Below are 57,421 nucleotides of genomic sequence, written 5' to 3'. Positions count from 1 at the left end.
CTCGGTGTTCGCCTGCCATTTCGATGCCGACCACGTGCGACCGCGTGAGTCCGCCCCCCTGACCTCCTTCGAAGAATGACGCCATGAGCAGCCTCGGATCCCTCCCCCTCCCCGTGAGCACGGACAGCGATCCGTTGCGCGACCCGGCGCTGTACATCAACCGCGAACTGTCGCAGCTGGATTTCAACTTCCGCGTGCTGGCGCAGGCGATGGATCCGCAGGTGCCGCTGCTGGAGCGCCTGCGCTTCATGTGCATCTCCTGCACCAACCTGGATGAATTCTTCGAGATCCGCGCCGCTGCGGTCCGTCATGCACAGGAGTTCGGCCTGCCGCCGGCGCCGGACGGCATGAGCCCGCAGGCCATTCTCAATGCCATCCACGAGCGCGCCGCCGAGCTGGTGGACCAGCAGTACCGCTGCTGGAACCAGACGCTGCGCCCGGCGCTGATGGAGGCCGGCATCGGCGTGCTCGGCCGCAACTCCTGGACCCATCGCCAGAAGCGCTGGCTGCGTGCCTATTTCCGCAACGAGATCATGCCGGTGCTGTCGCCGCTGGGCCTGGATCCGGTGCATCCGTTCCCGAAGATCCTCAACAAGTCGCTGAACATCGTGGTGGTGCTGAAGGGCACCGATGCGTTCGGCCGCAGCGGCCACCTGGCCATCGTGCGCGCACCGCGTTCGCTGCCGCGGATCATCCAGTTGCCGGAAAAACTCGGAGGCCCGCAGAATTTCGTGTTCCTGTCCTCGGTGCTGTCCACCTTCGTGGATGAGCTGTTCCCGGGGCTGGAAGTGCTGGGCGCCTATCAGTTCCGTGTCACCCGCAACTCCGAGCTGGTGGTGGATGAAGAGGAAGTGGAAAACCTGGCGCTGGCCCTGCGCGATGAGCTGGTGGACCGCGGCTACCGGCCTGCAGTGCGGCTGGAGATCGCCCACGACATGCCGCGCGACATCGTACGTACCCTGCTGCAGAACTTCGGCCTGACCGAGAACGCGGTGTACCGCATCGACGGACCGGTCAACCTCAACCGCATCATCCAGCTGTACGACCTGATCGCCCAGCCGGACCTGAAGTATCCGCCGATGACCCCGCGCACCCTGCGCGACAGCGACGGCATCTTCGAGACCGTGGCCCGCCAGGACCTGCTGCTGCACCACCCCTTCGACGCGTTCGCGGCGGTGCTCGACCTGATCCGCCAGGCCGCGCTCGATCCGAACGTGCTGGCGATCAAGCAGACCCTGTACCGCACCGGCAAGGACTCATTGATCGTCGATGCACTGATCCAGGCAGCACGCGCCGGCAAGGACGTGACCGTGGTGGTCGAGCTGCGCGCGCGCTTCGATGAAGAGGCCAACCTGGGCCTGGCCGATCGGCTGCAGGAAGCCGGCGTGCAGGTGGTGTACGGCGTGGTCGGCTACAAGACCCACGCCAAGATGCTGCTGATCGTGCGCCGCGAAGGCCGCAAGCTGCGCCGCTACGTGCACCTGGGCACCGGCAACTACCACAGCGGTACCGCGCGCGCGTACACCGACCTGAGCCTGATCACCGCCGATGCGGACATCGGCAACGACGTGCACCTGCTGTTCCAGCAGCTGTCCGGGCTGGCGTCGAAGATGAAGCTCAAGCGCCTGCTGCAGTCGCCCTTCACCCTGCACACCGGGATCCTGGCGAGGATCGAGCGCGAGACGCGCATCGCCGCCGCCGGGCGACCGGCGCGGATCATCGCCAAGATGAACGCCCTCAACGAAGCGCAGGTGATCCGTGCGCTGTACGCCGCCTCGCAGGCGGGTGTGCAGATCGACCTGATCATCCGTGGCGCCTGCACGCTGCGCCCGGGCGTACCGGGCGTGTCGGACAACATCCGCGTGCGCTCGATCGTCGGCCGTTTCCTGGAACACAGCCGGGTCTACTGGTTCGGCAACGACGGCGCACCGGAGCTGTACTGCGCCAGCGCCGACTGGCTGGAACGCAACCTGCTGCGCCGGGTGGAAACCTGCTTCCCGATCCTCGACCCGGCGCTGGCCAAGCGGGTGTACCGCGAAGTGCTGCAGAACTACCTGGACGACAACCTCAACGCCTGGGAGCTGGATGCCGAAGGCATCTACCACAAGCGCGCACCGGCCCACGACGAAGCCCCGCATTCGGCGCAGATGGCATTGATGCAGGGCCTCTGACCCGGTAGGTGGCCAGGTAGGTGCCAACCTTGGTTGGCACGTCTGGATTCATCCACGCATGGCGTGGATCTACCGTGTCGACCAAGGTCGACACCTACCAACAGCCGCGTGAACCTGTCGAAGGTCGACATATGCAGGCCCTTTGATCCGGTAGATGCCAACCTCGGTTGGCACGTTTGGATTCATCCACGCATGGCGTGGATCTACCGTGTCGACCAAGGTCGACATCCACCAACAGCCGCGTGAACCTGTCAAAGGTCGACATATGCAGGCCCTTTGATCCGATAGATGCCAACCTCGGTTGGCACGTTTGGATTCATCCACGCATGGCGTGGATCCACCGTGTTGACCAAGGTCGACACCCACCATGCGCAGGCCATGCCATTCCGACAGATCGCGAAAAACTGTCAAAGGCGGGGTGGGTCCGGTTGCGGGGGTGTCCGCGGCATGGATGCTGCGGTCAAGCCCCCATGGGTGAGGGCGCTTTGCTTGCGAAGCACTGCTTCGCAAGCGCCCGAACGCACAGCCGCCAGCGGCTGGGCCGGACCGCGGAGCGGGGTTTACGGCGTCCCCCGCAACCGGACCCACCCCGCCATCCCACAGGAAGCCAGCTGTTGCCGTTGCTGTTGCTGTTACGTTGAGGTTGCCGGCCTGCGGCCGGCACTACCGCTTCAGCGGGTGCAGGGCGCAGCCCTGCCGCACTCCCCCTCCAAAATGTGAAGGCCGCGCGGTGACGAGTTCACCGCCCCTTCGGCTAACATTCGCCCATGCCGCATACCACCACGACTCCGCCCGCATTGCAGGATGGCGACCTGCTGGCCGCCATCGACCTTGGCTCCAATAGTTTCCACATGGTCATCGCGCGTTACACGCTTGGCCAGCTGCGGGTGATCGACCGCCTGCGCGAAACCGTGCGCATGGCCGACGGCCTGGACGGCAAGGGCGGACTCTCCGCAGCAGCGCGACAGCGCGCGCTGGAGTGCCTGGCCCGCTTCGGCCAGCGCATCCGCAACGTCCCGCCGCATCGCGTGCGTGCACTGGCCACCAACACCGTGCGCCAGCTGCGCTCGCCGCAGGCGTTCCTGATGCCGGCCGAAACCGCGCTCGGGCACGCCATCGAAGTGGTCAGTGGCCGCGAGGAAGCGCGCCTGATCTACCTGGGCGTGGCCCATGCGCAACCGCCCAAGCCCGACCAGCATCGCCTGGTGATCGACATCGGCGGCGGCTCGACCGAGTTCATCATTGGCAAGGGCATGCAGACCCTGGAGCGCGAGAGCCTGCAGGCTGGTTGCATCGCCAGCACCCGTCGCTTCTTCCCGGGCGGCAAACTCAGCAAGAAGCGCTGGAAGGACGCACTGGCCGAGATTGGCCGGGAGTTCCAGCCTTTCGCCAGCAAATACCGCGCGCTGGGCTGGCAGGAAGCACTGGGGTCGTCTGGTACCCACAAGGCCATCAGCGAAATCTGCGCGACGATGAAGCTGAGCAAGGGTGCGATCACCGCCGAGGCGTTGCCGCAGCTCCGCGATGAGCTGTTGAAGGCCAAGAAGATCGACGACATCGTGCTGCCTGGCCTGTCCAGCGATCGCCGCCCGATCATCGCCGGCGGCATCCTGGTGCTGGAGGCCGCCTTCCAGGCGCTGGGCCTGCAGAAGCTGCTGGTCAGCAAGGCCGCGATGCGCGAGGGCATCCTCTATGACATCCTCGGCCGTGCCGGCGACAACGACCCGCGCGATGAATCGGTGGCCGCCCTCACCCATCGCTATGGCATCGATACGGTGCAGGCCGGCCGCGTGCAGGACACCGCGCTGTCGTTGCTGGAGCAGGTGCAGGAGCGCTGGAAGCTGGATGCCGATGACGCACGCATGCTCGGCTGGGCCGCACGCCTGCATGAGCTGGGGTTGATGATCGCCCACAGCGGTTACCACGTGCATGGCAGCTACGTGCTGGAAAACTCGGACATCGCCGGCTTCTCGCGGCAGGAACAGCAGATGCTGGCGACGCTGGTGCGCAATCACCGCCGCGGCATCAGCAAGACCGCCTTCGATGCCATTCCCGAACGCCTGCTGCTGACCGCACGGCGCCTGGCTGCCCTGCTGCGCCTGGCGGTCCTGCTCAACCGCGCGCATGAGGACGCACCGCTGCCGGTGCTGGAACTGACTGCCGACGACAGCCGCCTGTCGCTGATCGTGCCGCAGGACTTCATCGATGCGCGCCCGCTGCTGCGCGCCGACCTGATCGGCGAGACCGAGGGCATCGCTGGACTCGGCATCCAGTTCCGTCCGTTCGTGGTCTGAGCAGGCGACGGGACGCCGTCCGATCGCTGACCGGCGCCCGATTACATTTCGTTACAGTTCGCGCAATCGACCGCCAATTCCTGCTGCAACGCAGCAGTTGGCGGTGGCCGTGCCTGCCGCGTCTTCGCGTAAATTCCTGCTTTTGTTCATGTTTTGTGAAAACACGCGATGTGTAGCGACACAAACCGACATACGCTCTTTACATGGCATTAACCAACGAGACTACTATCGGGTCATCGGCTCGGTCCTGGACCTGTCGATTCCTTCGACGCCCACTTTGGCGTCCTTTGCACGACCCGAGAGAGAGAGCTCGTCATGACTTCACGCACCACCGCACTGGGGCAGGCCATCCGCTACGCCCTGGCAACCACTGCCACCCTGGCCGCCCTGCCGGCTTTCGCACAGAGCGGCAGCACTGCCTCGCCGACCAACCTGGACCGCATCGAGATCACCGGTTCGCGTATCCGCCAGGTCGACGTTGAAACCGCCCAGCCGGTGCTGGCGCTGAGCCGGATGGACATCGAGCGCCAGGGCTTCAGCTCGGTCTCGGACATCCTGCAGAACGTCACCGCGATGGGCACCCCGACCATCAGCCGCGCCAACGTGCTGACCGCCGGTGAGAATGCCGGTGGCACCTACGTGGACATGCGCGGCCTGGGCACCCAGCGCACGCTGGTACTGATCAACGGCAAGCGCCTGGGCATCAGCACCTCCGGCTACCAGGACCTGTCGGTCCTGCCGGTGTCGGCGATCGAGCGCGTGGAGATCCTGAAGGACGGCGCCTCGGCCATCTATGGTTCCGACGCCATGGCCGGCGTGGTCAACATCATCACCCGCAGCAATGTCAGCGGCGTGACCGCCAATGTCTACCACGGCCAGTTCAGCGAGGGGGACGGTGCCCGCGACCGCGTCGACGTGGTTGCCGGCTGGTCCAATGACCGCTTCTCGGCCACCCTGGCACTGGAGCACTCCGAGGAAAAGGCCGTCTGGGCACGTGACCGCGGCTTCAGCCGTTACAGCAACACCGACCGTCACCCGACCGAAGGTTGGACCACGACCAGCCAGTGGGGCCAGTTCACCGGCCTGCGTGGTCCCGGCTGTACGGTCGCGGCCGGCTGCGGCTACTCGCTCAACCGTGGCGCCGACCCGACCAAGCCCGGCAACTACCACCTGACCGATCCGGCCGCGTTCACCGGCGACACCAGCAACACCAACGAGCAGATGCACCTGAGCTATCCGATCAAGCGCGACTCGGTGTTCTTCTCCGGCCAGGCCAACATCACCGACAACGTCCGCTTCAAGACCGAGCTGGGCTACAACAAGCGCTCCTCGACCCGCGTCACCGCTGGTTACCCGCTGGCTTCCAACACGCTGGGCGCGACGGGTGCCGCAGGCAACATGTCCATCGACAGCTACTTCAACCCGTTCGGCAACAAGAACGGCTATGCGACGCCGACGTCGGTGGCGTGGAACCGCCGCACCTGGGAAATGCCGCGCGAAAGCACCAGCGAGCTGAAGACCTACCGCGCCGTCGCCGCTTTCGAAGGTACCTTCGATCTGGGCGAGCGCTACTTCGACTGGGAAGTGGGCTATCAGTACAGCAAGAACGAGCTGACCCAGCACACCACCGGCAACCTGCACAAGCAGCGTGTCATCGATGCAGTGGGCCCGTCCTACTTCAACAACGCCACCGGCAAGGTCGAGTGCGGCAGCGCTGCGGCTCCGAAGGCCAACTGCATGGTGTGGAACCCGCTGGTTCCCTACGGCGTGCAGAACCCGTATGGCCTGGACGGCAACCAGGCGCTGCAGGACTGGCTGTTCCCCGCCGAGAACGCCACGGGTGAAACCACGACCAAGAACTGGTTCGCCAACCTGAGTGGCAGCCTGCTCACCCTGCCGGCAGGCGACCTGGGCTTCGCATTCGGCCTGGAAAACCGCGAAGAGAACGGCAAGTTCATCCCTGATGCCTTGGCCCAGACCGGCGCGACCACCAACCTGGCCGCTGGCCCGACCGGCGGCTCGTACAAGGTGAAGGAAGCCTACCTGGAGTTGAACGTGCCGGTGCTGGCCGACCTGCCCGGCGCGCGTGAGCTGAGCTTCAACGCAGCTACCCGCTACTCCGACTACAACACCTTCGGCGACACCCTCAACAGCAAGTTCGGCTTCAAGTGGAAGCCGATCGACCAGCTGCTTGTGCGTGGCACCTGGGCGGAGGGCTTCCGCTCGCCGACCATCAACGATCTGTACGGCGGCGGCTCGCAGACCTTCCCGACCTTCAGCGATCCCTGCGACAGCGTGTACGGCTCGGCCCGTTCCAACAGCGCTGTGCGTGCACGCTGCGCCCAGGACATTGCCAACATCGATGCGTACCGCCAGCTGGACAGCACCAACAGGCCGACCAGCGGTTCGAGCGCGGCCAGCCCGGTGGCGTTCACCTCAGGCTCCAACCCGGATCTGCTGCCGGAAACCTCGACCAGCCGCACGCTGGGCGTGGTGTGGAGCCCCACCTTCATCAGCAACTTCAACGTGTCGCTGGACTGGTGGAAGATCCGCATCGACAACACCATCGTGTCCGACAGCTCGAACCAGATCCTGATCGACTGCTACGAGCAGAACATCGAGTCGCGTTGCGCGCGCTTCTCGCGTGATCCGGTCACCGGCATCGTCACCGGCCTGAAGTTCGGCAACCGCAATGCGGGCTTCGCCGAGACCGAAGGCTACGACATGGACGTCAGCTACCGTCTGGATACCGACTACGGCAAGCTGAGCACCTCGTGGTCGACCACCTACGTCAGCTCGAACATCTACCGTTCGTCCAATGACGTTGCCACCGTGCCGACCACCACCAACGGCATCGCGGTCAATACTGGCATCGGCTTCCGCGTCCGTTCCAACGCCACCATCGGTTGGGACTTCGAGAACTTCGGTGTGAGCTGGACCGCCCGCTACTACTCCGGTGTCAAGGAGCAGTGCCTGAGCCTGCCGAACCATCCGGACGAGTGCTCCGATCCGGGCGTGTACGCGCCTTGGTACAAGGGCGCCCGCAACTACAACGAACGTGGTTCGGTGACCTTCAACGACGTGCAGGTGCGCTACAAGCTGCCGTGGAACGCCACCGTCTCGGTGGGTGCCAACAACGTGTTCAACCGTCTCGGCCCGGTGATGTACACCAAGCCGAACTCGGTGTACTCCTACTCGGGCAGCTTCGACATCGGCCGCTTCGTGTACATGCAGTACAAGCAGAGCTTCTGATCCACGCGCTGTCGCAACACCACGACCACGGCCCTTCGGGGCCGTGGTTTTTTTGTGCCACTGAACTGCGCAGGCACCGCCTTGCCCGGTCGTCATCGCGTTGTCGCAAAGCGGTCATGTCGGCTACATCGCCAGGCCCGAGCATGCGTAAAACCGGAGGCCCGCCATGCGCTATGCCATCGTCACCGAAACCTACCCGCCGGAGATCAACGGCGTCGCACTGACCGTGCAGGGCCTGGAGCAGGGATTGCGCGCCGCTGGCCACGAGGTCGACCTGATCCGTCCGCGCCAGGTCAGCGAAGCACTGGATGCGGCGCCGGGCACCCTGCTGGTACCGGGCGCGGCCTTGCCGCGCTACCCTGGCCTGCGCTTCGGCCTGCCGGCACCGATCCGGCTGGGCCGGCACTGGCGACAGCAGCGCCCCGATGCGGTCTACGTGGCGACCGAAGGTCCGCTGGGCTGGTCGGCACTACGCACCGCGCGCCGCCTCGGCATTCCGGTGGCTACCGGATTCCACACCCGCTTCGACGAATACCTGCCCGACTATGGCGTGGCGTGGCTGCAGTCGGCGGCAATGCGCTGGATGCGCCGTTTCCACAACCAGGCCGACGCGACCCTGGTGCCCACCCGCGAACTGCAGGAATTCCTGACCGACCAGGGCTTCGAGCGCGTGCGCCTGCTCGCCCGTGCGGTCGACAGCCAGCAGTTCGACCCGTCACGCCGCGACCCGGCGCTGCGCGAGGAATGGGGTATCGATGGCACGGGCCTGGCGGCGATCTACGTTGGCCGCATCGCCGCCGAAAAGAACCTCGGCCTGGCGGTGAAGGCCTTCCGCAAGCTGCAGCAGGTGCGCCCGAAAGCGCGTTTCATCTGGGTCGGCGATGGCCCGGCGCGCGAGAAACTGGCGCATGAGAATCCCGACTTCATCTTCTGCGGCATCCAGCGCGGCGATGCCCTGGCCCGACACTTCGCCAGTGGCGATCTGTTCCTGTTCCCCAGCCGCAGCGAGACCTTCGGCAACGTGACCCTGGAAAGCATGGCAAGCGGCCTGGCCACGGTTGCTTTCGACTACGGCGCGGCCCGCGAGTACCTGCGCAACGGCGAGAACGGTGCCGCAGTGGATGACGACGAGCAGTTCGTGCAGGCAGCGGTGCAACTGGCTGCCGATGATGCCCAGCGCCGCGGGTTGGGCGGCAACGCGGCACGGGCGATGAAGCGGCTGCACCCGCAGCAGGTGGTGGCGGAGTTCGAAAGCCTGCTGGCGGAACTGGCCAGCGCGCGGAGGAGCGGACATGCGCACCACGCCGCTTGAGCTGCTGGCCGGTCGCGAAGCCCGGTTGTGCCGCCGCGCCAACCACTACTGCCGACGTCGCCGCGTGCGGCGCGTCTTTTCGATCATCAGCCGGCTCGGCGATGGCGTGTTCTGGTATGTGCTGATGGGCGCGCTGGTGCTCATCGATGGCTTCGACGGCCTGCGCGCATCAGTGCACATGGCCGCCACCGGCCTGGCCGCGCTGCTGCTGTACAAGGGTCTGAAACGCTGGACCCGGCGGCCACGGCCGTACGCGGCCGACCTGCGTATCCGTGCCTGGGTGGCGCCGCTGGATGAGTTCAGTTTCCCGTCCGGCCATACCCTGCACGCGGTGTCGTTCACCATCGTCGCGCTGGCCTACTATCCTTGGCTGGCGCCGCTGCTGGTGCCGTTCACCTTCGGCGTGGGCCTGTCGCGCGTAGTGCTGGGCCTGCACTACCCAAGCGACGTTCTGGCTGCCACCGGCATCGCTGCACTGCTGGCCTCGGCCAGCCTGGCCTGGCTGCCGTTGCCGGTGTGATGCCCTAGAATGTCCGCATGACCACGCTGTTCATCTCCGATCTGCATCTGGACCCCAGCCGTCCGGCCATCACCGACCTGTTCCTGCGCTTCCTGCGCGAGGAAGCGCCTGGCGCCGATGCGCTGTACATCCTCGGCGATCTGTTCGAAGCCTGGATCGGCGATGACACCCCCTCGGCCGCAGCCGACGCGGTGGCCGATGCGCTGAAGGTACTGTCCGACAGCGGCGTGCCGGTCTTCTTCATCCGCGGCAACCGTGACTTCCTGCTGGGCGAAGACTATGCCCGCCGCGCCGGCCTGCGCATCCTGCCGGACCCGTGCATGATCGAGCTGTACGGCCGCCCGGTGCTGCTGCAGCACGGTGACCTGCTGTGCACCGATGACATCCCCTACCAGCAGTTCCGTGCCCAGACGCGCGACCCGGTCTTCCAGGCGCAGTTCCTGTCGCAGCCGCTGGAAGCGCGTATCGCCTTCGCGCAGAAGGCGCGTGATGCCAGCCAGGCGCGCCAGTCGGAAATGAAGCAGGGCGACCGTGCGCAGTTCGAGACAGTCACCGACGTGGCCCCGGCCGAAGTGGAAGCCACTTACGTGCGCCATGGCGTGGACACGATGATCCATGGCCACACCCATCGCCCGGCGATCCACACCCTGCAGGCCGGCGGACGCAGCTGCACCCGCATCGTGCTGGGCGACTGGTACGAACAGGGTTCGGTGCTGCGCGTGGATGCCAACGGCTGGACCCTGGATACGCTCAGCCGCGCATGATGGATCGCAGGATGCCAACCAAGGTTGGCATCTACCAGAGCAGGTGCACGCGCCCTGGTAGACGCCGACCCTGGTCGGCGCCTGGACTCAGCGGAAGGCCGCGATGGTGGCCTTGGTATTGACCAGCACGCGCTGGTTGTCGGCACTGCTGGCGATGCCCATCGGCACGCCGTTGTAGCTGATGTTCGGATTGGACCAGTAGTTCAGCCGCGGGCAGCCGGCCGAGCAGTCATAGGCCATGATCGTGCGCCAGCGCGATCCGCTGGCCGGCTCATAACGATAGCCATGGCCATAGGCATACGGCGACGTGCTCGGATCACTGGCGATGTCGTGCCGTGCGCTCTGCAGGTGGCCGATTTCATGGGCGAACGAGTAGTAGCCGGTGGCGCAATCCCAGTACACCGCAGCAAACGCGGTCGATGCGGTGGAACCGATGCCCGACGCCAGTCCGCAGTAACTGGTGTTGTTGATCAGCAGTACGCCGACGTCGGCGGCGGTGTTGTTGCGGCTGGTGTGGATGCTGTCCATGTAGCCGTCGCTGGTGCCACGGAAGCGCGACAGGTCGGTGGTGAAATTGCCGGACTCGGTGTAGTTGGTGGTTTCATAACCGGCCAGCTGCAGGGTGAGGCCTACGTTGCTGTTGGTGTAACCCTGGTTGGATTCGGCAACCGCCAACTGCACCAACGACTGCATGTTGCCACCGTAGGCGGTCACTGCAGCGTTGGTTGCCACCACCAGCACGCGGATGGTCGCCGGGCTGCCTGAGGAGGCCTGCGCAGTGCCGAGGCGATCATTGGCAGGCATGGCGATCTTCGGCAACTGGTTGTAGTCGGCCGGATGATCGGCCGGCATCCGCGATTCATCCACCTCGACCAGCACGTGGCGATTGCCCAGCGGACGCAGACGATAGAGTTTGCCGTCCTTGCGGATCGAGCCGGTGAGGGTATTGCCCGAGCGCACCAGGATCAGCGAATTGCCCGGATCGTCCTGGCCATTGGACGTGGCCGCCTGCAGGCGATCGGACGGCGCGCGCAACTGGCCGTACCAGATGCTGCCACCATCGGGCAGCGCCTCGACCTTGCTGCGAACGGCCTGCACCTTCTGCCCGAGCAGCTCGAATTCCAGCTGCGTCTGCGCGGTGGCGGCAGCATCGACACGCACTTCCTGTACGGCGGCGGTGGACGGGGTGGCCAGCAATCGCCCCAGTGCCGGCTCGCTGGTGGCCGATGCACGGCTGAGCACGGTGACCGGCTCGAACAGCGGCGCCGCATGGGCGGCCGCCGCTACCGACAATCCCAACAACAGACCACCTGTCGCTTTACCTATCGATCTGGACATCATCTTGTCGCTCCTTGAAGTGAAGTGGACAGCGTTGATGCAGCACGACCCGGGGTGCCGGGTCCGGCAATCAGGCCTGCGCAGGGCGTGTGAATTCAATAGACGAGAGGAATGGAAATCGCGATCTGTGATCGACCGCATCTGCGTTCAGTCAGGTCAAAAGCGTCAGTACACTTCGCCAACACACGGCTTTCGCGCTACCGTGACGTGGCCACGACAGGGGATGCACATGGCGCCAGCGCAGCACAGCGGTGACACGACGGCTGATCCGGGCCTGCTGCGGATCGGCCTGTTCTTCGATGGCACCCGCAACAACGCCCACAACCTGGCGCAGGGCCACCGGCAGGTGCCGCGACCGCGCCCCGCCCTGCTCCGCGCCGATGATGATTCGACCTACCAGAGCCGGTTGACCAGCAGCTACGACAACGGCGCCACCAACATCGCGCGCCTGCATCAGTTGTATCCGGACAGCCGGCGCACGCCCGGCAGTACACCTTCGCTGGCGATCTACGTGGAAGGCGTCGGCACCCGCGATGATGCCGAGGACGACCTGATCGGCCTGGCCTTCGGTATCGGCGCCAGTGGCGTGCAGGCGAAGGTGCAGCGTGCGTTGCAGGTGCTGCTGCCGGCGGCACTGACGGCTCTTGCGTCGCAGTGGCGCGCCCCCCTGCACAGCGTGCAGCTGGATCTGTTCGGCTACTCGCGCGGCGCGGCCTCCGCGCGTGATGTGGCCAACCATCTGCGCGGATGGGACGGCGCGCGCTGGCGGCAGCTGCTGCAGCAGGCGGGGCTTTCATGCAGCGCCGATTTCGCCCTGCCGCGGCCGATCTTGCGCTTCATCGGCCTGTTCGACACGGTGGTCGCCGTCAATGGCGGCCGCGCCGACGAACACCCCCGCATCGCCCTGCCCGCAGGCATCGCCGAGGCCGTGCTGCAGCTCAGTGCGCGCGACGAGCATCGCCAGCACTATGCGCTGACCACGGTGGCACCAGCCCATCCCGAAATCGCACTACCCGGCGTGCACGCCAACATCGGTGGTGGCTACGACCAGGTGGAAGAAGGGCCCAAGCTGCTCAGCCGGCCGCGGCGGCAGCAACTGCGCCGGCCTGGCGTGGAGGACTACCAGACACCACCCCTGACACTGCTGCAGGCGACCACCGCGTACGCTGAAGCACAGGCCGACGCCGAACGCTGGCGGCAGCAGCTGGGGTTGAACCCGAAGGAAGTGTGGGTCGATGTCTGGCACCAGTGGCAGCAGCAGCGACGCGCGGGCAGCCGCAGCGTACTGATGTCGCCGGTGCTGTACGTCACCGCTGCGGTGGTGCTGCACCGGCGCATCGATTGGCGCTACCAGCTGGTTGCGCTGCAGGTGATGCAGCAGCACGCCATCGCTGCCGGCGTGACCTGGACTACCGACGCGGCCAAGGTGGCGGGTTGGGAACTGCCCAGCGCGCTGCAGCCGATCGCGCGCCGCCTGATTGCCGGCCAGCCGTTGACCCCGACGCAGGAAGCGTTGCTGCGCCGCCGTTACCTGATGCAGTCCGCACACTGGAATTTCGATGCGCTGGGCGATACCGCCCTGACCTACACCGCCGACGCCGGTGTCAGCGAGCTGCCGTATCGCCCTGGGCCGGGGCTGTTCTACATCAACCGGCCGACGGTGGATGGCAGACGCGTGGTGTTGCCGAACGGGTGAACGGGTGAACGGGTGAACGTCATCCACGCATGGCGTGGATCTACTGCAAGCGCGTATGGCGTGGATGTGGACCGGCCGACGCCGGTCAACCCGCCTGTTCGACCAGGCTGGCGAGCTCATCCGCATCGAACCCGGCCAGCAGGCGGGCCTCGATATTGAACGGCCCGTGCAGGTAGCCACCGGCATACTCGACCAGCAGTTCCTTGAAACGCGCTCGTGGCTCGACGCCGGCGCGCTCGCAGTACCAGCGGAACCAGCGCGAACCGGCAGCAACATGTGCAACCTCCTCGCGCAGGATCACCTCCAGCACGTCGGCGGTTTCGCCATCGCCGACGTTGCGCAGCTTGTCGATCATGCCCGGCGTCACGTCCAGCCCGCGCGCTTCCAGCACGCGCGGCACCAGCGCCATGCGCGCCAGGCCGTCGTGCGCAGTCTTCTCGCACATTTCCCACAGGCCGTTGTGCGCAGGGAAATCGGCGTACTCATGGCGATGTGCCAGCAGACGCTCGCGCAGCAGCATGAAGTGGCGCGATTCGTCGTCGGCGCAGCTCACCCAGTCGGCATGGAACGCAGCTGGCAGACCGCGGAAGCGATACACCGCGTCCCAGGCCAGGTCGATCGCATTGAGCTCGATATGGGCAATGGCATGGATGAACGCCGCACGCCCTTCCACCCCGCCCAGGCCGCGCCGGGGCACTTCACGCGGATGCACCATCACCAGCTGCGGCGGCCGGCCCGGCATGCGGATCGGATCGGCCGGCGGAGCATCGGCCGGTACGTTCAAGCGGCCGGCGCGGAACGCGGCAGCGTAGGCCTGGGTCAGTGCGACCTTGCGCAGCGGATCGGCTTCGGCCAGGCACTGCTGCGCGGCGCGCAGCAGATTGCCGCCGACGTCAGGCACGTCGATCACCGCATGGACCTCAGGCGCGGCGCTTGTGCTTGGCGTCGTCCGAACGCAGCTGCTGGATGCGTTCGAAGTAGCCCGGCTCGATGCCCGTCGGGTAATGGCCGTTGAAGCACGAGGAATCGAAGTTGCGCAGCGCCGGATTGCCCTCGCTCACCGCCGCTTCCATGTCTTCGATGTCCTGGTAGATCAGCCAGTCACAGCCCAGGTGCGCTTCGATTTCCTCGATGCTGCGGTTGTGCGCGACCAGCTCTTCAGCGGCCGGCATGTCGATGCCGTAGATGTTGGGGTAACGCACCGGCGGCGCGGCGCTGGCCAGGTAGACCTTGCGTGCGCCGGCGTCACGCGCCATCTGCACGATCTGCTGGCTGGTGGTGCCGCGCACGATCGAGTCGTCCACCAGCAGCACCACGCGGTTGCGGAATTCCAGGTGGATCGGGTTGAGCTTGCGGCGCACCGACTTCACCCGTTCGCCCTGGCCCGGCATGATGAACGTGCGGCCGATGTAACGGTTCTTGATGAAGCCTTCGCGGTACTTCACCCCGAGCACGTTGGAGATCTCCAGCGCGGCATCGCGCGAGGTGTCCGGGATCGGGATGATGGTGTCGATGTCGTGGTCCGGGCGCAGGCGCAGGATCTTCTCGCCCAGCTTGATGCCCATGCGCATGCGCGCCTTGTGCACCGACACGTTGTCGATCATCGAATCGGGGCGTGCGAAATACACGTACTCGAAGATGCACGGCGTGTGTTCGGCCGGCTCGGCGCAGATTTCCGAGAACAACTCGCCGCGCGCGGTGATCACCAGTGCTTCGCCCGGCTGCACGTCGCGCACGCGCTGGAAGCCCAGCACGTCCAGCGCGGCCGACTCGGAGGCAACAATGTATTCGTCACCCTCGGCATGGCTGCGCTTGCCCAGCACCAGCGGGCGGATGCCATGCGGATCGCGGAAAGCGACCAGGCCCAGGCCCAGCACCACGCTCACCACCGCATAGCCGCCCTTGCAGCGGCGGTGCACGCCGGCAACCGCGCGGATGGCGGCTTCCGGGCTGAGCTGGCGCTGCTGTTCCAGTTCGTAGGCGAACACGTTCAACAGCACTTCGCTGTCCGAATCGGTATTGACGTTGCGGCGGTCCTGCTCGAACACCTGCTGGCGCAGGTCCTCGGTGTTGATCAGGTTGCCGTTGTGGGCCAGCGCGATGCCGTACGGCGAATTGACGTAGAACGGCTGTGCCTCGTCCATGCCTTCCGAACCGGCGGTCGGATAGCGCACATGGGCGATGCCGACGCTGCCTTCCAGGGTGGACATGGTGCGTGCATCGAAGACATCGCGGACCAGGCCGGTGGCCTTCTGCACCCGCAGGCGGCTGCCGTTGACGGTGGCGATGCCCGCCGCGTCCTGGCCGCGATGCTGGAGGACGGTCAAGCCGTCATACAACTGCCCGGCGACGTTCTGGTTGCCGACGATTCCGACGATGCCACACATGATGCGAGGTCTCCGCTGGGCTGTGCCCAGTTACAAGGAAGGTGGCCGTGCCTGGCCAGAGTTGTCGCCGCGTCTGCGGTCGACATTGGCCGGGTCGTCCGGCTCGATGCTGCCCGGTAGTGCTGGGGCGTCCGGGCGCACTTCGGCCGGATCGTATGCCTCGCCCTGTTCCGCCTTCGCAGGCCGCAGCCATCCGCTGCCCGCCACTATCTGACCGAGTACGCCATTATCGCCTGTCGCCCCCGGCTTGCCCACTCCGGCGCCGGCGCTCTTGCCCAGCTCCATTAACGCAGATGGGGACAGCGCGTCCATCGGCAAGGCCTTGGGCAGCAGGTCGGTGCCCGGCACCTGCCACTGCGGCAGCTTGCTGTTCATCCAGGCCACGGCCGGGTTCAGCACCGGGCGCAGCGCCGAGCCGCGCCAGGAGGGTTCGGCGGTAAGCGGAGTGAAGCCGGCCAGCAACAGCAGCACGGCCGCGATCAGCCCGCCACGCACGGCACCGAGGACCCCGCCCAGCAGGCGGTCCAGGCTGCCCAGCATGTTGCGGTGGACGATGGCCTTGATGACCATGCCGATCACGGCGACCACGACCATCACGCCGATGCCGACGCTGAGGTAGCCGCCGATGAAATGCTCGCCGCCGGGCGCAGCCGGTGCGGCCCACCAGCGTGCGGCGTCATTGCCGAAGGCGAAGGCCGCCCAGGCGGCCACCAGCCACGATACGGTGCCGATGACGATGCCCACGAAGCCGCGCAGCAACCCAAGCAGGGTGGAGGCGGCGATCACGATCAGCAGCACCACGTCGATCATGGCGCCCCGCTCCTTCGGCGGCGCTGGCAACGGGGCTGCGTACAGGTCATGGGTGCGGTCGCACCATGCCGGCCACGCCGACCTTGGCGGCGACCTGCGCCTTCAACTGTTCAGCATCGGCTCGGTTGGCGACCGGTCCGACACGGACACGGTGCAGGCTGCCCTTTTCGGTACGAACCTGCTCAACAAAGGCGCTGAAGCCTGCCGCGCGCACCTTGTCGCGCAGGGCGTTGGCATCGTTGGCCTGGCCGAAGGCGCCGAGCTGTACGGCAAAACCCACTCCGCTGGCGGCCGGTGCGGCCGGCGTGCTCGGCGGCGTGGCCGGCTTGCTGGCGGTCGCTTCGGGCTTGGGCTCGGGCTTCGGTTCCGGCTTGGCCACCGACTTGACCGGCTCCGGCTTGGCGGCCGGCGGCGCTGCTGCGGTCGGCGTACTCGGCGGCAGGCTTTCACTGCGCACCGGGTTGCCGGTCGCCGACGGCGTGGCCGCCGCGACGGGAGTACTGGCGCTCGGCGCGGGCGTCGGCGTGCTTGCCACCGGTGCGCTGGTGGAGGGTTTCGCATCGAGCGTGATGACTTCTGCCTTCACGTCGGCACGCACCTTCACCGCCTGCAGCCGGGCCGCTTCGGCCTGGGCACGGTCGGCATACGGCCCAACGCGAACGCGCCAGGCCGGGCGGCCGTTGATCGATGCGGTCTCGATGAAGCCCGGAAGCTGCGAACGCTTGAGGTAGGCGATCACCGCATCGGCGTCGGCCTGGCTGCCGTAGGCGCCGAACGTCACCGCGTAGTTACCGGCGGCGACGGCTGGCGAAGTGTCCACGGTCGGCGGTGTTGCCGGGGCGGCAGCCTCCTCGACGGGACGGGCCTGGCCACTCTGCAACCCGGTGGCGCCACCGGCCGGTGCGACCAGCGGCAGTTCACGGGTTTCAAACTGGCCATCGGCCGGCGCATCGGGCGCGGAGATCGGCACAGAAGCGACACCGCTGTCCGGGGCCGGGCCCTTGACGAGCATCGGCAGGAAAATGACGGCCAAGGCCACCAGGACGATGGCACCAATCAGACGCTGTTTCAGGGGCGTATCCACGTAGGGCAGGCGGCAGGCTGGACGTTGCGGTCGATTATACGGGTGCGCGACCGCACGGCGTCGGTAATGGCTGAACGGCGGTCAGGCGTGGACCTGCAGCCATTGCAGCGCAGCGGCGGCGGTATGGAAGGAACCGAATACCAGCACCCGGTCGCCGCGCTCGGCGCGGGCCAGCACCTGCGCCATCGCCTGTTCGACCGTGCCGGCCAGCGCCGCAGTGGCTGCCGCGGTATCTGCCAGCCGTGCCTGCAGTTCCGCCGCACTCTGCCCACGCGCGCCATCCAGCCCGGCCAGGGTCCAGTCGCTCACCACCTCCTGCAGGGCCTGCACCACGCCCACGGCGTCCTTGTCCTGCAGCGCGGCGTATACCGCCAGGGTGCGCCCGGGGGATGCCTCGGCCTTCAGCGCGCGCGCCAGCTGGCCGGCTGCCTGCGGGTTGTGGCCGACATCGACGCGAACCTGCACGCCATCGCGCTCGAACGCCTGCAGGCGCCCGGCGATGCGCGCCGCTGCCACGCCTGCGGCCCATGCCGCGCGCGGCACCGGCCTGTCCAGCGCGCGCAGCGCCGCGATCGCCGCACCGGCGTTGGCCAGCTGGATCGGCCCGGCCAGCGTCGGCGTCGGCAGTTCCAGGCGGGTGCCGACATCGCGCCAGCGCCAACGCTGCGCGTCGATCGGTTCGTAGAAATAGTCGCTGCCGCCGCGGATCGCATTGGCACCCACCAGGTAGGCGCGCGCCAGCACGCTCGACGGCGGATCGGTCTCGCCCAGGATCACCGGCTTCCAGCCGCGGATGATGCCGGCCTTCTCGGCACCGATGGCCTCGCGGTCCTCGCCCAGCCATTCGGCGTGATCGATGTCCACGGTGGTGATCACCGCCACGTCGGCGTCGACGATGTTGACCGCATCCAGGCGGCCACCGAGGCCCACTTCCAGCACGGCCAGATCAAGATCGGCATCGGCGAACAACTGCAGCGCGGCCAGCGTTCCGTACTCGAAGTAGGTCAGCGTCACATCACCGCGCGCTGCCTCGACCGTGTTGAACGCGGCCACCAGTGCGGCGTCATCGACATCCTGGCCATCGATGCGCACGCGCTCGTTGTAGCGCAGCAGGTGCGGCGAGGTGTACGCGCCGACCTTCCAGCCCGCAGCACGCGCGATGGCCTCGATGAAGGCGACGGTGGAACCCTTGCCGTTGGTACCACCGACCACGATGGTGTGCCTGGCAGGCGTGCCCAGGCCCATCGCGGTGGCCACGGTGCGCACGCGCTCCAGTCCCATGTCGATGCTGGCTGGATGCTGGCGTTCAATGTAGTCCAGCCATTCGGCCAGAGTGGTCGGGGTGTTCTTCACGGCAAGGCTTCCAACAGGTGCAGGTGGTTCAGGGCAGAAGATTCAGAGTGCGCGGTGCTTGGCTTCACCGAAGAACGGCGTGTGGTGGGCGCAGTCGTTCAGGCGCACCACTTCCAGGCTGTCCAGGTCGGCGCCTTCAAGCAGGTTGAGCGTGGTCGGTGCCTGGCGGAAGGTCCACAGCCGCGACAACGGCAGGCCCAGCACCTTGCACAGGATCACCCGGTTTACTGCATCGTGGGCGACCACCAGCAGGGTGTCGTGTTCGCCAAGGCCTTCGGCGGCGCGGGCCAGGCCGCGCCAGCTGCGCTCCAGCACCAGGCGCAGCGATTCGCCACCGGGCATCAGCACGGTGTCCGGTTCATTGCGCCACGCCTGCAGGCGCGACGGGTCTTTTTCGTTGATTTCGCTGGCCAGCAGGCCTTCCCACTCACCGTGGGCGATTTCCTGCAGCTCCGGCTCGGTCAGCAGCATGTCGGCGCGTGCAGCACCCAGGGCCAGTTGCGCGGTGCGTTGGGCGCGTGATAGCGGCGAGGCCACCGCGCGGGTGATGTCCACCGAAGCCAGGCGGGCGCCAAGCGCCTGGGCCTGGGCCTCACCGATGGGCGAAAGCGGGATGTCGATCTGGCCCTGGTAGCGGCCTTCGGCGTTCCACGGCGTTTCGCCGTGACGGGCAAGCAGGATGCGCATGCGAACAAGGGGTCCTTGGGGGAGGAGTTCCGGCGCATTGTTCACATCCTGTGAAGTGCGCGGAACAGGGATGATACCTGTTCGGCGGACCCGGCCGGTCGGGGCATGAAAAAACCCCGCGACAGACGTCGCGGGGTTTCAGAAACTCCGGCTATCTGGTCGAGGTTGCCGGCCAGCGGCCGGCACTACCGCAACCGGTTCATTTCGCCAGGTTCAGTTCCTTCAGCAGCTGCGGCGCCGGCGCCACTTCCTGCATGATCCACTGCATGTAGCGGCTGTCGACGGCGATCATGCGGGTCATCACCGGGTCGAACACCCAGTTGGAACTGACCGATTCCCAGTTGCCGTCGAAGGCCAGGCCGACCAGCTTGCCGTTGGCATCGAGCACCGGCGAACCGGAGTTGCCGCCGGTGATGTCCAGGTTGGACAGGAAGTTCACCGGTACCGAACCGATCCGCTTGTCTTCCAGACCGCCGTAACGCTTGGCCTTGACCGCATCGAGCAGGGCCTTCGGCGAGTCGAACGGATCCTCACCGGTTTCCTTCGCCGCCACACCTTCCAGGGTGGTGAACGGGGTGTACTTCACGCCGTCCTTGCCATAGCCCATCACGTTGCCGAAGGTGATGCGCAGCGACAGGTTGGCATCGGGATAGACGAACTCGCCCTGGCTCTTCTTGTAGTCGGCCACGGCCTGCAGGTACAGCGGACGAGCGGTCAGCGATTCGCCCTCGCGGATCTTCTTCTGCTCTTCCTGCTTCAGCAGCGCCGGCATGACGGCCACCGCGTACTGGATGGCCGGATCATTGCTGGCTTCAAACGCAACGCGATCGGCCTTGAACCACTTCAGGCGGTTGTCCAGGCTGCCCAGTCCGGTGCCGCCCAGCTTGGTCACCAGCGACTTCACCGCAGTGGCATCGCTGCCGGCCAACCACGTGTTCAGCACCTCGTTGTCGCGCTGGGCGGCTGGCAGGGCCACGTACTGGTCCAGCCAGTAGGTCTGCAGCTGCTGGTCCATCTTCGCCACGTAGCGGCGATCCATCTGCTTCAGGCTGCCCTCGATGGTGGTCAGGTCGCGGTCCTGGTAACCCGCTTCGCGCTCGGCGTCGGGCTTGCTGCGCTCGATCGACAGGCGGTACAGGGTGATGGCCGCGCCCACCGCGGAGGTGTTGTTGAACTGGCCGACGAACAGGTCGCGCTCGCGCGTCGACTTGCTGGTATCCAGGTGCTGCAGCAGCTGCGCGTGTGCAGCCAGTGCCGGCTTGCCGGCAGCGCCCTGCTTCTTCAGCCAGGCCAGCACCGCCGCTTCTTCGGCCTGCTTCTGGCCGGCGGCATCGATGCGCTTGAAGCCTTCCAGCTGGCCCAGGTAGTTCTTGGCCACGTTGTTCATGCTGGCCGCGGTGGCGGCGTACTTCACCTTGACGTCGGCGTCGGCCTTGCCGGCGTCGGCGATCATCTTCAGCACCGCGTTGTAGTGGCGCGCGATGGTCGGGTAGGTGAAGCTGGCGGTCTCGTTGAACTCGCCGGCCAGCGCGTAGCGGTTGGTGCGGCCCGGGTAGCCGGCCACCATCACGAAGTCGTCGGCGCCCAGCGGCGTATCGGCGAACTTCAGGAAGTGCTTGGGCTGGTAGGGCACGTTGTCGGCCGAGAACGCGGCCGGCTTGCCGTCCTTGCCGACGTAGGCACGGTAGAACGAGAAATCACCGGTGTGGCGCGGCCACATCCAGTTGTCAACGTCACCGCCGAACTTGCCGACGCTGCCCGGAGGTGCATAGACCAGGCGCACGTCCTTGATTTCCATGTTGCGGAACAGGCGGTAGGTGTTGCCGCCGGAGAACGAGTACAGGCGGCAGCGGAAGCCGGCATCGGCTTCACACGCGGCGACCTGGGCCTTGTCGAAAGCGTCCAGCGCACGGCTGCGGGCCAGCGGGTCCTTGCCGGCGCCGGCGATGGCCGCCTTGGCCTGGGCAGTGACGTCGGTGATCTGGTCGAGCACGAACACGCGGGCGTTCGGGCCGGCACTCAGTTCATCGCTGAGCTTGGGCGCGTTGAAGCCGTCCTTGATCAGGTTCTTCTGTGCGGTCGAGTTCAGCTGGATCGCACCATAGGCACAGTGGTGGTTGGTGACCACCAGGCCCTGCGGGGAGACGAAGCTGGCGGTGCAGCCGCCCAGCGCGACAACCGCGCCCATCGGGTCGCCGGTCAGGTTGGCCAGCTGTTCCGGGGACAGCTTGAGGCCGGCCTTCTGCAGCGGGCCGGCGATTTCCGGCAGCTGCTGCGGCACCCACATGCCTTCAGCGGCATGGGCGACCTGGACCAGCCCAAGGCTGGCGACGACGGAGAATGCAAGCAGGTTCGAGCGCATGGAGCGGCCCCTGGTAGTGGAACCCTCGATTGTAGCCCGCCGCCCTGCCCCGGCCCGAACCCCGGAAGTCATGGCCCCCGGCCCGCCGGGCATGGCCCGGCGCTACCCGCGCGATTTGCCGGTAGCGCCGGGCATGGCCCGGCGAACGCAGTGGCGCTGTTCGAAACGCCCGCCTGCGCACAGCTTTCGTTCCACCACTGCACCCGCAGCGCAACATGGGAAATCCGCGTGGCGCCCTATAATCCGCGCTTTCCCCCTGATGAGTTCCACCCCAATGGCGCAGCAAACGATGAAGGCCCTGGTCAAGCGCGAAGCGGCCAAGGGCATCTGGATGGAAGAGGTTCCGGTGCCGACCCCGGGCCCCAACCAGGTCCTGATCAAGCTGGAAAAGACCGCGATCTGCGGCACCGACCTGCATATCTACCTGTGGGACGAATGGAGCCAGCGCACGATCAAGCCGGGCCTGACCATCGGCCATGAGTTCGTCGGCCGCATCGCGCAGATCGGCCCGGGCGTAACCGGCTACGAGATCGGCCAGCGCGTGTCGGCCGAAGGCCACATCGTCTGCGGCCACTGCCGCAACTGCCGAGGCGGTCGTCAGCACCTGTGCCCGAACACCGTCGGCATCGGCGTCAACGTCAACGGCGCGTTCGCCGAATACATGGTGATGCCGGCCAGCAACCTGTGGCCGATCCCCGACCAGATCCCCTCCGAGCTGGCCGCCTTCTTCGACCCGTACGGCAATGCCGCGCACTGCGCGCTGGAATTCAACGTCATCGGCGAAGACGTGCTGATCACCGGCGCCGGCCCGATCGGCATCATCGCGGCGGGCATCTGCAAGCACATCGGTGCACGCAACGTGGTGGTGACCGACGTCAACGACTTCCGCCTGAAGCTGGCCGCCGACATGGGCGCCACCCGGGTGGTCAACGTCGCCAACACGTCGCTGAAGGACGTGATGAAGGAACTGCACATGGAGGGCTTCGACGTGGGCCTGGAAATGAGCGGCAACCCGCGCGCGTTCAACGACATGCTCGACTGCATGTACCACGGCGGCAAGATCGCCATGCTCGGCATCATGCCCAAGGGCGCCGGCTGCGACTGGGACAAGATCATCTTCAAGGGCCTGACCGTGCAGGGCATCTACGGCCGCAAGATGTACGAGACCTGGTACAAGATGACCCAGCTGGTGCTGTCCGGCTTCCCGCTCGGCAAGGTGATGACCCACCAGCTGCCGATCGACGACTTCCAGAAGGGCTTCGACCTGATGGAAGAAGGCAAGGCCGGCAAGGTGGTCCTCAGCTGGAATTGACCCTTCGGGTCAATTCCCCCGCAGGTTTCCTTATCCCCGCGCCGTCGGCGCGCCCCCTTGAACAACAAGGGGGCTCTCCCCCAGATGGGATCAAGAACGCTGCGGAATCGAAAAAGGCGCCCAATGGCGCCTTTTTCTTTGGTGTTGCCGGCCAGCGGCCGGCACTACCGGTAACGCCTGCGGCGTTACTTGCCTACGGCCACGCTCAGCATCACCCGGCTGTGGGCCAGCTTGCCGGAGTTGTCGCGGCCGTTGCCATCGGTGCCGTAGTAACCCAGGCCGACATTGAACAGGCCGAACTGGCGGGCGACGCCGACGTTCCAGTCGGTGTAGTCCTTGGCGATACCGTCCTCGAAGGTGCTGCGGCCGACGTTGGCGTTGAGCGTGAAGTCCTTCGGCAGGCCCCAGCTGCCACCCAGGCCGAAGTACCAGCCGTCGGTGCTGCTGTTCCACACATCGTTGCTGTAGGCCACCGTCAGCTTGTAGGTGTCGTCCAGCGTGGTGGTGGTGATCAGCTCGTTGTAGTTCTGGTGGCTGGCCTTGAGGTAGGTGTAACGGTTCAACAGCACGTCGAAGTTGACGCGCTCGGTCACGTCCACGCCGTAGCCGATAAGGTAGTCGACCTCGGTATTCGGATCGCCCGGACCGAAGTCCACGCCCGAACCCCAGACACCGGCATACAGGCCAACCGGGCTGGTGTAGGTGAAGCCGGCCTGCAGGGTCGGATCCTCATCGGTCTGCGACACACCACGGAACAGGTAGTCCGAGACGGCGGTGACGTTCCAGCTGTACGGAGATTCGTTGTCCTGGGCGCTGGCGGCGAACGGCGCGAGGGTCAGGGCGGCGGCAATGGCGAGGCAGGCACGGGCGTGCTTCATGAGCGTCTCCGGTGGGGTCGGTGGCGTGGAAGGCGGGGATCTGCAGCGGGCGCAGCAACCGGAGCCAGACAGCCCCGGTTCACGAATTTTTAACCCGTTTACTATTGCGATGCAACATGTGCCGGCCATGGCGGTGCCCCATCCGGCCCGGTCCGCAGCCGTCGATGCCCGGTAGAATCAGCGGTTTCCCCGTGCTGAGCCGTGCCCACGCCATGACCGACTCCTCCGCCCTGACCCGCCACTATGCTGAGGAACTGGACGCCATCCGCGCCCAGGGCCTGTTCAAGTCCGAGCGGATCATCACCAGCCCGCAGTCCGCCGAGATCACCCTGGAAGACGGCCGAAAGGTGCTGAACTTCTGTGCCAACAACTACCTCGGCCTGGCCGACCATCCTGACCTGATCCAGGCCGCGAAGGACGCGCTGGACAGCCACGGTTTCGGCATGGCGTCGGTGCGCTTCATCTGCGGCACCCAGGACCTGCACAAGCAGCTGGAGAAGCAGATCGCCGACTTCTTCGGCAAGCAGGACACCATCCTGTACGCGGCCTGCTTCGACGCCAACGGCGGCCTGTTCGAACCGCTGCTGGGCGAGAACGACGCGATCATTTCCGATGCACTGAACCATGCCTCAATCATCGACGGCGTGCGCCTGTGCAAGGCCAAGCGCTTCCGCTACGCCAACTGCGACATGGCCGATCTGGAAGCGCAGCTGCAGGCCGCCGATGCGGCCGGCTGCAAGACCAAGCTGATCACCACCGACGGCGTGTTCTCGATGGACGGCTTCATCGCGCCGCTGGACGAGATCACCGCGCTGGCGAAGAGGTACAACGCGCTGGTCCACATCGACGAATGCCATGCCACCGGCTTCCTCGGCGCGACGGGCCGCGGCTCGGCCGAGGTCAAGGGCGTGCTGGAGAAGATCGACATCATCACCGGCACCCTGGGCAAGGCCATGGGCGGCGCGCTGGGTGGCTTCACCTGCGCCAGCGCCGAAGTGATCGAGCTGCTGCGCCAGCGCTCGCGCCCGTACCTGTTCTCCAACTCGCTGCCGCCGCACGTGGTCGCCGCCGGCATCAAGGCGTTCGAGATGCTGGCCGCGGCCGATGACCTGCGCAGCACCCTGGCCGCCAACACCACCTACTTCCGCGAGAAGATGACCGCTGCCGGCTTTGACGTGAAGCCCGGCGTGCATCCGATCAGCCCGGTGATGCTGTACGACGCACCGCTGGCGCAGAAATTCGCCGAGCGGCTGCTGGAAGAAGGCATCTATGCGATCGGCTTCTTCTTCCCGGTGGTGCCCAAGGGCCAGGCCCGCATCCGCACCCAGATCAGTGCCGCGCACAGCCGCGAGCACCTGGACCGCGCGATCGATGCATTCACCCGCATCGGTGTCGAGCTGGGCGTGATCAAGGGCTGATCACCCACGGATAACGCCGGGCCATGCCCGGCGGTTTCCCGAAAGCCGCGCCATGCGCTCGCCGGGCACGGCCCGGCGCTACCCATCAGGGCGTGCCGACCAAGGTCGGCACCTGCCAGGCCTTACTTCTTCTTTTTCTTCTTGTCCTTGGGCTCGTCCTTGCTGGCGACCACCACCGGCTTGGCGGCAGCGTCCTGCCCGTTGCCCTTGGCAACGCGGATGCCATTGGCTTTCATCCAGGCATCGAACTGGTCGGCGGTCATCTTCTGGTCGCCGTTGCTCATCATGAAGCGATAGCTGCCGCGGCCATCCAGCTCCGGGGTCTTTACTTCAACCACCGGGGTTTCGGCGGGGTGATCGGCCTTGGCCGCCTTCTTGTGGCCGCCGCAGGCCGTCAACAGCACGATCGGCAACAACAGGCTGGCACAGCGCAGGGTTTGCTTGAGGGTCGGGTGATACATGGCAGGCTCCGTTCTGGACATTCGACAACCAGGCGCCCCCTACGCCTGGAACGGTGGCCGGCAAGCGCCGGCCGTGGGCATCACTCAGCCCGGTGCAGCGGCCCCCAGCCGCTGCTGGTCGCTGACCTCCAGCGCCCGCCACTGGCCCTTGCCGAGATCGCCGAGCGTGAGCTCTCCGATCGCAACGCGGACCAGGCGCAGCACCTGCAGGTCGAAGGCCGCCAGCAGGCGACGGATATGGCGGTTGCGGCCCTCCTCGAGGACCACCTCCAGCCAGGCGGTCTTGTCGCCGCTGCGCAGCACGCGCACGGCCAAGGCAAGCAGGAACTCGCCCTCGTCTTCGACACCGGCGCGCAGCGCGGCCAGGGTGTCCTCGTCGGGCAGGCGATCCACCTGCACGTGGTAGGTCTTGTGCGGGCCGGTCTGCGGATCAGTCAGGCGCGCAGCCCACTGCGGATCATTGCTGAACAGCAACAGGCCTTCACTGGCCTTGTCCAGGCGACCGACCGGCGCGATCCACGGCAGGCCGGCACCATCGAAGCAGCGGTACACGGTGTCGCGGCCACGCTCATCCTGCACGGTGGTGACCACCCCGCGCGGTTTGTTGAGCATCAGGTACAGACGTTGCGGTGCGCCCATCGGCTGGCCGTCGACCTCGATCGGTGGCGCCGGGCTGGCAATCGGGAATTCCGGATCACGGACGATGCGCCCGGCGACACGAACGCGGCCATCAGCGATCCAGCGCGCGGCCTCGCTGCGCGAGCACACACCCGCCTTGGACAGCACGCGCGCCAGGCCATGGCGCACGCCAGCGGAAACCGCAGGGGGATTCGCACGCCCACGCGCAGCGTGGGAGCGGGCAGCGGGGGCGGCAGGTGGGCGGCGCGTGCGCAAGCCTCTGCTCCCCGCCGCGCTTACTTCTTGTCGACCGGCTTGGTCTCAGCCGGCACTTCGGCTGCGGCCGGGGTGGCTGCCGGAACCGGACGCGCCTTGACCACGCGTACGCCGCGCGCCTTCATCCAGGCGTCGAACTCTTCGGCGGTCATGCGCTTGCCGTTCTGGCTCATGTCAAAGCGCCACGGCGTGTTGTCGAACTCGGTCTGCGGCTTGTACGCGGCCGGATCATTCGGCTTCACCGCCGGCGCACTCGGAATCGCCTTGGCGATGTTCTGGCAGCCATCGATGCGCAAGCGCTGCAGCACCTGGTCCAGCGACTGCGACGGATCGTAGCTGCTGCCCAGCACGCCGCTGGACATGCCCAGCTGGCTGCTGCGGATGTACAGCTCGTCGGCCACCGGGGCGACGGCCGTGGCCGGCAACGGCAGCGGCGAAGCGCTGGTGTTGACCGAGCAATCGACCGCAGCGTGAGCAGCAGGAACCAGGGCCAGCGCCAGAACGGCAGCCGATGCAGAGCGCAGCATGAGGGCATCCACGAAAGGAAGTGACGCGGCGAGTTTAGCAATGCCGCGTCATCTTTCAAGCGCCACTTTCAATGAATACGGCAACTCATTGGTTTAATAAGCAAATTGCCGACGAACGGTCACCATTCCAGCGCTGATTCATCATTGCGGACCGCACAAACAACAAGACCCGGCCGAAGCCGGGTCCTGCTGTGTCTTACTGGCAGAGCGTCAGAACTTAGTTCTGGACGTTCAGCTCGGTACGACGGTTCTTGGCGCGACCTTCCGGATTGTCCGAACCATCCGGGTTGGTGTTCGGCGCAATCGGACGGCTCTCGCCGTAGCCGATCGGACCGGCCAGACGGCCAGCGTCGACGCCGTTCTTGGTCAGGTAGTTGTACACCGCGGTAGCACGACGCTCCGACAGCTTCTGGTTGTAAGCGTCGGTACCCTTCGAGTCGGTGTGACCGGCAACTTCAACGCGCAGATCCGGGTAACGCTTCAGGATCTCGGTGGCTTCGCTCAGGATGGCCACAGCGTCCGGACGCAGGTTCGACTTGTCGAAGTCGAAGTTCACGCCCTTCAGGTCGATCGAGACCGGCACCGGGCAACCGTCCGGACCGATGGTCTGACCCGGCTGCGAGTTCGGGCACTTGTCGTCGCAGTTGTTGACGCCGTCACCGTCGTCATCCAGGTCGGCGCAGCTCGGGGCAACCGGAGCCGGAGCCGGAGCAGCAGCCACCGGGGCCGGGCCCAGCGGAATCACGACGCCGACCGAAGCCAGCACGTCGCCGAACCAGCTTTCGTCGCGCGCGGCGATGCTCTGGTCGTCGAAGTCAGCGCGGTAGGCCACTTCGGCGCGGACAGCAACGCGCTTGTCGAAGGTGGTCTGCAGGCCGACGCCGAGCTTGGCAGCCAGGTTGCCGTCCTTGCGCTCACGCGGACCGTTGGTGTCCAGAGCCGGGTACTCTTCTTCCGACTTCTGGTAGCCCAGGCCGCCCACGATGTAGGGGTTCCAGCCGCGGCCTTCCTTGATGAAGTGGCGACGCAGATCGAACGACACGCCGTACTGCGACCAGTTCTGATCCTGGTTGGCGTCGAAGTTCGGGTTCTGGTAGTTCAGCTCACCATCCAGCGACCAGTTCGGGCTGATGAACTTGCCCAGACCCAGGGTCACGAACGGAGCGTCGTTGGTCAGGCGGTCGTTGTCCTGGAAGTTGAAGCCGGCCGAACCGGTCAGGTACCAGCGGTCATCGAACTCCTGCGCCGACGCAGCCTGGGCGAAAGCCAGACCGCCCAGCAGCGCGGCAGTAAGGATCTTCTTGTTCATTGAGTACAGCTCCTATTTCGGGGGTATGAAACCGGTAGAGGCATGGGCCAGCACTACTGCGTCGATGTTCAGACAGCCGATTCAGCACGCCACCGCCGCGAACATTATGCTCAGGCGGGTGAAGGTCATGTTAACAGTCCCGTAACATGTGAAGCGCCGCGCACGACCGGCCACCGGTCCGACGTTGAAACCCTATACAGGATGATGAAAATCCGCAAGACCCACGCACCACAAGGGTTTGGAAGGGTTTAACGGCCAGATGCGTCAGATTTGGCGCGGGTTATCCCAAAGCGGTTCAGCGCGCGCCCATCGAGGTGAGGAACCTTATGATGCAGACAGGAACCGAGCTGGAGCTGCAATGAAAGCCGTCGCCCTGTGCCGTGACTCCGCCCCTACCCTGCGCGACCTGGTGTTGCCACCGCCGCAGCCGCCGCGTGGCCGTGACCTGCTGATCCGTGTCGAAGCACTTTCCGTCAATCCCGTCGACGGGAAGCTGCGTGCAGCCACGCCGGCCGCGTCGCTGGATACCCCGCGCATTCTCGGCTGGGACGCGGCAGGGGTGGTCGAAGCGATGGGCGAGGAGGCCAGCCTGTTCGCCTCCGGTGACGAGGTCTACTACGCAGGAGATGTCACCCGCCCTGGCTGCAATGCGCAGTACCAGCTGGTGGATGAGCGGCTGGTGGCACGCAAACCGACCACCCTCGATTTCGCCGAAGCGGCCGCGCTGCCACTGACCACCCTTACTGCCTGGGAACTGCTGTTCCAGCGCATGCCCCTGCAGCTTGATGATCGCCGCCACGCCGGCCAGCGCCTGCTGGTGATCGGTGGTGCCGGCGGCGTCGGCTCGATGGCGATCCAGCTGGCCCACCACGCGGGGTTTGAGGTCATTGCCACCGCCTCGCGTGAAGCCTCGATCGACTGGTGCCGGCGGATGGGCGCCCAGCATGTCATCGACCATCGCCAGCCCCTGTTGCCGCAGCTGCAGGCGCTTGGCGTCGACGAAGTGCAGGTGGCACTCAACCTGGCCGACACCGATCACTACTGGGACGAACTTGGCCAGCTGCTGGCACCACAGGGACATGTAGGCCTGATCGTGGAACCCCGCGGCCCGCTGCGCATCGGCGATCCCTACAAGGCCAAGTGCATCGGCATCCATTGGGAATTCATGTTCGCCCGCGCGCGCTTTGCCACCGCCGACCGCATTGAGCAGCACCGCATCCTCAACCGCGCCGCCAGCATGATCGACGCGGGCCAGTTGCGCGGCACGCTGAGCGAAGTGCTGGGCCCGATCAATGCGGCCAACCTGGATGCCGCGCATCAACGTCTGGCCGGCGGCCGCACCATCGGCAAGCTGGCGCTGGCCGGCTGGGACGACTGATTCACCCCCACAGCCTGTCGCAGTGGATTGGCCGGCATCTGTATCTATTGAACGGCCTGTTTCGGGGATAGGGTGGAAACAGATCCTCCTCCCCCCGAGCCTGTCATGCCCACCGCCCTGCCCCTGCGCCTGCTGCAACTGATCATCGGCCTGTTCCTTTACGGCTTCGGCGCCGCGCTGATGATCCGCGCCGCCATCGGTGTCGCGCCGTGGGACGTGCTGTCGCAGGGCATCGCCGCGCAAACGCCGTTGTCGTTCGGCCTGGCCACCAACGTGATCGGCGCGCTGGTACTGCTGCTGTGGTGGCCGCTGCGGCAGAAGCCAGGTGTCGGTACCGTGCTCAACGTGATGCTGATCGGTCCTTCGGCGCAGTTCGGACTGTGGCTGCTGCCCCCGGCCGTCGGTCTCGGCTGGCAGGTGGCGATGTTCTGCGCCGGCATGCTGCTGGTGGCGCTGGCCACCGGCCTGTACATCGGCGCCAAGCTCGGCCCTGGCCCGCGCGATGGCCTGATGACCGGACTGCACGCGCGCACCGGCTGGCCAATCTGGAAGGTGCGCAGCCTGATCGAAGGCAGCGTGCTGCTGCTGGGGTGGTGGCTGGGCGGCAATGTCGGCGTCGGCACGCTCGCCTTCGCGTTGCTGATCGGACCGTTGTGCGGGGTCACGCTTGGCTGGTTCGGGATCGGCCGCGCACCGGTAGTGCCGGCCGCTGGCCGGCAACCGCAATCGCCCTGAGCTGACCGGTAGGCCGGGCATGGCCCGGCGCCACCGAGCGAGGCAGCCCTTGCCCCGGGCGCCGTTTCGCGGCACCCTTCGCGCCTCCGTACGCAAGCGTATCGACATGTCGCCAGCCAACGAAAGCGCCTACCCCCACCTGTTCGCCCCGCTGGACCTGGGCTTCACCCAGCTGCGCAACCGGGTGCTGATGGGCTCGATGCACACCGGCCTGGAGGACCGCGCGCGCGACTTCCCGCGCCTGGCCGCCTACTTCGCAGAGCGCGCCGAGGGTGGCGTCGGCCTGATCGTCACCGGTGGTTTCGCGCCGAACGTGGTCGGCTGGCTCAAGCCGTTCGGCGGCAAGCTGTCCTGGCCTTGGGAAGTGCGCCCGCATCGGCAGTTGACCGCCGCCGCGCACCAGCACGGCGCGAAGATCTGCCTGCAGCTGCTGCATGCCGGGCGCTACGCCTATCACCCGCTGTCGGTAGCGCCGTCGAAGCTGAAGGCGCCGATCAATCCGTTCACCCCGCGCGCCTTGTCGGCCAGCGGCGTCGAGCGGCACATCGCCGACTATGCACGCAGCGCGAAGCTGGCCCGCGAAGCCGGCTACGACGGCGTGGAAGTGATGGGCTCGGAGGGTTACCTCATCAACGAGTTCATCGCCCCGCGCACCAACAAGCGCGATGACCGCTGGGGCGGTGATGCCGCACAGCGCATGCGCTTTGCGGTGGAGATCGTGCGCCGCATCCGCGAGGCCTGCGGCCCGGATTTCATCATCATCTACCGCCTGTCGCTGGTCGACCTGGTCGAAGACGGCAGCAACTGGGAAGAGATCGTGCAGCAGGCCCAAGCCATCGAGGCCGCCGGTGCGACGATCCTCAATTCCGGCATCGGCTGGCATGAAGCGCGCATTCCGACCATTGCCACGTCGGTACCGCGTGGCGCATTCGCCGCGGTCACCGCCAAGCTCAAGCCGCATGTGTCATTGCCGCTGGTGGCGACCAACCGCATCAACATGCCCGAGGTCGCCGAACGCATCCTCGCCGATGGCGGTGCCGACATGGTGTCCTTGGCACGCCCGCTGCTGGCCGACCCGCAGTGGCCGAACAAGGCCCGCGCCGGCCGCGCCGAAGCCATCAACACCTGCATCGCCTGCAACCAGGCCTGCCTGGACCACGTGTTCGAAAACAAGCTGGCCAGTTGCCTGGTCAACCCGCGTGCCGCCCACGAGACCGAGCTGGTCTACACCCCGACCACCGCACCGAAGCGGGTGGCCGTGGTCGGCGCCGGCCCGGCCGGCCTGGCCTGCGCTACGGTCGCTGCCGAACGCGGCCACCAGGTCACCCTGTTCGACGCCAGCGAGGAGATCGGTGGCCAGTTCAACGTGGCCAAGCGCATTCCCGGCAAGGAAGAGTTCCACGAGACCCTGCGCTACTTCCGCCACAAGCTGGGCGAGACAGGCGTGCAGCTGCGCCTGGGCACCCGTGCCGACGCGGCCAGCCTGGCCGGCTTCGACGAGGTCGTACTGGCCACCGGCATCCTGCCGCGCAAGGTCGACTTCCCCGGTGCCGACCACGCCAAGGTGGTCAACTACCTGGATGTGCTGCTGGGCCGGGTCGAGGTCGGTGGCAGCGCCGCCATCATCGGCGCCGGTGGCATCGGCTTCGATGTCGGCGAGTTCCTTGCCCATGACGGCCCCTCGCCATCGCTGGACCCGCAACGCTGGATGGCCGAATGGGGCGTGGATGCCACCTTCGAGGCCCGCGGTGCACTGGCCCGCCCGGCCGTGGAGGCGTCGCCGCGCAGGCTGTGGCTGCTGCAGCGCAGTGCCGGAAAGCCCGGTGCACGCCTGGGCAAGACCACCGGCTGGATCCACCGCGCCACGCTGAAGGCCAAGGGCGTGCGCATGCTGGGTGGTGTCGAGTACCTCGGCGTGGACGATGCGGGCCTGCGCATCCGCGTGGACGGCAGCGAACAGCTGCTGCCGGTCGACCACGTGGTGATCTGTGCCGGCCAGGAACCGCAGCGCGCGCTGCAGGCCGAACTGCAGGCAGCAGGCATCGCCTCTCACCTGATCGGTGGTGCAGACGTGGCCGCCGAACTCGATGCAAAACGTGCGATCGATCAGGGCAGCCGGCTCGCCGCCGCGCTCTGATGAGCACCTGAATGGGGGCCGGAATGTGATTTCCGTCACCGGCCCCCAAGCTGAATGTCAAGCCGGACGATTCAGGATGCGTTCGGCAATGCCCCCCTACCTTGCGCCGACTTTCTGCTCACCAGCCAGTTTCCGGTGAGCCGGTGCGGACCCCGCCGATCGATCCACGATCGTGTTCTTGGGGCCGCCCACGGGGCAGCCCCGATGGCCGCCTCCCCATGACGCCAAGTCGTACCCCGCCTCCAGCAGCCTGCGCTGCCGGAACCGCCAGGTGCGTCCCACACGGAGCAAGGAGTTATATGAAACTGGCCTGGATTCTCTGGCTGTCGCAGTTGCTGCCGCAGCCGGCCGCTGATTCATTGTGTTTGAGCACCACCGTTTACCTGGAAGCCCGCGACCAGACCCTGCGTGGCCAGCAGGCCGTGGCCGAGGTCGCCCTGCGTCGCCTCGACAGTGGCCTGTGGGGCGACTCGATGTGCCAGGTGGTGACCGCGCGCAAGCAGTTCGCCCCCACCATCGTCTCCCCCGGCACCCAGCTGGGCAACGATGCGGCGTGGAGTGAAGCGATGGACGTGGCCTTCGACGCCGAGCGCAACTGGGCGCTGCCAGCCGGCGAGCGCCGCGAGATCGTGCCTGGCGCCAGCCACTTCGCTGCGCTGGCCATCGCCAGCCCGAACTGGCGCAACGCCTACCAGGTGGCCACCATCGGCGATCACACCTTCTACAAAGTGCAGAACCTCAAGCCCCGGCAGTCGTAACGATCCGTTGCCGGTGGCAGCGTTGCCGCGTGCGGCTGGGCTCTGGGATAGTGGTGGTTTCCCGCCACACCCCGCCTGGAGTTCCCATGAAGCTGTACAGCAAGCCCGGTGCCTGTTCCACCGCCGACCACATCGCCCTGCAGTGGACCGGCCAGCCGTTCGAGGTCGAACTGCTGAACAAGGACACCCTGAAGGGTCCGGAATTCCTCAAGATCAATCCGGCCGGCGCGGTACCGGCGATCGTCGATGGCGACTTCGTGCTGGTGCAGAACGCGGCGATCATGGGCTACATCGCCGACAGCTACCCGCAGGCCGGTCTCGGCGGCGATGGCACCCCGCGCCAGCGCGCTGAAGCCACCCGCTGGCTGGCCTTCGTCAACTCCGACGTGCACCCGGCGTTCTCGCCGCTGTTCGCGCCGGGCAAGTTCATCGCCGATGAAGGCCAGTACGACGCGATCCGCGCCGCCGCGCACAAGCGCCTGCGCGCCCTGTTCGAGACCGCCGACAGGCAGCTGGCCGACAAGCCGTGGCTGGCCGGCTTCCGCAGCTTCGCCGATCCCTACTTCTACATCACCCTGCGCTGGGCGGCCGGCACCAAGGTCGACTTGTCGGGCCTGGACAACCTGGCCGCCTACAAGGCGCGCATGGATGCCGATCCGGGCGTGCAGGCGGTGCTGAAGGCCGAAGGCCTGGCCTGACGGAACCGGGGTCGGATCCGTCTGCGCAGCAGGCGGCTCCGACCCCATTGGTGCCATCGGCGCGGTCAGCCGATTTCGCGGATCACTTCGCCCTTCGCATCGCGCAGGAACGTCGGCACCACTTCAACCTGCAACGTACTCGACACCGGGTAGGTCCCGCGTTGCGGCCGCACGCCATGCCAAGCCTGCAACGCCGCCTCATCCAGTATCCAGCGCACGCTGTCGTCCTCGACCGCGACCGCGCCATCGGTGGCCGGCATGAACTCCCATTGCCGTTCGCGGCTGACCAGCGTCAGTGCCTTGCCGTGGCGCAGGCGCAGTGGCAGCAGCTCACCCACACTGCCGACCTGCCCGGCCCCCAGCACCAGCGTGGTGATACCCGCCGTCTGCCGCCAGTCCAGCGTCTCGATGAACAACATGCCGGTACTGGATCCCTCACGCTCGCTGCCGGCCTCCACCCGCGCGGCCAGCGCCGGATCGTCCAGCAGATTGCCGCGATGCAGATCGGTGATCCACAGCGGCATCGCGTCCTCAAGCACCTGCAGGACACCGCGCGTGGACCAGCGCTTGATCGCGTCCATTTCCTCGTCGGTCAACCCCACCACCTGCAGGAACTGCAAATGTCCATTGGCGGTGTCGCGCGGTGGCAACTGCGGATCGGCAACGAATGCCAGATGGCAGAGACGGGTGTCGGTCTCCAACGCGATCGGGCCATTGGCGTTGAGGTGGTGGCCATCCTCGAACACATTGCCGCTGCTGAACACATAGCGCGCCAGATTCTGCAGCAGGTTCATCGGCCACGCAGGCGGCGTGCTGCCTGCATCCTCCCCCTTGTCCGCAGCCAGGCGGAACGTCAGCTCGAAACCATAGCCACTGGTGGCCGCATCACTGCTCTCTTTTGCATACAGTTCTGACAGACCGTAGGTGACGTAGTGCCAATGCGGAACCGGTGATTCGGCCCAGTAGACGCTGATGCCGTCGAGCGGATCCTGGCCACCCAGCGTGTACGGCAGCGCGGTACCGAAGTGACGCGGCTCCTGGCCGGCGTACAGCGGTGCCAGCGCGGCATTGATCGCATCCCAACCGGGGGTATCGGTGTCGTCCTGCATGCGGGGCTCCTGGGCGGAAAAAGAGCGGACCACTTTACCCCGCGCGTCAGCCGGGCACGACCTCGGCAGTGACCGGTGCCATCGAGATCTGGATCTCCTGCCACCAGCGCTGGGCCAGCGCCGGGCTGCGTGCCTTGCCGATCGCGGCGATCATTTCCGGGCACAGTTTTTCCAGGGCGACCGCGTCGGTACAGCGCTCGATCTTCAACTGCATGAAGTAGCCTTTCAGGCCCAGATGGCGGCGCACGGCATCGCTCATCGCGTCGTACAACTGCTGGTACAGCGCCGGATCCTGCTCACGGCCGCTGCACAGCCCGCGCTGCGGCACAGGTTCGGCCCTGCCGCCGACCACTTCGATCAGGCCCAGTGCAGCCAGCTGCTGCAGCGCATCCGGCGGCGCGCGCAGTCCTTCGAACAAGCCGCGCAGTTCGCTTTCATCACGCTGGCCGTCAACCATCAACAGGATCGAACGCAGCGACGCCGGCAGGCGCCGGGCACGATCTTCGATTTCCTGGCGGCCAGCGGCCGTCTTGGCATGCAGCAGTGCCATAGCTCCCCCTTCGCACGATGCGATACGCATGCACGCCCTTGCGGGCACGCCCCCCTGTTCGCCATCCCCGGGTGGCACGCGCGTTCCCGGGCGCGTGCCGCGTGTTGCAGGTCGATGACAGGCGGAGCTTAGCGCATGTCCTGGCAGGCCTGGGTAGCGCCAGGCCATCCCTGGCGGCTTTTCCGCGCTTTGCGCTCGCCGGGCATGGCCCGGCGCTACCACCCCGATCAGCGTCCCAGCGCGCGGCGGATCTCTTCCAGCGCGCCCGGGTCGTCCAGCGTCGACAGGTCGCCGGGGTCGCGCTGCTCGGCCAATGCCTGCAGCGAGCGACGCAGCAGCTTGCCCGAACGGGTCTTGGGCAGCGCGTTGACCACATGGATGTGCGCCGGTCGCGCCACCGCACCCAGCGAGGTGGTCACCGTGGCCATCATCTCGGCCACCACTGCGGCCGGGTCTTCGCCATCGAGCCCCTGCTTGAGGGTGACGAACACCAGCGGCACCTGCCCCTTCAATTCGTCCTTCACCCCGATCACCGCTGCCTCGGCCACGCGCGGGTGACTGGAGATGGCCTCTTCGATCTCACGCGTGCCCAGACGGTGCCCGGCCACGTTGATCACATCGTCGGTGCGGCCGAGGATGAAGGTATAGCCATCGTCATCGCGGATGGCCCAGTCCAGCGAGCTGTACAGCAGTTCCTTGAAGTGGCTGAAGTAGCTCTGCAGGAAGCGGCTGTCGTCATTCCAGACCGTGCTCATGCAGCCCGGCGGCAACGGCGGCGTCATCACCAGCACACCCTTCTGCCCGGCAGCCACCTCTTCACCGGTGTTCTCGTCGATCACCTTCATCCGGTAGCCGAGATTGGGGAACCCGGGCGAGCCGAACCGCACTGGCTTCATGTCCAGCCCAGGCAGCAGGGTCAATGCCGGCCAACCGGTTTCGGTCTGCCAGTAGTTGTCGATGATCGGCTTGCCCAGCGCGTCGCTGATCCAGTGCGCGGTCGGCTCGTCCAGCGGCTCGCCGGCCAGGAACAGATACTTCAGCGCATCCAGGTCGTGGCGGTGGATGAAATCGGCATCGTGCTTCTTCAGCACGCGGATCGCCGTCGGCGAAGAGAACATCGTGCGCACGTTGTACTGCTCGCACAGCGCCCACCAGATGCCCGGATCGGGGTTGGTCGGCAGCCCTTCGTACAGCAGCGAGGTGCAGCCGCCGATCAGCGGGCCATACACGTTGTAGGAATGGCCCACGGCCCAGCCGACATCGGAGGTGGAAAACATCACCTGTCCCGGCTTGCAGTCGAACACGGTCTGCATCGACTGTGCCATCGCCACCGCATAGCCACCGACATCGCGCTGCACGCCCTTCGGCTTGCCGGTGGTGCCGGAGGTATACAGCAGGTAGCTGGGCTCGCTCGATTCCAGCCATTGCACCGGCACATCGGTCTGCCCGATCTGCGCACGCAGGGTGGCGTACTCGACGTCGCGCCCTTCGATGCGTGGCTCGGCCGGGTCCAGCCCGCGCGAAACGATCAGCACGTGCGGCGGCGGACTGCTGGCTTCGGCGCAGGCGGCATCGACCATCGCCTTGTACGGAATGAGCTTGCCGCCACGCATGCCGGCATCGGCAGCGATCAGCAGCTTCGGCTTGGCATCGTCGATGCGCAGCGCGAGGTTGTGCGCAGCGAAGCCACCGAACACCACCGAGTGCACCGCACCGATACGTGCACAGGCAAGCATGGCGAACACGGCCTCGGCCATGTTCGGCATGTAGATCACCACGCGGTCGCCGTGGCCGACGCCAAGATGCTTCAGCACGGCGGCGAAGTCGTTCACTTCGCGATACAGCTGGCGATAGGTGATTTCGCGGGTGCTGTTGGTTTCGGTGGAGATGGCGACCAGTGCGAGCTGGTCCGCGCGGTCGGCCAGATGCCGGTCGACGGCGTTGTAGCAGAGGTTGGTTTCACCACCCACGAACCAGCGCCGGAACGGCGGGTTGCTGTAGTCGAGCACCTGTTGCGGCGGCGTGTGCCAATGGATGCGCTTGGCTTCCTCGCCCCAGAATGCCTCCGGCTCGTCGATCGAACGGCGGTAGGTTTCCTCGTAGTTCATGACGCAGCCCTCCCAGACAAAGTCATGGCTTCGAGCATAGTCCGGCGCTGGCGCGTGGGCCGCCCTACCTTGGTAGGGGGTGTGTTGCCGGCAGGGCTGCGCCCTGCACCCGCAGAAGCAACGGCAACCGCAACCGCAACCGCAACAGCAAGCATTCCTTGGGATGGCGGGGTGGGTCCGATTGCGGGGGACGCCGTGAATACGTCCATGTAGGCTCGGTCGCGCCATCCATGGCGCTCACGCCCCCGCAACCGGACCCACCCCGCCTTCGACAATTTCCCGCTGCTGTTGGGCTGCTGTTGGTAGCTGTCGACCTTGGTCGACACGTAGATCCACGCCATGCGTGGATGCTTTTCGATGAATTGTCGAAATATTCGATTCCGATGGATTTGATCCATCGCAAAGCGTGGATAGACCATCCGTCACCGAAGATTTGTCGAAGGCGGGGTGGGTCCGGTTGCGGGGGTGTCCGCGGCATGGATGCCGCGGCCAAGCCCCCAGGGATGGGTTTACGGCGTCCCCCGCAACGGGACCCGCCCCGCCATCCCACGGAACCCCGCTGTTGCTGTTGCTGTTGCTGTTGCCGTTGCTGTTGCTGTTGCCGTTGCTGTTGCCGTTGCTGTTGCCGTTGCTGTTGCTGCTGAGGTTGCCGGCCAGCGGCCGGCGCTACCGCGGGTACAGGGTGAAGGGCGCAGCCCTGCCGAACACCCTACCCTTCTAGAACGGAGTCGCAGACTCGAACGCGAGCGCCTCGCCCGTCACCGGGTGAGTGAACTGCAGCTTCCGCGCATGCAGGCACACGCGCTGCGCGGCCTCTGCGCCATACAGCACGTCGCCGACGATCGGATGACCCAGGCTGGCCATGTGCAGGCGCAGCTGATGGCTGCGGCCGGTGACCGGTTCCAGTTCAACGCGCGTGCGTTGCGCCTCGGTGTCACGCGACAGTACCCGCCATCGGGTCAGTGCCGGCTTGCCGCGTTCGTGGTCGACCATCTGCTTGGGCCGGTTCGGCCAGTCGACGATCAGCGGCAGGTCCACTTCACCGGCATCACCTTCCAGCAGTCCCTGCACGATGGCTTCATAACGCTTGCCCACCTGGCGCTTCTCGAACTGCATCGACAGCGCTACCTGCATGTCCTTGCCGCGCGCGTGCAGCAGCAGGCCAGAGGTGACCTGGTCCAGGCGATGCACGGTCAGCGCATCGGCATACACCGCCTGCAGCCGTGCGACCACGCAGTCCTGGTTCTCCGCCGAGCGGCCGGGCACGGACAGCAGGCCGGCCGGCTTCTCGGCCACCAGCAGCGCGTCGTCGATGTAATGCAGAAGGATCATGTCGTTGCCAGGTACTCCATACGAAAACGGGGAAGCCGAAGCCTCCCCGTTTCCTGCGTACCGGCCAACAGCCGGTACCTACCCTGATGGAAAGGTGCCGGCAGGGTGCCGGCACCGACCGCATCAACCCAGCAGGTGGGCGACGCCGGCGCGCTCTTCTTCCAGCTCGGCCAGGGTCTTGTCGATGTACTTCTGGCTGAAGTCGTCGACCGGCAGATCCTTGACCAGGGTGTACTCGCCGTTCTCGGTGGTGACCGCGAAGCCGAAGATCACGCCTTCCGGAATGCCGTAGGAACCGTCGGACGGCACGCCCATGGTGACCCACTTGCCGTTGCTGCCCAGCACCCAGTCACGCACGTGGTCGATCGCTGCGTTGGCCGCCGAAGCTGCCGAGGACGAGCCGCGGGCTTCGATGATCGCCGCGCCGCGCTTGCCGACGGTCGGGATGAAGGTGTTGGCATTCCACTCCTGGTCGTTGATCGCATCGGCGATCGACGCACCATCGGCGGTGGCGAAACGGTAGTCCGGGTACATGGTCGGGCTGTGGTTGCCCCACACCACCAACTTCTCCATGCCGGCGACCGGCTTGCCGAGCTTGGTCGACAGCTGGCTCAGCGCACGGTTGTGGTCCAGGCGCAGCATGGCGGTGAAGTTGCGCGGGTTCAGGTCCGGCGCCGACTTCATGGCGATGTAGGCGTTGGTGTTGGCCGGGTTGCCGACCACCAGCACCTTCACGTCACGCTTGGCGACCTTGTTCAGTGCGGCGCCCTGGGCGGTGAAGATCTTCGCGTTTTCCAGCAGCAGATCCTTGCGCTCCATGCCCGGGCCGCGCGGACGTGCGCCGACCAGCAGGGCGATGTCGGCGTCCTTGAAGGCGACTTCAGCGTCGTCGGTACCGACCATGCCGGCCAGCAGCGGGAACGCGCAGTCTTCCAGCTCCATCATCACGCCCTTCAGGGCGGCCTGGGCCTTGTCGACCGGCAGCTCCAGCAGCTGCAGGATGACCGGCTGGTCCTTGCCCAGCATTTCACCGGAGGCGATACGGAACAGCAGGGCGTAGCCGATCTGGCCGGCGGCGCCGGTCACGGCAACACGAACAGGTGCTTTCATGGGGATTTCCTCTGCTAAGAAGCTAAGTAGCGTTGTGGGAGATGGCCGCGCGGGCGGGGACAGGCCTGGCGGGGCGGCCGCAACATGGAAACGGCCCCCTCTGCAGGGGGCCGTCCGGGTATTGGATCAGGCGGCGAGGATCTTGTTCCACTCACCCACGCGCTCTGCCTGGGCGGCGAGCACGGCGTCGGTGTCGCCTTCCAGGGTGATCGAATGGATCACGTCGCCCTGCTTGACCGAATCAACGATCGCCTGGCCTTCCAGGACCTGGCCGAACACGGTGTGCTTGCCGTCCAGCCAATCGGTCTTGATGTGGGTGATGAAGAACTGGCTGCCATTGGTGTTCGGGCCGGCGTTGGCCATCGACAGCGAGCCGATCTGGTGCTTCACACCATTCTTCTCGTCTTCGAACTTGTAGCCCGGGCCGCCGGTGCCACGACCCTGCGGGCAGCCGCCCTGGATCATGAAATCGGGGATCACGCGGTGGAAGATCAGGCCGTCATAGAAGCCGCGCTTGACCAGGTTCACGAAGTTGGCGACCGTCAGCGGCGCCTTGTCGGCGAACAGCTCGACCTTGATCGGGCCCTGGGTGGTGTCGAAAGTGGCGATGAGGGACATGCAGATCCTTGGGATGCGGGGTGTGTAATCAGCCCCATAAGGATACACCTCCCCCGTGGCATGGGCGGCTTCGACCATGTGCGCAGGCAGGGTCTTCAGCCTGCGGACGGGCAGCGCCAGGGGCAGGCTGAATGGGGGCCTCACCAATCCTGAAATCCAGGTTTTCGCCAATCGTCAAGTTCGACGTATAATGTTGGACTTCTTTTTCCAAATCCGGCGCCGACTGGCCCCCTTTCGTATGTCCATCGAAAACCTTCGCAACATCGCCATCGTCGCTCACGTCGACCATGGCAAGACCACCCTGGTCGACCAGCTGCTGAAGCAGTCCGGCACCCTGTCCGAGCGTACCGTCCTCGCCGAGCGCGTGATGGACAGCAACGACCAGGAAAAGGAACGCGGCATCACCATCCTGGCCAAGAACACCGCCATCACCTGGGAAGACAAGAAGACCGGTATCAAGAACCGGATCAACATCGTCGACACCCCCGGACACGCCGACTTCGGCGGCGAGGTCGAGCGCGTGCTGTCGATGGTCGACACCGTGCTGATCCTGGTCGACGCGATGGACGGCCCGATGCCGCAGACCCGCTTCGTCACCCAGAAGGCCTTCGCGATGGGCTTCAAGCCGATCGTCGTGGTCAACAAGGTCGACCGTCCGGGCTCGCGTCCGGAGTGGGTGATCGACCAGGTCTTCGACCTGTTCGACAAGCTCGGCGCCACCAATGAGCAGCTGGACTTCCCGATCGTCTACGCCTCGGCCCTGAACGGCTACGCCGGCCTGGAAGACACCGTGCGCGACGGCGACATGACCCCGCTGTACGAAGCGATCATGCAGCACGCGCCGAAGCCGGAAGTGGACCCGGAAGGTCCGTTCCAGATGCGCATCAGCCAGCTGGACTACAACAACTTCGTGGGCGTGATCGGCATCGGCCGCATCCAGCGCGGCACCCTGAAGAAGAACATGCAGGTCGCGGTGATCGACCGTGAAGGCAAGAAGCGCAACGGCAAGGTCGCCCAGGTGCTGGGCTTCCTGGGCCTGGAGCGCATCGAGCAGGACACCGCCGAAGCCGGTGACATCGTCGCCATCTCCGGTATTCCGGAGCTGACCATCTCCGACACCCTGTGCCACCCGGAAACCCCGGAAGCCCTGCCGGCACTGACCGTCGACGAGCCGACCATCTCGATGACCTTCCAGGTCAACAACTCGCCGTTCGCCGGCAACAAGGACCTGTCCGGTGGCAAGTTCCTGACCAGCCGCCAGATCAAGGACCGCCTGGACCGCGAGCAGGTCCACAACGTGGCCCTGAAGGTCGAACAGCTGGAAGACGCCGACAAGTTCCTGGTCTCCGGCCGTGGCGAACTGCACCTGTCGGTGCTGATCGAGAACATGCGTCGTGAAGGCTACGAGCTGGCCGTGTCGCGCCCGGAAGTGATCATCAAGCAGATCGACGGCCAGGCCATGGAGCCGATCGAGCAGCTGGTGGTGGACATCGAAGAAGTCCACCAGGGCGGCGTGATGGAAAAGCTGGGCACCCGCAAGGGCCAGCTGAAGAACATGGAATCGGACGGCAAGGGCCGTGTCCGCCTGGAATACCAGATCCCGGCCCGTGGCCTGATCGGCTTCCAGAACGAGTTCAAGACCCTCACCCAGGGCTCGGGCCTGCTGTTCCACGTGTTCGACCATTACGGTCCGAAGGAACAGGGCGCCATCGCCAAGCGCATCAACGGTGTGATGATCGCCAATGCGCCGGGCACCACCCCCGCGTACTCGCTGGGCCCGCTGCAGGAACGCGGCAAGCTGTTCGCTGCTGAAGGCGACAACGTGTATGAAGGTCAGCTGGTCGGCATCCACTCCAAGGACAACGACCTGACCGTCAACGCGATCAAGACCAAGCCGCTGACCAACATGCGCGCTTCGGGCAAGGACGATGCGATCCAGCTGACCCCGGCGATCAAGTACTCGCTGGAACAGGCCCTGGACTTCATCGAAGACGACGAGCTGGTCGAGATCACCCCGAAGGAGATCCGTCTGCGCAAGAAGTTCCTGACCGAAAGCGACCGCAAGAAGAACTCGCGCGGCGGCTGATCCAGCGAACCGTGAGCCAGAACGGCTACAACCCGGATCCACACCGGCATCCGGGCCTCCATGTCATCGCCTTGCTCGAAGCGAGCAAGGCGATGCTGGCGTTGTTGGCGGCCACCGGGCTGGAAATCCTCGGCCCGCAGCCGCTTCGCGACGGCGTCAATGCCCTGATCCGGCGTTTCAGCCTGGACCCGGATCACGGCACCCTGCCCTCGCTGTTGAATGCAATCAGTCCCGACGCGGTGCACCTGGCTGCGGCGGCGATGATCGGCTACGGCCTGCTGCACCTGGTCGAGGCCTGGGGCCTCTGGAAAGCCAAGGCATGGGCTTCCTGGCTGGGCTGCCTGACCGCCTCCATCTATCTGCCCTTCGATATCTACGCGATCGTCCGCCATCCCGGCTGGGCCTCGTGGACGGTGCTGGCGATCAACCTGATCGTCGTCTACGTGCTGGCGCGCGACCTGCGCAAGCGCCGTCGCTGAGCAGCCGCTACACTGGGGATCGGAGCCGTCGAAGCTGCCCCATGCGCCTGTCCTTGCCGCCCCTCCTGTCCTTCCTGATCACCGCGTTGCCTGCGGGGCTCGCTGCTGGCTGCAGCCCGGCCGCGTCCACCGCGCATGCCGGTGAACCCGGCAACAGCTCTATGCCTTTCCCCTACGCCGAGACCGAAGTTTCCGACCTGCAGGCGCGGATGGTCGCCGGTGAGCTCGACAGCGTCACCCTGACCGGCGCCTACCTCAAGCGCATCGCTGCCCTGGACCGCACCGGGCCACGCCTGCGCGCGGTGATCGAACTCAACCCCGATGCCCTCAAGGAAGCCGCACAGCGCGACCAGGAGCGCCGTGCCGGCCGCCTGCGCGGCCCCCTGCATGGCATCCCGATCCTGCTGAAGGACAACATCAACGCCGCACCGATGGCCACCAGTGCCGGCTCGCTGGCCCTGCAGGGCTTCCGCCCCGGCGATGCCTACCTGGTCCGCCGCCTGCGCGAAGCGGGCGCAGTGGTGCTGGGCAAGACCAACCTCAGCGAGTGGGCCAACTTCCGCGGCAACGACTCCATCTCCGGCTGGAGCGCGCGCGGCGGACAGACCCGCAATCCCTACCGCCTCAGTCATTCCCCCTGCGGCTCCAGCAGCGGCAGCGCGGTGGCCGTGGCCGCCAACCTGGCCAGCGTGGCCATCGGCACTGAAACCGATGGCAGCATCGTCTGCCCCGCAGCGATCAACGGCGTGGTCGGCCTGAAACCAACCGTCGGCCTGGTCAGCCGCGAAGGCATCATCCCGATCTCCTTCAGCCAGGACACCGCAGGCCCGATGACCCGCAGCGTCGCCGACGCCGCCGCCGTGCTGACCGCCATCGCTGGCCGCGATGACGCCGATCCCGCCACTGCGACCATGCCCGGCCGCGCAGTCTACGACTACACCGCACGGCTGGATCCGCAGGGCCTGCGCGGCAAGCGCATCGGCCTGCTGCAGACACCATTGCTGAAATATCGCGGGATGCCACCGCTGGTTGAACAGGCTGTCGCTGAACTGCGCCGCGCCGGCGCCGTGGTGGTGCCGGTGGAACTACCCAACCAGGGCGCCTGGGCCGATGCCGAGCGCATCGTGCTGCTGTACGAATTCAAGGCGGGTCTGGAGCGCTACCTCAACACCTACCAGGCGCCACTGCGCAGCCTGGCCGGGCTGATCGCCTTCAACGAGGCGCACAAAGGCCAGGAACTGGGGCTGTTCGGCCAGGAGCTGCTGCTGGAAGCCCAGGCGACTCCAGGCCTGGGCGATCCCGTCTACATCCGCGCGCGCAGCGATGCGCGGCGACTGGCGGGCCCGGAAGGCATCGACGCCGTGCTGGCATCGCAGAAGCTGGATGCGCTGGTCGCACCGACGACCGGTGTGGCCTGGCCCCTGAGCAGCACCGGCGATGACTTCCCCGGCGAGAGCTACAGCGTCGCCGCCGTCGCCGGCTACCCCAGCCTGAGCGTGCCGATGGGCCAGATCGATGGCCTGCCGGCGGGGCTGTTGTTCATGGGCACGGCCTGGAGCGAGCCGAAGTTGATCGAGATGGCCTACGCGTATGAGCAGCGCACGCGCGCCCGGCGCCCACCGCACTTCGATACCGATACCTTGATCGAATCCGGCGACCCCTGATCCAATGGATGGTAGCGCCGGGCCGTGCCCGGCAAGCGCAGCGGCACTCTGCAATCCGCCGGGCATGGCCCGGCGCTACCATTCCGGGCGCGGCTCCGCCGGCGCGATGGCCGCCTCACCATCCTCCGCACCGGGTGAACGCACATCGGCGCTGCCTGCACGCCGCATCCGCGGCATATCCAGCTCATCGTCCCGCTGCAGGCGCGCGCGCACCTGCGGCAACGATTGCGGATGTTCGCGTGCGAGGAAATCCAGCATGCGTTCGCGAACCAGGCAGCGCAGGTCGAATGCATCACCGGAACTGCGCGCGCTGACCAGCAGCCGCACCTGGATCGCGCGCTCGCTGGTCTCGGTCACCTGCGTCACGCACACCCGTCCATCCCACAGCGGCTGGCCTTGGCAGATGCGTTCCAGCTCGGCACGTATCGCCGCGATCGGCGCACGGTAGTCCAGCCACAGGAACGCCGTACCGAGCAGGTCGGCACTGCGTCGTGTCCAGTTCTGGAACGGGTGCTCGATGAACCAGGTCAGCGGTACCACCATCCGCCGCTCATCCCAGATGCGCACTACCACGTAGCTGCTGCCGATCTCTTCGATGCGCCCCCATTCGCCCTCGACGATCACCACGTCATCGAGTCGGATCGGCTGGGTCACCGCGATCTGCAGGCCGGCGATCAGATTGCCGAACACCGGTTTGGCGGCGATACCCGCCACTAGGCCGATCAGGCCCGCCGACGCCAACAGTGCGGTGCCGATCTTCTGCACCATCGGGAAGGTCAGCAGTACCAGCGAAGCACCGAGCACGATGATGCCGCCCATCAGCACGCGGCTGAGCACTCGCGTCTGGGTCTGGATGCGGCGCGCTTCAAGGTTGTCCGACACATCGATCGGGTGGCTGCGCAGGATCGCCCGCTCACCCGCCGCAACGCCGCGCACCAGCAACCAGATGAAGCAGGCGGTCAGGGCGATGTGCAGCACGCGCAGCAGTTGATCGAGCGTGTGTTCCGGCAATGGCGTGGCCTGCAGCGCCGGCACCAGCAACAGCAGGGGCAGTGCAAGGGCCAGCGGCGGTCCGATCACCCGGCCGATGCGCGCACGGCGCCGGTCACGCCCGCGCAGGCGGCGGTACAGGGCCAGTACGGCCCAAGCCCCCAGGCCGCCAACCACCAGGGCGCTGCCGATCGGCCACAGGTACTGCTGCAGCTGTTGCCAGACCACCATGCATCCTCGCTGTAAACACCGAGCTACAGCGTGGCCCATGCACCATGAGCACAATGTCAGTCGTTCGTAAGCAGAATGTAGGCGGGGGTGTTCGGCAGGGCTGCGCCCTGCACCCACGGTAGTGCCGGCCGCTGGCCGGCAACCTCAACAGCAACAGCAAAAGCCTGCATTCCTTGGGATGGCGGGAGAGGACAGATGGCGGGGGACGCTGCAAGTACGTCCATGTAAGCTCGGTCGCGCCATCCATGGCGCTCACGCCCCCGCCATCTGCCCCCTCCCCGCCTTCGACAATTTCCCGCGATCTGTCGGAATGTCATGGCCTGCTCTTGGTGGGTGTCGACCTTGGTCGACACGTAGATCCACGCCATGCGTGGATGCTCTTCGATCAATTGTCGAAATATTCGATTTCGATTGGATTTGATCCAAGCGAAGCACAGATGGACCAACAGCCACCGGAAATCTGTCAGAGGTGGGGCGGTGTCGGATTGCGGGGTGTCAGCCGCATGGATGCGGCTGCCAAGCCTACAGGGACGTACTTGCGGCGTCCCCGCACTCCGACACCGCCCCGCCAACCCACGGATAGCCCGCTTTTGACGTTGACGTTGCTCTGGCCTCGGCAGGTGCAGGGCGCAGCCCTGCCAAAAAAATCCCTACCGCACTTGCTCCTGCTTGCGCACGATCGCCATCGCGATCTCCAACGACTGCTCGTAGTTCAATCGCGGGTCGACGGTCGAACGATAGGCGCGCTCCAGGTCACGCTCGGTCAGTTCGCGCGCACCACCGGTGCATTCGGTCACATCCTCACCGGTCAGCTCCAGATGCACGCCACCCAGACGGGTGCCTGCGGCCGCATGCAGGTCGAAGGACATCTCGACCTCGCCGCGCACGTTGTCGAAGCGCCGCGTCTTGAAGCCGTTGGCGGTGCTTTCGGTATTGCCGTGCATCGCATCGCACACCCACAGCACGCGACGACCATCGCGCTTGACCGCATCCAGCAACGGCGGCAGCTTCTGCGCGATCTGCGCCGCGCCCATGCGGTGAATGAAGCTCAGGCGGCCCGGCTCGTCATCCGGGTTGAGCACATCGATCAGCCGCAGCAACTGGTCCGGCGTCACCGACGGGCCCACCTTGATCGCGATCGGATTGCGCACGCCGCGCAGGTACTCCACGTGCGCGCCATCCAGCGCGGCGGTACGCATGCCGATCCACGGATAGTGCGTGCTCAGGTTCAACCAGCCCTGCTGGCGCGGCACCTGCCGGGTCAGCGCCTGCTCGTAGGGCAGCAGCAGCGCTTCATGCGAGGTGTAGAAATCGATGCGGTTGAGGTTGTGCACACGGGCCCCGGCCAGGGTCTCCATGAAGTGCACGGCATCACCGATCGAGGCCACCATCTTCTGGTACTCGGCGGCCAACGGCGAATGGCTCACCCATTCCAGGTTCCAGTATTCGGGATGGTGCAGATCGGCGAAGCCACCATCGATCAGCGCCCGCACGAAGTTCATCGTCATCGCCGAATGCGCGTGGGCCTGCAGCATCCGCTTCGGGTCGGGCAGACGCGCCGCCTCGGTGAAGGCCGGCGCATTGATCACATCGCCGCGGTAGCTGGGCAGGGTCACGCCGTCGCGGGTCTCGGTATCGGCCGAGCGCGGCTTGGCGTACTGGCCGGCAAAACGGCCGACGCGGATCACCGGCTGGCGCAGGCCGTGCACCAGCACCAGGCTCATCTGCAGCAGCACCTTCAACCGGTTGGAGATCGTGCCCGATTCGCAGTCGCTGAAATTCTCCGCGCAGTCGCCGCCCTGCAACAGGAAACGCTTGCCTTCCTGGGCGTCGGCCAGCTGCTGCTTCAGCGCCAGGATCTCCCACGAGGTCACCAGCGGCGGCAGCCGCTTCAGCTCGTGCAGCGCGGCATCCAGTGCCACCGGATCGGGATAGGTCGGCATCTGCAGCGCGGTCTTGCCCCGCCAGCTCTCCGGTGACCAAGCGGCGCCAGCAGCGATGGCGGCAGGATCGGGGGCGGGCGGAACGGCGGACAGGCTCATTACGGACATCCGGGGTGGGGGGCGGTCATGGTCGCAGAGCCAGCCGCTGGCGCAAAGGGCCGGGCCCGGTCATGACTGCCTGAACGGTGTGGAAAGGGGCCGTGTGATCGGCCAGAAACGGCATGGTCGCCATCGCCGGACAGGCGCATGATCGGCACGCAGTTGTTACGGAGTAACACTCCCTCATGGACCGGCCCCCTCCCCCTCCCCTGCCCATTTCCCATGAAGCCCTCCCTGCTCACCACCGCCATCACCTTCGCCCTGATCCTCACCAGCCAACCCGTGCTTGCCGCCGACACTGATGCCAGCGCGGCTGCGGTCAAGGACCTCGACGTAGTCACCATCAGTGCTCAGCTCGACCAGGCCCGCAACGCCCTGTCACCGGACATCGGCAGCAGCCAGTACCAGATCACCGCCGAGGACATCCAGAAGCAGCCGCTGGGCGCCTCCGCCCCGCTCAGCCAGGTGCTGCTGCAGGCCCCGGGCGTGGTCCAGGACTCCTACGGCGGCGTGCACGTGCGCGGCGACCACGCCAACCTGCAGTACCGCATCAACGGCGTACTGCTGCCCGAATCGATCTCCGGCTTCGGCCAGACCCTGGATGCCCGCACCATCAAGAGCATCCGCCTGATGGATGGTGCGCTGCCGGCGCAGTTCGGTGAACGCACCGCCGCGGTGGTCGATATCACCACCCGCAGTGGCGCCGAGCTGGGCAACGGCGGCAGCGCTGGCATCACCGCCGGTTCGTTCGGCAAGGTCAACCCGAACGCCTCCTGGTGGGGCAACCAGGGCCGCTGGAGCTGGTTCCTGACCGGCAACTACGACCAGAACGAGGTCGGGCTGGAGAACCCCACCAGCGCACGCAGGCCGCTGCATGACGACACCCACCAGGGGAAGGCCTTTGCCGACCTGACCTATCTGGTCAACGACAGCACCCGCCTGAGCGTGTTCGCCGGCTTTGCCAACAACCGCTTCCAGATCCCGGTCAACCCGGGGCAGACCCCGCAGTTCGGCTACCTGGACACCACCACCTTCAATTCCAGCCAGTTGGACGAAACCCAGCGCGAGACCACCCGCTTCGGCATGCTGGTGCTGCAGGGCACGCTTGGCCAGACCGCGTACCAGCTCTCGGCCGGCCAGCGCTACAGCGATGTGGCCTTCAATCCGGACATCGTGGGCGACCTGGTGTTCAGCGGCGTCGCCTCGCAGGTCCGGCGCAGCAACCGCGCCAACACCCTGCAGGCCGATTTCTCCACCCCCCTGGGCGATAACCACACCCTGCGTTATGGCCTGTATGGCAACTACGAACACGCCGCCGCCAACAACAGCAGCTGGGTCTTCCCGGTCGACGCCGATGGGCGGCAGACGAGCACCACGCCGCAGCTGATCCCGGACCGCAATGCCTTCCACGCCAGCACCGCAGCCTTGTACGTGCAGGACGAGTGGCGGATCGGCGATGACTGGACCGTCAACTACGGCCTGCGCGGCGACCGCTTCAAGGCCTTCGGTCACACCGAGGGCCAGCTCAGCCCACGTCTGGGCGTGGTCTGGAACGCCAGCGACAGCACCACCGTGCACGCCGGCTATTCGCGCTACTTCACCCCGCCCGCCAGCGAACTGGTTGCCGGCAGCGATCTTGCCCTGTTCGATGGCACCAGCAACCAGCAACCCGCCAATGGCAGCAACACGCCGTTGTCCGAGCGCAGTGACTACTACGATATCGGCGTGTCACAGCAGGTCGGCGACCACCTCACCCTCGGCCTGGATGCCTACGACCGACGCGTGCACCGCCTGCAGGACGAAGGCCAGTTCGGCGCCGCCTACATCTATTCCACCTTCAACTATCGCCGCGGCCACATCCATGGTCTGGAGTTCAGCGCCGACTACAGCAACGGGCCGATCAGCGCGTACTTCAACGCGGCCTACAGCAAGGCCATGGGCACCCAGGTCATCACCAGCCAGTACAACCTCGATCCGGATGCACTGGCCTACGTGCAACAGAACTGGATCCATCTGGACCACGACCAGAAGCTGACGTCTTCCGGCGGCGTCAGCTATGCGTTCGCTGGCCACAATCGGATCGGTGCGAACTACGTGTACGGCAGCGGCCTGCGTTCGGACATCGAGGGCGTGCCCAATGGCGGCGAATTACCGTCGTACCTGCAGGTCAATCTCAGCGCCGCGCATGACTTCAACGCCGACAGCGGTCATCCGCTGCATGTGCAACTGGCGGTGATCAACGCGCTGGATCGCAGCTACCAGCTGCGCAATGGCGGAGGCATCGGCGTGTTCGCACCGCAATGGGGACCACGTCGCGGCGCCTATCTGAGCCTGCAGCAGGATTTTTGAGGTAGCGCCGACTGCCGGCCAGCGGCCGGCACTACCGGAAAACAGTAGAGCCACGCCATGCGTGGCTCCGGACTGGCTCAGTGCTTGACCTTGCGCAGCGACACCACCAGCGCCCACAGCGCCAGCAGCACGAACCACACGCCCGACCACATCGGCATGGTCAGACCAAGGAACGTCCAGTCGATGTTGCCGCAGTTGCCGGTGCCGGTCAGCACGGTGCGGAACACTTCCAGCGGCCCCATGGTCTCGCGCAGGAAGGCCAGCGGCGGGCCACAGGTCGCCCCCATTTCCGGCGGCAGCATCTGCACGTAGACATGGCGCGCGGCGATGCCCACGCCCACGGCGGCAGCGATGAACGCGAGGATGCCGTAGGTCGCCCGCCCCGGACGGTTGGACGGCCCATGCAGGGCGCCGATCAGGAACAGCAGGCCCAGGGCCGCGAACGCCAGGCGCTGGAAGATGCACAGCGGACACGGTTCCAGCCCCATCTTCAGCTGCAGGAAAATCGCGTAGCCCAGCAGGCCCGCGCAGATCAGGAAGCCCAACAGGAACTGGGCGCGGAAAGGCCAGCGCAGAGGATTCATCGGCAACGCTCGTGTAGTACGGACCGCAAGCGTAACCGAGAGTGCGCGCCGTTCGAACCGCCACAACGTCGCGCCCGTCGGAACACGCCGGCGCGCGCACCGCAACATGCGGGATCATCCACGCCCGGCGTGGATCTCCATCCGTCGCCCAGAAACGGAAAAACCCGGCACGAGGCCGGGTTCTTCACCGAATGACGGGTGTCGCGCGTCGATTACTCTTCGACGGCTTCAGCCACGACCGGACGGTCAACCAGCTCAACGTAGGCCATCGGCGCGTTGTCGCCGGCGCGGAAGCCGCACTTCAGCAGGCGCAGGTAACCGCCCGGACGGTTCGCGTAGCGCGGGCCCAGGATGGTGAACAGGTTGCCGACGGCTTCGTTGTCGCGCAGGCGGGCAAAGGCCAGACGACGGTTGGCGACGGAGTCGACCTTGGCCAGGGTGATCAGCGGCTCGGCGACGCGGCGCAGTTCCTTGGCCTTCGGCAGGGTGGTCTTGATCAGCTCGTGCTTGAACAGCGAGGCGGCCATGTTCTTGAACATCGCTTCGCGGTGGGCGCTGGTACGGCTGAACTTACGGCCGGATTTCTGGTGACGCATGGTGATATTCCTTGGTTAATGATGTGGCTTTGCGGATCGTTGTCGCCTTCCTGGCGCTGCTGCTCGGACTGCGGTTGGTCCTGGCCATCCGTCCTGGACGACCTGCCCGCGAACCTTCGTTCGTCGTGGCGGTATTGCCTTGGTGCAATGGCCCCGTCGTTGCCGACGGGGCCATGCGGTCTTGCAGAAAGGCGGTATCAGCCCAGCATGCCGTGGCTGGCGACGCCGGCCGGCGGCCAGTTCTCCAGCTTCATGCCGAGCGACAGGCCACGCTGGGCCAGCACTTCCTTGATCTCGGTGAGCGACTTCTTACCCAGGTTCGGGGTCTTCAGCAGCTCGACTTCGGTCTTCTGGATCAGATCGCCGATGTAGTAGATGCTCTCGGCCTTCAGGCAGTTGGCCGAACGCACGGTCAGCTCCAGATCGTCGATCGGGCGCAGCAGCACCGGATCCACGCCGTTGTTGGCCGGCTTCGCCGCACCGCGGTCGCGATGGGTGAAGTCACCGAACACCGACAGCTGATCGCTGAGGATGTCGGCAGCGGTACGCACTGCTTCTTCGGCGTCGATGGTGCCGTTGGTCTCGATATCGATGACCAGCTTGTCCAGGTCGGTGCGCTGTTCGACACGAGCCGCTTCCACGGCATAGGCGACACGGCGGACCGGCGAGAACGAGGCATCCAGGACCAGACGGCCGATGGCACGGGTTTCTTCGTCCGGACGACGACGCGCAGCTGCCGGCTGATAGCCGAAACCACGCTCGATCTTCAGACGCATGTTCACTGCCGTGTCCTTGGTCAGGTGGCAGATCACGTGGTCGCCGTTCAAGATCTCCACATTGTGGTCGACCTTGATGTCGGCAGCGGTGACAACGCCCGGACCCTGCTTGGACAGGGACAGAGTCGCGTTGTCGCCGGAGTGCATACGGATGGCCACGTCCTTCAGGTTCAGCAGGACTTCCAGCACGTCCTCCTGCAGACCTTCGACCGTGGTGTACTCATGCAACACGCCGTCGATTTCGACTTCCGTGATGGCGAAGCCCGGGATGGACGACAGCAGCACGCGACGCAGGGCATTACCCAGCGTATGCCCGTAACCCCGCTCCAAAGGTTCGATAACGACCTTTGCACGGGTGTCGGTAATGCGTTCGATCTGCGGACCGCGAGGACGCAGAACCTGGTTGGCGGTAACCGTCATGTTGCGGGTTCTCCTAGTGAACCCCCGGCCGTCGCCGGGGGCTCTCCAATGTGAATTACTTCGAATACAGCTCGACGATCAGCGCTTCGTTGATGTCCGCAGGCAGATCCGAACGATCCGGAACAGCCTTGAAGATGCCGGAGAACTTGCCGGAATCCACTTCAACCCACGACGGGCTCAGGTCATGCTGGGCGGCGACGGTCAGGGCTTCCTGGACGCGCAGCTGCTTGGCAGCCTTTTCAGACAGGGCGATGGCGTCGCCAGCCTTGACCTGGTACGAGGCCAGGTTGACCGACTTGCCATTCACGGTGACGCCGCGGTGCGACACCAGCTGACGGGCAGCCGGACGGGTCACGGCGAAGCCCATGCGGTAGACAACGTTGTCCAGGCGGGTTTCCAGCAGCTGCAGGAGGTTCTCGCCGGTGTTGCCCTTCTTGGTCGAGGCCTTCTTGTAGTAGTTGCGGAACTGACGCTCCAGCAGACCGTAGATACGCTTGACCTTCTGCTTTTCACGCAGCTGGGTAGCGTAGTCGGACAGCTTGCCCTTGCGGGCAGTGGCGCCATGCTGGCCGGGCTTCTGCTCCAACTTGCACTTGGAGTCCAGCGCACGCGCCGGGCTCTTCAGGGACAGGTCGGCGCCTTCGCGACGGGCGAGCTTACAGGTAGGACCGATATAACGAGCCATTTCTTATCGCTCCCTTTAGACGCGACGCTTCTTCGGCGGACGGCACCCGTTGTGCGGGATAGGCGTCACGTCGATGATGTTGGTGATCTTGTAGCCGACGTTGTTCAACGAACGCACGGCCGACTCACGGCCCGGACCCGGACCCTTGATGCGGACTTCCAGCGACTTCACGCCGTAGTCCAGCGCAGCACGACCGGCCTTTTCGGCAGCCACCTGGGCTGCGAACGGGGTCGACTTGCGCGAACCGCGGAAGCCAGCGCCACCGGAGGTCGCCCACGACAGAGCGTTGCCCTGACGGTCGGTGATGGTCACGATGGTGTTGTTGAACGAAGCGTGGACGTGGGCAACGCCGTCGGTGACGACGCGCTTGATCTTCTTCTTGGTCTTAGCAGCAGGCTTAGCCATTTATATGTCCCTTACTTCCTGATCGCCTTGCGCGGGCCCTTGCGGGTGCGGGCGTTGGTACGGGTGCGCTGGCCACGCAGCGGCAGACCGCGACGGTGACGCAGGCCGCGGTAGCAGCCCAGGTCCATCAGGCGCTTGATCGCGATACCGATTTCACGGCGCAGATCGCCTTCCACGATGTACTTGCCGACTTCGGCGCGCAGGCGCTCGATTTCCGGCTCCGACAGATCGCGGATCTTGGTGGTCGAAGTGACGCCTGCGACTTCGCAGACCTTCTTCGAACGGGTACGGCCGATGCCGTAAATGCTTTGCAACCCGACCCAGACATGCTTCTGGGCTGGCAGGTTGACGCCTGCAATACGCGCCATGACGCGGTTCTCCAGCTGAGTGATGGCCGACAGCGCGCTCAAGGCACGCCGATCCGGCAGGATGGATCAAAAAAGTGAACCAGTGATACTAACAAGGTTCCGGTTTACTTGGAAGCCCGTGAAACCAGAGGTTTCATGAACCCGGCCCGGGGAGTGTGCCCAGGCTCCGGCGCCGGATGGGGTTGGACCTGGAGTTGCCTCCCGGGCCGCCCGCGCTACTCCAGCGCGGGACCACCTCATCACACCCCCACCCGGAACCGCTGCGGGGGCCGCCCTTCGTTTGTGTGGCCAGAGTCCGCGAAGCGGAGGACCATCACGTCAGGAAGACGAAAGTATAACAGGCTAATCAGCCGCGAGCAAAACCGCCGCGGTTGCCGCCCTTCAGGTTGGCCTTCTTCAGCAGGCTCTCGTACTGGTGGGACATCAGGTGCGCCTGCACCTGGGCGATGAAGTCCATCACCACCACCACCACGATCAACAGCGAAGTACCGCCGAAGTAGAACGAGGCGTTCAGCTGCGTGCGCATCAGTTCCGGCAGCAGGCAGACGATCACCAGGTAAGCCGAACCGGCAGCCGTCAGTCGGGTCAGCACGCCGTCGATGTAGTCGGCGGTGGCCTTGCCCGGACGGATACCCGGAATCAGCGCGCCCGACTTCTTCAGGTTGTCGGCGGTTTCCTGCGAGTTGAACACCAGCGCGGTATAGAAGAACGCGAAACCGGTGATCAGCGCAGCGAACACGATCATGTGCAGCGGCTCGCCCGGACCCAGGGCATTGGCGACCTTCTGCAGGGTCTGGCCAAAGGTGCTCTGGTTGGCAGCCTGGCCGGACCACATGGCCAGGGTGGCCGGGAAGGCCAGCAGGCTCGAGGCGAAGATCGCGGGGATGACGCCGGCCATGTTCAGCTTCAGCGGCAGGAACGAGGTCTGGTTCATGTACGCGTTGCGACCGCCCTGGCGGCGCGCGTAGTTCACCGTGATCCGGCGCTGGCCGCGTTCGACGAACACCACGAAGAAGGTGAAGGCGAGCACGACGATGGCGATCAGCAGCAGCTGGATGAACTGGATGTTGCCGTCGCGGTAGGCGTCGAAGGTGTGGATGACCGCACCCGGCAGGCCCGCCACGATACCGGCGAAGATGATCAGCGAGACGCCGTTGCCGATGCCACGCTCGGTCACCTGCTCACCAACCCACATCAGGAACATGGTGCCGGCGGTCAGTGCGACCACGGCAGTGAGCACGAAGCCCATGCCCGGCATGTACACGACCGGTGCACCGGTCGGCGACACCTGGCCCTGCAGCGCCAGCGCGATCGAACCGCCCTGCACCACTGCGAGCAGCACAGCGCCGATGCGCGAATACTGGGTGATCTTGCGGCGGCCGGACTCACCTTCCTTCTGCATCGCCTTCAAGGCGGGGAAGATGTGCACAGCCAGCTGCATCACGATCGATGCCGAGATATACGGCATCACGTTCAGCGCGAAAATGCTGAAACGGTGCAGGGCGCCGCCCGAGAACATGTTGAACATGTCCACGATGCCGCCGCCCTGCTGTTGCATCATGGCAAGCATGGCATCGGGATTGACGCCCGGCACCGGCACGTAGCAGCCGATGCGATAGACGATCAAAGCCCCGACGACGAACAGCAAACGTTGGCGAAGTTCAGTGAACTTGCCCATTCCGCCCGCGAGGTTACCGATGCCAGCTTGCGCCATGATTCTCTTACTCCGTTACGCTGCCGCCGGCAGCTTCGATCGCAGCCTTGGCACCGGCCGTGGCAGCAACACCCTTCAGGGTGAACGCCTTGGTCACTTCGCCCTTGACGACGACCTTGGCCTTCTTGGCAGTGCTCGGGACCAGCTTGGCAGCACGCAGGACAGCGAAGTCGATCTCGCCGGCCGGCAGCTTGTCCAGCTGGTACAGCAGCACTTCAGCAGTGTCCTTGGCGATCGGCGAACGGAAGCCGATCTTCGGCAGACGACGCTGCATGGGGGTCTGGCCGCCTTCGAAGCCAGCCTTGATCTTGCCGCCACCCTTACGGGCAAACGAACCCTTGTGGCCGCGGCCGCAGGTCTTGCCCAGGCCGGAGCCGATACCGCGACCGACGCGGGTACGCTCTTTACGAGCGCCCGGTGCCGGGCTCAATTCATTCAGATGCATGGTCATTGGATTATTCCTCAACCTTGACGAGGTAGTGGACCTTGTTGATCAGACCGCGAACCTGCGGGCTGTCCTTCAGTTCACGCACATCGTTGAGCTTGCCCAGACCCAGCGCACGCACCGACAGGCGATGACGCGCCTGGGCACCACGCAGGCCGCGAACCAGACGGACCTTGACGGTCTTGTTGGTTTCATTAGCCATGGTTGAGATCCTCCACCTTCTTG

General features: G+C 66.0%; 51 protein-coding genes (2 of these 51 running past the window's edge). 20 read left to right on the top strand and 31 right to left on the bottom strand.

Going from position 1 to position 57,421, the window contains the following annotated elements:
• From phoR to lpxH, 7 genes are all read left to right on the top strand, one after another.
• Positions 1-79, top strand: partial view of a phosphate regulon sensor histidine kinase PhoR gene (gene phoR, locus J2X70_RS13100; protein ID WP_025878120.1) — the end only. 1,253 nt of this gene lie to the left of the window's left edge; the window shows 79 of its 1,332 coding nt (coding positions 1,254-1,332); its start codon lies off the left edge, out of view; it ends in the stop codon at positions 77-79.
• 4 nt (positions 80-83) lie between these two features.
• Positions 84-2,171: a polyphosphate kinase 1 gene (gene ppk1 / locus J2X70_RS13095; protein WP_025878118.1), complete on the top strand. Its 2,088-nt coding sequence runs from the start codon at positions 84-86 to the stop codon at positions 2,169-2,171.
• 767 nt (positions 2,172-2,938) lie between these two features.
• The gene (ppx, locus tag J2X70_RS13090) at positions 2,939-4,465 is read left to right on the top strand and encodes an exopolyphosphatase (RefSeq protein ID WP_025878116.1); all 1,527 of its coding nucleotides are present in this window, start codon (positions 2,939-2,941) and stop codon (positions 4,463-4,465) included.
• Positions 4,466-4,780: 315 nt separating this feature from the next.
• Entirely contained in the window at positions 4,781-7,717 is a 2,937-nt protein-coding gene (locus J2X70_RS13085; RefSeq protein WP_025878114.1) for a TonB-dependent receptor, read from the top strand.
• A gap of 166 nt (positions 7,718-7,883) precedes the next feature.
• A complete protein-coding gene (locus J2X70_RS13080; RefSeq protein ID WP_032977401.1) occupies positions 7,884-9,029 on the top strand; it encodes a glycosyltransferase family 1 protein in 1,146 nt (381 codons plus the stop codon).
• Positions 9,010-9,549 carry a phosphatase PAP2 family protein gene (locus tag J2X70_RS13075; protein WP_025878111.1) on the top strand — a complete coding sequence of 180 codons (540 nt, stop codon included), beginning with the start codon at positions 9,010-9,012 and terminating at the stop codon, positions 9,547-9,549. The genes J2X70_RS13080 and J2X70_RS13075 overlap by 20 nt, the downstream gene beginning before the upstream one ends.
• Positions 9,550-9,566: 17 nt before the next feature.
• The gene (gene lpxH, locus J2X70_RS13070; RefSeq protein WP_025878109.1) at positions 9,567-10,313 is read left to right on the top strand and encodes a UDP-2,3-diacylglucosamine diphosphatase; all 747 of its coding nucleotides are present in this window, start codon (positions 9,567-9,569) and stop codon (positions 10,311-10,313) included.
• A gap of 87 nt (positions 10,314-10,400) precedes the next feature.
• Here lpxH and J2X70_RS13065 read toward each other — a convergent pair whose 3' ends face one another.
• A complete protein-coding gene (locus J2X70_RS13065; protein WP_309910674.1) occupies positions 10,401-11,654 on the bottom strand; it encodes a zinc-dependent metalloprotease in 1,254 nt (417 codons plus the stop codon).
• 226 nt (positions 11,655-11,880) lie between these two features.
• Here J2X70_RS13065 and J2X70_RS13060 point away from each other — a divergent pair, with 226 nt between their 5' ends.
• Positions 11,881-13,347, top strand: coding sequence for a DUF2235 domain-containing protein (locus J2X70_RS13060; protein ID WP_309910672.1), 1,467 nt, complete (start codon positions 11,881-11,883; stop codon positions 13,345-13,347).
• A gap of 85 nt (positions 13,348-13,432) precedes the next feature.
• On the opposite strand, the gene J2X70_RS13055 is transcribed toward J2X70_RS13060, so the two are convergent.
• The 7 genes from J2X70_RS13055 to J2X70_RS13025 all read right to left on the bottom strand — a co-directional run bounded on the left by J2X70_RS13055 (position 13,433) and on the right by J2X70_RS13025 (position 22,030).
• Positions 13,433-14,257 (bottom strand): ferritin-like domain-containing protein, encoded by an 825-nt coding sequence (locus J2X70_RS13055; RefSeq protein ID WP_309910668.1) that lies wholly within the window; start codon positions 14,255-14,257, stop codon positions 13,433-13,435.
• 10 nt (positions 14,258-14,267) lie between these two features.
• Positions 14,268-15,734 carry an amidophosphoribosyltransferase gene (purF, locus tag J2X70_RS13050; RefSeq protein WP_025878104.1) on the bottom strand — a complete coding sequence of 489 codons (1,467 nt, stop codon included), beginning with the start codon at positions 15,732-15,734 and terminating at the stop codon, positions 14,268-14,270.
• A gap of 30 nt (positions 15,735-15,764) precedes the next feature.
• Positions 15,765-16,544 carry a CvpA family protein gene (locus J2X70_RS13045; RefSeq protein ID WP_025878103.1) on the bottom strand — a complete coding sequence of 260 codons (780 nt, stop codon included), beginning with the start codon at positions 16,542-16,544 and terminating at the stop codon, positions 15,765-15,767.
• A 46-nt stretch (positions 16,545-16,590) separates the two neighbouring features.
• Entirely contained in the window at positions 16,591-17,628 is a 1,038-nt protein-coding gene (locus J2X70_RS13040) for an SPOR domain-containing protein (protein WP_309910666.1), read from the bottom strand.
• 81 nt (positions 17,629-17,709) lie between these two features.
• Positions 17,710-18,981: a bifunctional tetrahydrofolate synthase/dihydrofolate synthase gene (folC, locus tag J2X70_RS13035; RefSeq protein ID WP_025878101.1), complete on the bottom strand. Its 1,272-nt coding sequence runs from the start codon at positions 18,979-18,981 to the stop codon at positions 17,710-17,712.
• Between the two features lie 42 nt (positions 18,982-19,023).
• Complete coding sequence (locus J2X70_RS13030; RefSeq protein WP_025878100.1) at positions 19,024-19,668, bottom strand: histidine phosphatase family protein; 645 nt, start codon at positions 19,666-19,668, stop codon at positions 19,024-19,026.
• A 199-nt stretch (positions 19,669-19,867) separates the two neighbouring features.
• Positions 19,868-22,030: a S46 family peptidase gene (locus J2X70_RS13025; RefSeq protein WP_309910663.1), complete on the bottom strand. Its 2,163-nt coding sequence runs from the start codon at positions 22,028-22,030 to the stop codon at positions 19,868-19,870.
• Positions 22,031-22,319: 289 nt separating this feature from the next.
• Here J2X70_RS13025 and tdh point away from each other — a divergent pair, with 289 nt between their 5' ends.
• The gene (tdh, locus tag J2X70_RS13020) at positions 22,320-23,342 is read left to right on the top strand and encodes an L-threonine 3-dehydrogenase (protein WP_309910660.1); all 1,023 of its coding nucleotides are present in this window, start codon (positions 22,320-22,322) and stop codon (positions 23,340-23,342) included.
• Between the two features lie 185 nt (positions 23,343-23,527).
• On the opposite strand, the gene J2X70_RS13015 is transcribed toward tdh, so the two are convergent.
• The gene (locus J2X70_RS13015) at positions 23,528-24,220 is read right to left on the bottom strand and encodes a TorF family putative porin (RefSeq protein WP_025878097.1); all 693 of its coding nucleotides are present in this window, start codon (positions 24,218-24,220) and stop codon (positions 23,528-23,530) included.
• A 212-nt stretch (positions 24,221-24,432) separates the two neighbouring features.
• Here J2X70_RS13015 and kbl point away from each other — a divergent pair, with 212 nt between their 5' ends.
• A complete protein-coding gene (gene kbl, locus J2X70_RS13010) occupies positions 24,433-25,638 on the top strand; it encodes a glycine C-acetyltransferase (RefSeq protein WP_309910658.1) in 1,206 nt (401 codons plus the stop codon).
• Positions 25,639-25,760: 122 nt separating this feature from the next.
• Here kbl and J2X70_RS13005 read toward each other — a convergent pair whose 3' ends face one another.
• From J2X70_RS13005 to J2X70_RS12990, 4 genes are all read right to left on the bottom strand, one after another.
• Complete coding sequence (locus J2X70_RS13005) at positions 25,761-26,099, bottom strand: hypothetical protein (protein WP_309910656.1); 339 nt, start codon at positions 26,097-26,099, stop codon at positions 25,761-25,763.
• An 84-nt stretch (positions 26,100-26,183) separates the two neighbouring features.
• Positions 26,184-26,993 carry a pseudouridine synthase gene (locus J2X70_RS13000; RefSeq protein ID WP_309910654.1) on the bottom strand — a complete coding sequence of 270 codons (810 nt, stop codon included), beginning with the start codon at positions 26,991-26,993 and terminating at the stop codon, positions 26,184-26,186.
• Between the two features lie 20 nt (positions 26,994-27,013).
• Positions 27,014-27,520 carry a hypothetical protein gene (locus tag J2X70_RS12995; protein ID WP_025878093.1) on the bottom strand — a complete coding sequence of 169 codons (507 nt, stop codon included), beginning with the start codon at positions 27,518-27,520 and terminating at the stop codon, positions 27,014-27,016.
• A 217-nt stretch (positions 27,521-27,737) separates the two neighbouring features.
• A complete protein-coding gene (locus tag J2X70_RS12990; protein ID WP_025878092.1) occupies positions 27,738-28,829 on the bottom strand; it encodes an OmpA family protein in 1,092 nt (363 codons plus the stop codon).
• A 358-nt stretch (positions 28,830-29,187) separates the two neighbouring features.
• Here J2X70_RS12990 and J2X70_RS12985 point away from each other — a divergent pair, with 358 nt between their 5' ends.
• The 5 genes from J2X70_RS12985 to J2X70_RS12965 all read left to right on the top strand — a co-directional run bounded on the left by J2X70_RS12985 (position 29,188) and on the right by J2X70_RS12965 (position 34,535).
• A complete protein-coding gene (locus tag J2X70_RS12985) occupies positions 29,188-30,207 on the top strand; it encodes a zinc-binding alcohol dehydrogenase family protein (protein ID WP_309910651.1) in 1,020 nt (339 codons plus the stop codon).
• A gap of 105 nt (positions 30,208-30,312) precedes the next feature.
• Complete coding sequence (locus J2X70_RS12980) at positions 30,313-30,942, top strand: hypothetical protein (RefSeq protein ID WP_309910648.1); 630 nt, start codon at positions 30,313-30,315, stop codon at positions 30,940-30,942.
• A gap of 106 nt (positions 30,943-31,048) precedes the next feature.
• Positions 31,049-33,079, top strand: a complete 2,031-nt coding sequence (locus J2X70_RS12975) for an NADPH-dependent 2,4-dienoyl-CoA reductase (RefSeq protein ID WP_309910646.1) — start codon at positions 31,049-31,051, stop codon at positions 33,077-33,079.
• A gap of 299 nt (positions 33,080-33,378) precedes the next feature.
• Entirely contained in the window at positions 33,379-33,837 is a 459-nt protein-coding gene (locus J2X70_RS12970; protein ID WP_025878087.1) for a cell wall hydrolase, read from the top strand.
• Positions 33,838-33,923: 86 nt separating this feature from the next.
• Positions 33,924-34,535, top strand: a complete 612-nt coding sequence (locus J2X70_RS12965) for a glutathione S-transferase N-terminal domain-containing protein (RefSeq protein ID WP_309910644.1) — start codon at positions 33,924-33,926, stop codon at positions 34,533-34,535.
• Positions 34,536-34,600: 65 nt separating this feature from the next.
• Here J2X70_RS12965 and J2X70_RS12960 read toward each other — a convergent pair whose 3' ends face one another.
• The 3 genes from J2X70_RS12960 to prpE form a co-directional block, all read right to left on the bottom strand.
• Entirely contained in the window at positions 34,601-35,644 is a 1,044-nt protein-coding gene (locus J2X70_RS12960; protein ID WP_309910642.1) for a suppressor of fused domain protein, read from the bottom strand.
• Between the two features lie 46 nt (positions 35,645-35,690).
• The gene (locus tag J2X70_RS12955) at positions 35,691-36,194 is read right to left on the bottom strand and encodes a hypothetical protein (protein WP_309910639.1); all 504 of its coding nucleotides are present in this window, start codon (positions 36,192-36,194) and stop codon (positions 35,691-35,693) included.
• Between the two features lie 227 nt (positions 36,195-36,421).
• Positions 36,422-38,302: a propionate--CoA ligase gene (gene prpE, locus J2X70_RS12950; protein ID WP_025878081.1), complete on the bottom strand. Its 1,881-nt coding sequence runs from the start codon at positions 38,300-38,302 to the stop codon at positions 36,422-36,424.
• 562 nt (positions 38,303-38,864) lie between these two features.
• On the opposite strand from prpE, the gene J2X70_RS12945 reads away from it, so the two are divergent.
• Positions 38,865-39,023: a hypothetical protein gene (locus J2X70_RS12945; protein WP_309910637.1), complete on the top strand. Its 159-nt coding sequence runs from the start codon at positions 38,865-38,867 to the stop codon at positions 39,021-39,023.
• Here J2X70_RS12945 and J2X70_RS12940 read toward each other — a convergent pair.
• The 3 genes from J2X70_RS12940 to J2X70_RS12930 all read right to left on the bottom strand — a co-directional run bounded on the left by J2X70_RS12940 (position 39,020) and on the right by J2X70_RS12930 (position 41,362).
• Positions 39,020-39,634, bottom strand: a complete 615-nt coding sequence (locus J2X70_RS12940; protein ID WP_309910635.1) for an RluA family pseudouridine synthase — start codon at positions 39,632-39,634, stop codon at positions 39,020-39,022. The genes J2X70_RS12945 and J2X70_RS12940 overlap by 4 nt on opposite strands.
• A 123-nt stretch (positions 39,635-39,757) precedes the next feature.
• Positions 39,758-40,744, bottom strand: a complete 987-nt coding sequence (locus J2X70_RS12935) for a malate dehydrogenase (protein ID WP_025879435.1) — start codon at positions 40,742-40,744, stop codon at positions 39,758-39,760.
• Between the two features lie 126 nt (positions 40,745-40,870).
• The gene (locus J2X70_RS12930; RefSeq protein WP_025879436.1) at positions 40,871-41,362 is read right to left on the bottom strand and encodes a peptidylprolyl isomerase; all 492 of its coding nucleotides are present in this window, start codon (positions 41,360-41,362) and stop codon (positions 40,871-40,873) included.
• A 238-nt stretch (positions 41,363-41,600) separates the two neighbouring features.
• Here J2X70_RS12930 and typA point away from each other — a divergent pair, with 238 nt between their 5' ends.
• The 3 genes from typA to J2X70_RS12915 are packed head-to-tail and all read left to right on the top strand — an operon-like array spanning position 41,601 to position 45,591.
• Positions 41,601-43,448 carry a translational GTPase TypA gene (gene typA, locus J2X70_RS12925; RefSeq protein ID WP_025879437.1) on the top strand — a complete coding sequence of 616 codons (1,848 nt, stop codon included), beginning with the start codon at positions 41,601-41,603 and terminating at the stop codon, positions 43,446-43,448.
• An 11-nt stretch (positions 43,449-43,459) separates the two neighbouring features.
• The gene (locus J2X70_RS12920) at positions 43,460-43,927 is read left to right on the top strand and encodes a DUF2127 domain-containing protein (protein WP_025879438.1); all 468 of its coding nucleotides are present in this window, start codon (positions 43,460-43,462) and stop codon (positions 43,925-43,927) included.
• A 41-nt stretch (positions 43,928-43,968) separates the two neighbouring features.
• The gene (locus J2X70_RS12915) at positions 43,969-45,591 is read left to right on the top strand and encodes an amidase (RefSeq protein ID WP_059066098.1); all 1,623 of its coding nucleotides are present in this window, start codon (positions 43,969-43,971) and stop codon (positions 45,589-45,591) included.
• A 75-nt stretch (positions 45,592-45,666) separates the two neighbouring features.
• On the opposite strand, the gene J2X70_RS12910 is transcribed toward J2X70_RS12915, so the two are convergent.
• On the bottom strand, positions 45,667-46,812 hold the full coding sequence (locus J2X70_RS12910) for a mechanosensitive ion channel family protein (RefSeq protein WP_309910631.1): 1,146 nt from the start codon (positions 46,810-46,812) through the stop codon (positions 45,667-45,669).
• A 650-nt stretch (positions 46,813-47,462) separates the two neighbouring features.
• Positions 47,463-48,854, bottom strand: a complete 1,392-nt coding sequence (locus J2X70_RS12905; RefSeq protein WP_025879324.1) for a 3-deoxy-7-phosphoheptulonate synthase class II — start codon at positions 48,852-48,854, stop codon at positions 47,463-47,465.
• Between the two features lie 222 nt (positions 48,855-49,076).
• On the opposite strand from J2X70_RS12905, the gene J2X70_RS12900 reads away from it, so the two are divergent.
• Entirely contained in the window at positions 49,077-51,203 is a 2,127-nt protein-coding gene (locus J2X70_RS12900; RefSeq protein ID WP_309910629.1) for a TonB-dependent receptor, read from the top strand.
• 77 nt (positions 51,204-51,280) lie between these two features.
• On the opposite strand, the gene J2X70_RS12895 is transcribed toward J2X70_RS12900, so the two are convergent.
• The 10 genes from J2X70_RS12895 to rpsE form a co-directional block, all read right to left on the bottom strand.
• Positions 51,281-51,787 carry a disulfide bond formation protein B gene (locus J2X70_RS12895; protein WP_025879322.1) on the bottom strand — a complete coding sequence of 169 codons (507 nt, stop codon included), beginning with the start codon at positions 51,785-51,787 and terminating at the stop codon, positions 51,281-51,283.
• A 212-nt stretch (positions 51,788-51,999) separates the two neighbouring features.
• On the bottom strand, positions 52,000-52,383 hold the full coding sequence (rplQ, locus tag J2X70_RS12890) for a 50S ribosomal protein L17 (protein ID WP_025879321.1): 384 nt from the start codon (positions 52,381-52,383) through the stop codon (positions 52,000-52,002).
• Positions 52,384-52,580: 197 nt separating this feature from the next.
• Positions 52,581-53,579, bottom strand: a complete 999-nt coding sequence (gene rpoA, locus J2X70_RS12885; protein WP_025879320.1) for a DNA-directed RNA polymerase subunit alpha — start codon at positions 53,577-53,579, stop codon at positions 52,581-52,583.
• Between the two features lie 55 nt (positions 53,580-53,634).
• The gene (rpsD, locus tag J2X70_RS12880) at positions 53,635-54,264 is read right to left on the bottom strand and encodes a 30S ribosomal protein S4 (protein WP_025879319.1); all 630 of its coding nucleotides are present in this window, start codon (positions 54,262-54,264) and stop codon (positions 53,635-53,637) included.
• A gap of 15 nt (positions 54,265-54,279) precedes the next feature.
• Positions 54,280-54,669, bottom strand: a complete 390-nt coding sequence (gene rpsK / locus J2X70_RS12875) for a 30S ribosomal protein S11 (protein WP_004145443.1) — start codon at positions 54,667-54,669, stop codon at positions 54,280-54,282.
• An 11-nt stretch (positions 54,670-54,680) separates the two neighbouring features.
• Positions 54,681-55,037 carry a 30S ribosomal protein S13 gene (rpsM, locus tag J2X70_RS12870; protein WP_025879318.1) on the bottom strand — a complete coding sequence of 119 codons (357 nt, stop codon included), beginning with the start codon at positions 55,035-55,037 and terminating at the stop codon, positions 54,681-54,683.
• 346 nt (positions 55,038-55,383) lie between these two features.
• Positions 55,384-56,751, bottom strand: a complete 1,368-nt coding sequence (gene secY / locus J2X70_RS12865; RefSeq protein WP_025879317.1) for a preprotein translocase subunit SecY — start codon at positions 56,749-56,751, stop codon at positions 55,384-55,386.
• Between the two features lie 7 nt (positions 56,752-56,758).
• Entirely contained in the window at positions 56,759-57,202 is a 444-nt protein-coding gene (rplO, locus tag J2X70_RS12860; protein WP_025879316.1) for a 50S ribosomal protein L15, read from the bottom strand.
• A gap of 4 nt (positions 57,203-57,206) precedes the next feature.
• Entirely contained in the window at positions 57,207-57,398 is a 192-nt protein-coding gene (gene rpmD / locus J2X70_RS12855; protein WP_025879315.1) for a 50S ribosomal protein L30, read from the bottom strand.
• Positions 57,391-57,421 carry the 3' end of a 30S ribosomal protein S5 gene (gene rpsE, locus J2X70_RS12850; RefSeq protein WP_025879314.1) on the bottom strand. Its footprint extends 512 nt past the window's final position, so only the last 31 of its 543 coding nucleotides appear in the window; its start codon lies off the right edge, out of view; the stop codon is at positions 57,391-57,393. Before rpsE ends, rpmD begins: the two co-directional genes overlap by 8 nt.

It is taken from the genome of Stenotrophomonas sp. 1337, from assembly GCF_031455455.1.
In the GTDB taxonomy this organism is placed as follows: domain Bacteria; phylum Pseudomonadota; class Gammaproteobacteria; order Xanthomonadales; family Xanthomonadaceae; genus Stenotrophomonas; species Stenotrophomonas indicatrix.
Note: the sequence above shows the minus strand (reverse complement) of the source record. Positions and strands in the feature narration are given on the sequence as shown.

Bases quoted from the DNA above. Each gene is read 5' to 3' on its own strand.
- ppk1 (WP_025878118.1), top strand. From the start codon at position 84: ATGAGCAGCCTCGGATCCCTCCCCCTCCCCGTGAGCACGGACAGCGAT.
- ppx (WP_025878116.1), top strand. From the start codon at position 2,939: ATGCCGCATACCACCACGACTCCGCCCGCATTGCAGGATGGCGACCTG.
- J2X70_RS13085 (WP_025878114.1), top strand. From the start codon at position 4,781: ATGACTTCACGCACCACCGCACTGGGGCAGGCCATCCGCTACGCCCTG.
- J2X70_RS13080 (WP_032977401.1), top strand. From the start codon at position 7,884: ATGCGCTATGCCATCGTCACCGAAACCTACCCGCCGGAGATCAACGGC.
- J2X70_RS13075 (WP_025878111.1), top strand. From the start codon at position 9,010: ATGCGCACCACGCCGCTTGAGCTGCTGGCCGGTCGCGAAGCCCGGTTG.
- lpxH (WP_025878109.1), top strand. From the start codon at position 9,567: ATGACCACGCTGTTCATCTCCGATCTGCATCTGGACCCCAGCCGTCCG.
- J2X70_RS13065 (WP_309910674.1), bottom strand. From the start codon at position 11,654: ATGATGTCCAGATCGATAGGTAAAGCGACAGGTGGTCTGTTGTTGGGA.
- J2X70_RS13060 (WP_309910672.1), top strand. From the start codon at position 11,881: ATGGCGCCAGCGCAGCACAGCGGTGACACGACGGCTGATCCGGGCCTG.
- purF (WP_025878104.1), bottom strand. From the start codon at position 15,734: ATGTGTGGCATCGTCGGAATCGTCGGCAACCAGAACGTCGCCGGGCAG.
- J2X70_RS13045 (WP_025878103.1), bottom strand. From the start codon at position 16,544: ATGATCGACGTGGTGCTGCTGATCGTGATCGCCGCCTCCACCCTGCTT.
- J2X70_RS13030 (WP_025878100.1), bottom strand. From the start codon at position 19,668: ATGCGCATCCTGCTTGCCCGTCACGGCGAAACGCCGTGGAACGCCGAA.
- J2X70_RS13025 (WP_309910663.1), bottom strand. From the start codon at position 22,030: ATGCGCTCGAACCTGCTTGCATTCTCCGTCGTCGCCAGCCTTGGGCTG.
- tdh (WP_309910660.1), top strand. From the start codon at position 22,320: ATGAAGGCCCTGGTCAAGCGCGAAGCGGCCAAGGGCATCTGGATGGAA.
- J2X70_RS13015 (WP_025878097.1), bottom strand. From the start codon at position 24,220: ATGAAGCACGCCCGTGCCTGCCTCGCCATTGCCGCCGCCCTGACCCTC.
- kbl (WP_309910658.1), top strand. From the start codon at position 24,433: ATGACCGACTCCTCCGCCCTGACCCGCCACTATGCTGAGGAACTGGAC.
- J2X70_RS13005 (WP_309910656.1), bottom strand. From the start codon at position 26,099: ATGTATCACCCGACCCTCAAGCAAACCCTGCGCTGTGCCAGCCTGTTG.
- J2X70_RS12995 (WP_025878093.1), bottom strand. From the start codon at position 27,520: ATGCTGCGCTCTGCATCGGCTGCCGTTCTGGCGCTGGCCCTGGTTCCT.
- J2X70_RS12990 (WP_025878092.1), bottom strand. From the start codon at position 28,829: ATGAACAAGAAGATCCTTACTGCCGCGCTGCTGGGCGGTCTGGCTTTC.
- J2X70_RS12985 (WP_309910651.1), top strand. From the start codon at position 29,188: ATGAAAGCCGTCGCCCTGTGCCGTGACTCCGCCCCTACCCTGCGCGAC.
- J2X70_RS12980 (WP_309910648.1), top strand. From the start codon at position 30,313: ATGCCCACCGCCCTGCCCCTGCGCCTGCTGCAACTGATCATCGGCCTG.
- J2X70_RS12975 (WP_309910646.1), top strand. From the start codon at position 31,049: ATGTCGCCAGCCAACGAAAGCGCCTACCCCCACCTGTTCGCCCCGCTG.
- J2X70_RS12970 (WP_025878087.1), top strand. From the start codon at position 33,379: ATGAAACTGGCCTGGATTCTCTGGCTGTCGCAGTTGCTGCCGCAGCCG.
- J2X70_RS12965 (WP_309910644.1), top strand. From the start codon at position 33,924: ATGAAGCTGTACAGCAAGCCCGGTGCCTGTTCCACCGCCGACCACATC.
- J2X70_RS12960 (WP_309910642.1), bottom strand. From the start codon at position 35,644: ATGCAGGACGACACCGATACCCCCGGTTGGGATGCGATCAATGCCGCG.
- J2X70_RS12955 (WP_309910639.1), bottom strand. From the start codon at position 36,194: ATGGCACTGCTGCATGCCAAGACGGCCGCTGGCCGCCAGGAAATCGAA.
- prpE (WP_025878081.1), bottom strand. From the start codon at position 38,302: ATGAACTACGAGGAAACCTACCGCCGTTCGATCGACGAGCCGGAGGCA.
- J2X70_RS12940 (WP_309910635.1), bottom strand. From the start codon at position 39,634: ATGATCCTTCTGCATTACATCGACGACGCGCTGCTGGTGGCCGAGAAG.
- J2X70_RS12935 (WP_025879435.1), bottom strand. From the start codon at position 40,744: ATGAAAGCACCTGTTCGTGTTGCCGTGACCGGCGCCGCCGGCCAGATC.
- J2X70_RS12930 (WP_025879436.1), bottom strand. From the start codon at position 41,362: ATGTCCCTCATCGCCACTTTCGACACCACCCAGGGCCCGATCAAGGTC.
- typA (WP_025879437.1), top strand. From the start codon at position 41,601: ATGTCCATCGAAAACCTTCGCAACATCGCCATCGTCGCTCACGTCGAC.
- J2X70_RS12915 (WP_059066098.1), top strand. From the start codon at position 43,969: ATGCGCCTGTCCTTGCCGCCCCTCCTGTCCTTCCTGATCACCGCGTTG.
- J2X70_RS12910 (WP_309910631.1), bottom strand. From the start codon at position 46,812: ATGGTGGTCTGGCAACAGCTGCAGCAGTACCTGTGGCCGATCGGCAGC.
- J2X70_RS12905 (WP_025879324.1), bottom strand. From the start codon at position 48,854: ATGAGCCTGTCCGCCGTTCCGCCCGCCCCCGATCCTGCCGCCATCGCT.
- J2X70_RS12900 (WP_309910629.1), top strand. From the start codon at position 49,077: ATGAAGCCCTCCCTGCTCACCACCGCCATCACCTTCGCCCTGATCCTC.
- J2X70_RS12895 (WP_025879322.1), bottom strand. From the start codon at position 51,787: ATGAATCCTCTGCGCTGGCCTTTCCGCGCCCAGTTCCTGTTGGGCTTC.
- rplQ (WP_025879321.1), bottom strand. From the start codon at position 52,383: ATGCGTCACCAGAAATCCGGCCGTAAGTTCAGCCGTACCAGCGCCCAC.
- rpoA (WP_025879320.1), bottom strand. From the start codon at position 53,579: ATGACGGTTACCGCCAACCAGGTTCTGCGTCCTCGCGGTCCGCAGATC.
- rpsD (WP_025879319.1), bottom strand. From the start codon at position 54,264: ATGGCTCGTTATATCGGTCCTACCTGTAAGCTCGCCCGTCGCGAAGGC.
- rpsK (WP_004145443.1), bottom strand. From the start codon at position 54,669: ATGGCTAAGCCTGCTGCTAAGACCAAGAAGAAGATCAAGCGCGTCGTC.
- rpsM (WP_025879318.1), bottom strand. From the start codon at position 55,037: ATGGCGCGTATTGCAGGCGTCAACCTGCCAGCCCAGAAGCATGTCTGG.
- secY (WP_025879317.1), bottom strand. From the start codon at position 56,751: ATGGCGCAAGCTGGCATCGGTAACCTCGCGGGCGGAATGGGCAAGTTC.
- rplO (WP_025879316.1), bottom strand. From the start codon at position 57,202: ATGACCATGCATCTGAATGAATTGAGCCCGGCACCGGGCGCTCGTAAA.
- rpmD (WP_025879315.1), bottom strand. From the start codon at position 57,398: ATGGCTAATGAAACCAACAAGACCGTCAAGGTCCGTCTGGTTCGCGGC.